General features: G+C 68.7%; 51 protein-coding genes and 1 pseudogene (1 of these 52 cut by a window edge). 30 read left to right on the top strand and 22 right to left on the bottom strand.

Annotation, left to right across the window (positions count from 1 at the left end):
* Both EPL04_RS15725 and EPL04_RS15720 read right to left on the bottom strand, forming a co-directional pair.
* Window positions 1–186: the start of an Lrp/AsnC family transcriptional regulator gene (locus tag EPL04_RS15725; protein ID WP_134672141.1), read on the bottom strand. It extends 342 nt beyond the left edge of the window; the window shows 186 of its 528 coding nt (coding positions 1–186); it begins with the start codon at window positions 184–186; the stop codon falls past the left edge of the window.
* A 148-nt stretch (window positions 187–334) separates the two neighbouring features.
* On the bottom strand, window positions 335–1954 hold the full coding sequence (locus tag EPL04_RS15720) for a long-chain-fatty-acid--CoA ligase (protein ID WP_134672140.1): 1620 nt from the start codon (window positions 1952–1954) through the stop codon (window positions 335–337).
* Between the two features lie 280 nt (window positions 1955–2234).
* Here EPL04_RS15720 and EPL04_RS15715 point away from each other — a divergent pair, with 280 nt between their 5' ends.
* The 3 genes from EPL04_RS15715 to EPL04_RS15705 are packed head-to-tail and all read left to right on the top strand — an operon-like array spanning window position 2235 to window position 5569.
* Window positions 2235–3296 carry a TAXI family TRAP transporter solute-binding subunit gene (locus EPL04_RS15715; protein ID WP_134672139.1) on the top strand — a complete coding sequence of 354 codons (1062 nt, stop codon included), beginning with the start codon at window positions 2235–2237 and terminating at the stop codon, window positions 3294–3296.
* A gap of 57 nt (window positions 3297–3353) precedes the next feature.
* Window positions 3354–5345, top strand: a complete 1992-nt coding sequence (locus tag EPL04_RS15710) for a TRAP transporter permease (RefSeq protein ID WP_134672138.1) — start codon at window positions 3354–3356, stop codon at window positions 5343–5345.
* A complete protein-coding gene (locus EPL04_RS15705) occupies window positions 5342–5569 on the top strand; it encodes a hypothetical protein (RefSeq protein ID WP_134672137.1) in 228 nt (75 codons plus the stop codon). The genes EPL04_RS15710 and EPL04_RS15705 overlap by 4 nt, the downstream gene beginning before the upstream one ends.
* A 59-nt stretch (window positions 5570–5628) precedes the next feature.
* Here EPL04_RS15705 and EPL04_RS15700 read toward each other — a convergent pair whose 3' ends face one another.
* Entirely contained in the window at window positions 5629–7107 is a 1479-nt protein-coding gene (locus tag EPL04_RS15700; protein WP_134672136.1) for an acetyl-CoA hydrolase/transferase C-terminal domain-containing protein, read from the bottom strand.
* Between the two features lie 110 nt (window positions 7108–7217).
* Here EPL04_RS15700 and EPL04_RS15695 point away from each other — a divergent pair, with 110 nt between their 5' ends.
* The 3 genes from EPL04_RS15695 to EPL04_RS15685 all read left to right on the top strand — a co-directional run bounded on the left by EPL04_RS15695 (window position 7218) and on the right by EPL04_RS15685 (window position 10333).
* Window positions 7218–7904, top strand: coding sequence for a YqjF family protein (locus tag EPL04_RS15695; protein ID WP_134672135.1), 687 nt, complete (start codon window positions 7218–7220; stop codon window positions 7902–7904).
* Between the two features lie 89 nt (window positions 7905–7993).
* On the top strand, window positions 7994–9265 hold the full coding sequence (locus tag EPL04_RS15690) for a DUF6498-containing protein (RefSeq protein ID WP_134672134.1): 1272 nt from the start codon (window positions 7994–7996) through the stop codon (window positions 9263–9265).
* Between the two features lie 702 nt (window positions 9266–9967).
* On the top strand, window positions 9968–10333 hold the full coding sequence (locus EPL04_RS15685) for a DUF7344 domain-containing protein (protein WP_134672133.1): 366 nt from the start codon (window positions 9968–9970) through the stop codon (window positions 10331–10333).
* Between the two features lie 54 nt (window positions 10334–10387).
* On the opposite strand, the gene EPL04_RS15680 is transcribed toward EPL04_RS15685, so the two are convergent.
* Complete coding sequence (locus EPL04_RS15680; protein WP_134672132.1) at window positions 10388–10996, bottom strand: DNA-3-methyladenine glycosylase family protein; 609 nt, start codon at window positions 10994–10996, stop codon at window positions 10388–10390.
* A gap of 57 nt (window positions 10997–11053) precedes the next feature.
* On the bottom strand, window positions 11054–12385 hold the full coding sequence (locus EPL04_RS15675) for an ATP-grasp domain-containing protein (protein ID WP_134672131.1): 1332 nt from the start codon (window positions 12383–12385) through the stop codon (window positions 11054–11056).
* 187 nt (window positions 12386–12572) lie between these two features.
* Between EPL04_RS15675 and EPL04_RS15670 the strand changes: the two genes are divergently transcribed.
* The 6 genes from EPL04_RS15670 (at window position 12573) to EPL04_RS15645 (ending at window position 18700) form a co-directional block, all read left to right on the top strand.
* Window positions 12573–13637 carry a succinylglutamate desuccinylase/aspartoacylase family protein gene (locus EPL04_RS15670; RefSeq protein WP_134672130.1) on the top strand — a complete coding sequence of 355 codons (1065 nt, stop codon included), beginning with the start codon at window positions 12573–12575 and terminating at the stop codon, window positions 13635–13637.
* A gap of 69 nt (window positions 13638–13706) precedes the next feature.
* Window positions 13707–15023, top strand: coding sequence for a dicarboxylate/amino acid:cation symporter (locus EPL04_RS15665; RefSeq protein WP_134672129.1), 1317 nt, complete (start codon window positions 13707–13709; stop codon window positions 15021–15023).
* A 110-nt stretch (window positions 15024–15133) separates the two neighbouring features.
* Window positions 15134–15559: a succinate dehydrogenase, cytochrome b556 subunit gene (gene sdhC, locus EPL04_RS15660; protein ID WP_134672128.1), complete on the top strand. Its 426-nt coding sequence runs from the start codon at window positions 15134–15136 to the stop codon at window positions 15557–15559.
* A gap of 1 nt (window position 15560) precedes the next feature.
* A complete protein-coding gene (locus EPL04_RS15655; protein WP_134672127.1) occupies window positions 15561–15926 on the top strand; it encodes a succinate dehydrogenase hydrophobic membrane anchor subunit in 366 nt (121 codons plus the stop codon).
* 1 nt (window position 15927) lies between these two features.
* Complete coding sequence (locus EPL04_RS15650) at window positions 15928–16809, top strand: succinate dehydrogenase/fumarate reductase iron-sulfur subunit (RefSeq protein ID WP_134672126.1); 882 nt, start codon at window positions 15928–15930, stop codon at window positions 16807–16809.
* A gap of 4 nt (window positions 16810–16813) precedes the next feature.
* The gene (locus EPL04_RS15645) at window positions 16814–18700 is read left to right on the top strand and encodes an FAD-binding protein (RefSeq protein WP_134672125.1); all 1887 of its coding nucleotides are present in this window, start codon (window positions 16814–16816) and stop codon (window positions 18698–18700) included.
* Between the two features lie 154 nt (window positions 18701–18854).
* Here EPL04_RS15645 and EPL04_RS15640 read toward each other — a convergent pair whose 3' ends face one another.
* Window positions 18855–19208 carry a hypothetical protein gene (locus EPL04_RS15640; RefSeq protein ID WP_134672124.1) on the bottom strand — a complete coding sequence of 118 codons (354 nt, stop codon included), beginning with the start codon at window positions 19206–19208 and terminating at the stop codon, window positions 18855–18857.
* 97 nt (window positions 19209–19305) lie between these two features.
* Between EPL04_RS15640 and EPL04_RS15635 the strand changes: the two genes are divergently transcribed.
* On the top strand, window positions 19306–20604 hold the full coding sequence (locus tag EPL04_RS15635) for a 5'-deoxyadenosine deaminase (protein ID WP_134672123.1): 1299 nt from the start codon (window positions 19306–19308) through the stop codon (window positions 20602–20604).
* Here the strand turns inward: EPL04_RS15635 and EPL04_RS15630 are convergent.
* The 3 genes from EPL04_RS15630 to EPL04_RS15620 form a co-directional block, all read right to left on the bottom strand.
* A complete protein-coding gene (locus tag EPL04_RS15630) occupies window positions 20601–20798 on the bottom strand; it encodes a XapX domain-containing protein (RefSeq protein ID WP_134672122.1) in 198 nt (65 codons plus the stop codon). The two genes, EPL04_RS15635 and EPL04_RS15630, sit on opposite strands and share 4 nt — an antisense overlap.
* A 73-nt stretch (window positions 20799–20871) precedes the next feature.
* Window positions 20872–21060, bottom strand: coding sequence for a DUF7556 family protein (locus EPL04_RS15625; RefSeq protein WP_134672121.1), 189 nt, complete (start codon window positions 21058–21060; stop codon window positions 20872–20874).
* Window positions 21061–21183: 123 nt separating this feature from the next.
* A complete protein-coding gene (locus tag EPL04_RS15620; protein ID WP_134672120.1) occupies window positions 21184–23400 on the bottom strand; it encodes a PKD domain-containing protein in 2217 nt (738 codons plus the stop codon).
* 400 nt (window positions 23401–23800) lie between these two features.
* Between EPL04_RS15620 and EPL04_RS15615 the strand changes: the two genes are divergently transcribed.
* Genes EPL04_RS15615 through EPL04_RS15605 form a run of 3 tightly spaced genes read left to right on the top strand, consistent with a single transcriptional unit; the run spans window position 23801 to window position 26884 of the window.
* On the top strand, window positions 23801–24817 hold the full coding sequence (locus tag EPL04_RS15615) for a DUF1616 domain-containing protein (protein WP_134672119.1): 1017 nt from the start codon (window positions 23801–23803) through the stop codon (window positions 24815–24817).
* Between the two features lie 29 nt (window positions 24818–24846).
* Window positions 24847–25425, top strand: a complete 579-nt coding sequence (locus EPL04_RS15610; RefSeq protein ID WP_134672118.1) for a metal-dependent hydrolase — start codon at window positions 24847–24849, stop codon at window positions 25423–25425.
* A 49-nt stretch (window positions 25426–25474) separates the two neighbouring features.
* Window positions 25475–26884: a hypothetical protein gene (locus tag EPL04_RS15605; protein WP_134672117.1), complete on the top strand. Its 1410-nt coding sequence runs from the start codon at window positions 25475–25477 to the stop codon at window positions 26882–26884.
* Here the strand turns inward: EPL04_RS15605 and EPL04_RS15600 are convergent.
* The 3 genes from EPL04_RS15600 to EPL04_RS15590 all read right to left on the bottom strand — a co-directional run bounded on the left by EPL04_RS15600 (window position 26881) and on the right by EPL04_RS15590 (window position 31440).
* A complete protein-coding gene (locus tag EPL04_RS15600; RefSeq protein ID WP_134672116.1) occupies window positions 26881–28512 on the bottom strand; it encodes an alkaline phosphatase family protein in 1632 nt (543 codons plus the stop codon). The genes EPL04_RS15605 and EPL04_RS15600 overlap by 4 nt on opposite strands.
* A gap of 275 nt (window positions 28513–28787) precedes the next feature.
* Entirely contained in the window at window positions 28788–29807 is a 1020-nt protein-coding gene (locus EPL04_RS15595; protein ID WP_134672115.1) for a lipid II:glycine glycyltransferase FemX, read from the bottom strand.
* Window position 29808: 1 nt separating this feature from the next.
* The gene (locus EPL04_RS15590; RefSeq protein WP_167599496.1) at window positions 29809–31440 is read right to left on the bottom strand and encodes an alkaline phosphatase family protein; all 1632 of its coding nucleotides are present in this window, start codon (window positions 31438–31440) and stop codon (window positions 29809–29811) included.
* A gap of 238 nt (window positions 31441–31678) precedes the next feature.
* Here EPL04_RS15590 and EPL04_RS15585 point away from each other — a divergent pair, with 238 nt between their 5' ends.
* Both EPL04_RS15585 and EPL04_RS15580 read left to right on the top strand, forming a co-directional pair.
* Window positions 31679–33193, top strand: coding sequence for a hypothetical protein (locus EPL04_RS15585; RefSeq protein WP_134672114.1), 1515 nt, complete (start codon window positions 31679–31681; stop codon window positions 33191–33193).
* Window positions 33194–33613: 420 nt separating this feature from the next.
* Complete coding sequence (locus EPL04_RS15580) at window positions 33614–33838, top strand: hypothetical protein (protein WP_134672113.1); 225 nt, start codon at window positions 33614–33616, stop codon at window positions 33836–33838.
* Here EPL04_RS15580 and glmM read toward each other — a convergent pair.
* The gene (gene glmM, locus EPL04_RS15575) at window positions 33835–35151 is read right to left on the bottom strand and encodes a phosphoglucosamine mutase (protein WP_134672112.1); all 1317 of its coding nucleotides are present in this window, start codon (window positions 35149–35151) and stop codon (window positions 33835–33837) included. The two genes, EPL04_RS15580 and glmM, sit on opposite strands and share 4 nt — an antisense overlap.
* A gap of 1 nt (window position 35152) precedes the next feature.
* The gene (locus tag EPL04_RS15570) at window positions 35153–35713 is read right to left on the bottom strand and encodes a DUF7344 domain-containing protein (protein WP_134672111.1); all 561 of its coding nucleotides are present in this window, start codon (window positions 35711–35713) and stop codon (window positions 35153–35155) included.
* A gap of 456 nt (window positions 35714–36169) precedes the next feature.
* On the opposite strand from EPL04_RS15570, the gene EPL04_RS15565 reads away from it, so the two are divergent.
* Genes EPL04_RS15565 through EPL04_RS15535 form a run of 7 tightly spaced genes read left to right on the top strand, consistent with a single transcriptional unit; the run spans window position 36170 to window position 43413 of the window.
* Window positions 36170–36787, top strand: a complete 618-nt coding sequence (locus tag EPL04_RS15565) for an acyltransferase (RefSeq protein WP_394345879.1) — start codon at window positions 36170–36172, stop codon at window positions 36785–36787.
* Window positions 36784–37878 carry a DegT/DnrJ/EryC1/StrS family aminotransferase gene (locus tag EPL04_RS15560; protein ID WP_134672110.1) on the top strand — a complete coding sequence of 365 codons (1095 nt, stop codon included), beginning with the start codon at window positions 36784–36786 and terminating at the stop codon, window positions 37876–37878. Before EPL04_RS15565 ends, EPL04_RS15560 begins: the two co-directional genes overlap by 4 nt.
* Window positions 37875–38864 carry a Gfo/Idh/MocA family protein gene (locus tag EPL04_RS15555; protein ID WP_134672109.1) on the top strand — a complete coding sequence of 330 codons (990 nt, stop codon included), beginning with the start codon at window positions 37875–37877 and terminating at the stop codon, window positions 38862–38864. Before EPL04_RS15560 ends, EPL04_RS15555 begins: the two co-directional genes overlap by 4 nt.
* On the top strand, window positions 38861–40252 hold the full coding sequence (locus EPL04_RS15550) for a nucleotide sugar dehydrogenase (protein WP_134672108.1): 1392 nt from the start codon (window positions 38861–38863) through the stop codon (window positions 40250–40252). Before EPL04_RS15555 ends, EPL04_RS15550 begins: the two co-directional genes overlap by 4 nt.
* The gene (wecB, locus tag EPL04_RS15545; RefSeq protein WP_134672107.1) at window positions 40249–41310 is read left to right on the top strand and encodes a non-hydrolyzing UDP-N-acetylglucosamine 2-epimerase; all 1062 of its coding nucleotides are present in this window, start codon (window positions 40249–40251) and stop codon (window positions 41308–41310) included. The genes EPL04_RS15550 and wecB overlap by 4 nt, the downstream gene beginning before the upstream one ends.
* Before the next feature lie 16 nt (window positions 41311–41326).
* Window positions 41327–42334, top strand: coding sequence for a polysaccharide deacetylase family protein (locus tag EPL04_RS15540; protein WP_245154595.1), 1008 nt, complete (start codon window positions 41327–41329; stop codon window positions 42332–42334).
* A complete protein-coding gene (locus tag EPL04_RS15535; protein WP_134672106.1) occupies window positions 42331–43413 on the top strand; it encodes a GNAT family N-acetyltransferase in 1083 nt (360 codons plus the stop codon). The genes EPL04_RS15540 and EPL04_RS15535 overlap by 4 nt, the downstream gene beginning before the upstream one ends.
* Before the next feature lie 67 nt (window positions 43414–43480).
* Here EPL04_RS15535 and EPL04_RS18865 read toward each other — a convergent pair whose 3' ends face one another.
* Window positions 43481–43648 carry a DUF7331 family protein gene (locus EPL04_RS18865; RefSeq protein ID WP_167599495.1) on the bottom strand — a complete coding sequence of 56 codons (168 nt, stop codon included), beginning with the start codon at window positions 43646–43648 and terminating at the stop codon, window positions 43481–43483.
* A 188-nt stretch (window positions 43649–43836) separates the two neighbouring features.
* Between EPL04_RS18865 and EPL04_RS15530 the strand changes: the two genes are divergently transcribed.
* The 4 genes from EPL04_RS15530 (at window position 43837) to EPL04_RS15515 (ending at window position 49814) form a co-directional block, all read left to right on the top strand.
* Window positions 43837–45630, top strand: a complete 1794-nt coding sequence (locus EPL04_RS15530; RefSeq protein WP_134672105.1) for a hypothetical protein — start codon at window positions 43837–43839, stop codon at window positions 45628–45630.
* Window position 45631: 1 nt separating this feature from the next.
* Window positions 45632–47098 carry an oligosaccharide flippase family protein gene (locus EPL04_RS15525; protein ID WP_134672104.1) on the top strand — a complete coding sequence of 489 codons (1467 nt, stop codon included), beginning with the start codon at window positions 45632–45634 and terminating at the stop codon, window positions 47096–47098.
* A 163-nt stretch (window positions 47099–47261) separates the two neighbouring features.
* Window positions 47262–48851: an alkaline phosphatase family protein gene (locus tag EPL04_RS15520; protein WP_134672103.1), complete on the top strand. Its 1590-nt coding sequence runs from the start codon at window positions 47262–47264 to the stop codon at window positions 48849–48851.
* An 18-nt stretch (window positions 48852–48869) separates the two neighbouring features.
* A complete protein-coding gene (locus EPL04_RS15515) occupies window positions 48870–49814 on the top strand; it encodes an NAD-dependent epimerase/dehydratase family protein (RefSeq protein WP_134672102.1) in 945 nt (314 codons plus the stop codon).
* Between the two features lie 104 nt (window positions 49815–49918).
* Here EPL04_RS15515 and EPL04_RS15510 read toward each other — a convergent pair whose 3' ends face one another.
* The 6 genes from EPL04_RS15510 to EPL04_RS15485 all read right to left on the bottom strand — a co-directional run bounded on the left by EPL04_RS15510 (window position 49919) and on the right by EPL04_RS15485 (window position 55829).
* Window positions 49919–50785, bottom strand: coding sequence for a CheF family chemotaxis protein (locus EPL04_RS15510; protein ID WP_134672101.1), 867 nt, complete (start codon window positions 50783–50785; stop codon window positions 49919–49921).
* Between the two features lie 108 nt (window positions 50786–50893).
* Window positions 50894–52753, bottom strand: a complete 1860-nt coding sequence (locus tag EPL04_RS15505; RefSeq protein WP_245154594.1) for a methyl-accepting chemotaxis protein — start codon at window positions 52751–52753, stop codon at window positions 50894–50896.
* Window positions 52754–53023: 270 nt separating this feature from the next.
* Window positions 53024–54244 (bottom strand): HEAT repeat domain-containing protein, encoded by a 1221-nt coding sequence (locus EPL04_RS15500; RefSeq protein ID WP_134672099.1) that lies wholly within the window; start codon window positions 54242–54244, stop codon window positions 53024–53026.
* A gap of 68 nt (window positions 54245–54312) precedes the next feature.
* Window positions 54313–54966, bottom strand: a complete 654-nt coding sequence (locus tag EPL04_RS15495) for an archaellin/type IV pilin N-terminal domain-containing protein (protein WP_134672098.1) — start codon at window positions 54964–54966, stop codon at window positions 54313–54315.
* 190 nt (window positions 54967–55156) lie between these two features.
* Entirely contained in the window at window positions 55157–55438 is a 282-nt protein-coding gene (locus tag EPL04_RS15490) for a DUF7521 family protein (RefSeq protein WP_134672097.1), read from the bottom strand.
* A gap of 52 nt (window positions 55439–55490) precedes the next feature.
* A complete protein-coding gene (locus EPL04_RS15485) occupies window positions 55491–55829 on the bottom strand; it encodes a helix-turn-helix domain-containing protein (protein WP_167599494.1) in 339 nt (112 codons plus the stop codon).
* A 110-nt stretch (window positions 55830–55939) separates the two neighbouring features.
* Here EPL04_RS15485 and EPL04_RS15480 point away from each other — a divergent pair, with 110 nt between their 5' ends.
* The gene (locus EPL04_RS15480) at window positions 55940–56353 is read left to right on the top strand and encodes a chemotaxis protein CheW (RefSeq protein WP_134672096.1); all 414 of its coding nucleotides are present in this window, start codon (window positions 55940–55942) and stop codon (window positions 56351–56353) included.
* Window positions 56354–56375: 22 nt separating this feature from the next.
* Here the strand turns inward: EPL04_RS15480 and EPL04_RS19245 are convergent.
* Window positions 56376–56533, bottom strand: a pseudogene (locus EPL04_RS19245) (bifunctional sugar-1-phosphate nucleotidylyltransferase/acetyltransferase); the annotation flags it as partial.

Raw genomic sequence — 56533 nt, 5'->3', positions numbered from 1 at the left:
GCCCTCGTTTCGCATCTGACGGATCGACTCGCTCACGGTGACGTGCGAGACGTCGATGTCGTACTCCTCGGCGAGGATGTCGGTGAGATCCCGCGAGGACAGCTGGGGGTCCCGCGTGAGCTCGCGCAGGATGGCGATGTCGCGGTCCTTGAACTCCCAGTCGGGAGGCTCCGATTCGGCGGTCATGATGGGTAGGTTTCCGGGAGTGCGTTAAGAGGGTTGTCCTTCCAAAGGGCGCCGCGGTCGCCCTGCGAGCCACCGCGGTTCTGTCGGGGCGAACTGTCTCGGCCCCGGGGTCACCGAGACGGTCGAGGGCACGAACCGGGTGTCGGCGCTACTCATCCTCGTCGCGATCCCGGAGTTCGTACTTCTGGACTTTCCCGGTCGTGGTCCGCGGGAGCTCCTCGACGAACTCGACTTCGCGGGGGTGTTTGTACTCCGCGAGGTTGTCGAGGCAGTACTGCTTGAGTTCGTCGGGAGTCACGTCGACGTCGGGCACCGGCACACCGTCAGATTCACCGTCCGACGAGCCCCCACTCGCGGTGCTCGCGGGGACGACGAACGCCTTCACGGTCTCGCCCCGCCGATCGTCCGGAATCCCGACGACCGCGGCGTCGGCGACCGCCTCGTGTTCGAACAGGAGCTCTTCGACCTCGCGGGGGTAGACGTTGTAGCCGGCGGTGTTGATCATGTGTTTCTTCCGGTCGACGACGTAGAAGAAGCCGTCCTCGTCCCAGTAGCCGATGTCGCCGGTGTGGAACCACCGCTTGCCGTCGGCGTCGGTGAACGCCTCCGCGTTGGCCTCCGGGAGGTCGTAGTAACCTTTCATCACGTTCGGTCCGGCGACGACCAACTCTCCGGTGATCTCGTCGAGATCGGTCTCCTCCTCGTCGACCGGGCCCGCCTCGACCGGCGGACGCTCCTCGAAGCTCCCGTCGACGATCCTCGCGTCGACGCCGTCCAGCGACTTGCCGATACTGCCGACCCGGCGTCCGGCCTCGGGGCTGTTGAAGTGGGTCACGGGACTGGTCTCGGTCAGGCCGTACCCCTCGTAGATCTTCACGTCGTAGAGCTCCTCGAACCGCCGGAGGACTTCGATCGGGATGCCCGAGCCACCGACGCCCGCGAGCCGGAGCGACGAGAGGTCGAACTCCGCGGCGTTGGGCTGATTGATCACGTCGTTGTACATCGCGGGGACGCCGTGCATCAGCGTGAGTCGTTCGTCCTCGACGAGCGAGAGCGCCTGCTGGGCGTCCCACTCGGGGAGCGGGTAGTAGGCGCCGCCGTTGAACAGGGTCGCGTTCATCACCACCGTCATCCCGTAGATGTGAAACAGCGGGAGCACGCCCAGTTGCTTGTCGTCGGTCCGGATGCCGTCGGGGACCAGATCGGCCGCGGTCTGGGCGTTCGACGCGAGATTTCGGTGGGTGAGCTGGACGCCCTTCGGTCGACCGGTCGTCCCGCTGGTGTAGGGCTGGACCGCCAGGTCCTCGTCGTCGCGCTCGACCGCCTCGAGTTCGTCGTCGGCGAGAAACGCCTCGAAGTCGGTGCCCGAATCGACCGCCTCGCCCACGGTGACGACGTGTTCGACCGCCGTGTCGGCCCGGACCTCCTCGACGAACGGGACGAGGTCCGAGAGGGTCACGACCGTCCGCGCCTCGCTGTCCTCGAGCAGGTGGCTGATCTCCCGTGACTTGTACTGGGGGTTCATCGGGACCACGACGCCGCCCGCCCGGAGTGTCCCGTGGAACGCGGTCACGAACTGCGGGAGGTTCGGGAGATAGATTCCCACCCGGTCGCCCTCGCCGACCCCGCGGTCGTCCAGCGCGGCGGCGAACTGTCCAGTTCGCGACCAGAAGTCCTCGTAGGTCGTCTCCCGGCCCTGATACGAGAGCGCGACTTCGTCGGGGTGTTCCTCCGCGACCGATCGTACGTGCGTGGCAATATCTGCCATATAGGGTACGTATCGGAGGTCACCCTCTAAAGCGTTGCCCCGACCCGAACCGATATTGGACCTAATCGGCCTATTCGCTAACGATTGTAGCCGTTAGCAGTTTGATCCTTACGATGGAACTGAAGGCTCGGGCGCCGGGCGTCGCCGTGGCCGTCCGAGTTCGGTCGACTGAGCCAGAGCGCAGATCGAATCCGACTCGACGTGTCATACATCATCGACGAACGTCTATCGTAACTGATAGTGACGTTGTTAAGCGTGCCAGATGTTATCACTGGTGGCTATGGCGGGGGACGGGATACAACGACGACACTTCTTGCACGGGGCGGCAACTGCCGGCGTCATCGGACTCACCAGTACGACGACCGGTGCTCAAGAGACCACGACGGACGGCGACGGCGGCGACGGCCAACAGTTGTCGCTCCGGGTCGGGACGTCGGCGGGCGGCACTCGCGACGTCGGACTCGCGGTCGAACGCGCGGTCAGCCAGCACAGCGACGCGCTCGACTACTCGACGATCGAGAGTCCGGGCTACATCGGGACCATCTTCCGGATGGCCCAGGGGCAGTTCAACGCCGGCATCACGGACAACAACTCGCTGACGAAGGCGATGGACGACCGCGGGCGGTTCTCCGAACAGTCGGTCGATCAGGTGCCCTACTACGGATTCTACGCGTTCCCGTACAGCATCTACGTCGTCGCGCGCGACGGCACCGACATCGAGACGTTCGACGATCTGGCGGGCGCGAACGTCTACCCGGCCGAACCGGGCTACTCGACCCGGGCGACCACCCTCGACGTGTGGTCCCAGGAGCCGACCGCCGACGTGTTCGAGCAGATGAACCTCCAGAACATGGGCGTCGACTCCGCGCCGGGCGCGATGGAAGAAGGCCGGATCGACGCCGCCATCGCGTACGGCACGCCGGGAGTCAGATACACCGGCTGGGTCCGGGAGTTCGCCTCCCGGGTCGACGTCCACTACGTCGAGCCGACCGACGCGCTCATCGAGTCCGCCGAGTCCTACGACGGAGCGGGGACCAGCCGGACGGCCTACGACGACTGGAGCATGGATCAGGACATCGGCACCGACGAGGTGTTCACCTGGGACCTCCAGGTCAACTACACGTTCAACCCGGCCGCGAGCGAGGACGCGGTCTACGAACTGTGTCGGGTCGTCGACGAGCACAACGAGACGGTCAACGAGGCCGAAGAGCAGTTCAACGACTTCGAGTCGGTGAGCGAGATGCACGCCTCGGCGATCGAGCGGCTCCCGGTCCACCCCGGCGCCGCTCAGTACTACAAGGACAACGACGCCTGGAACGACGACCTCCAGGTCGGCGAGTAAACCACGGCGGCGCGACGAGAGCCCCTCTCCGGAGGGGCGAACCTGTTCACAGACACTATGAGTTCAGAGACAGACCGAGCCACCCTAACGACCAGATTCCTCGGGGGCCTCGACGTGACGGTCACGATCGCCGCGGTCGTGTTCTGGGCGATCGTCCTCAACTGGTCGTACAACCAGCAGATGTCGAACGTCAAGTACGCCGTCATCTTCGTCGGCGGGATCATGACGGTGTACGCCATCGACCAGAGCCGGCAGGCGCTCGAGGAGGGCGACTGGGTCGACACCGCGGTGCTGTTGCCGACCTCGATCGTCCTCATCACGGCGTCGGTGTACTTCGCGTCGAACTTTCAGGACGTCTATCTCCTCCGGCAGGGGTACGCGCTCGACCACGAGTACATGCTCGCGCGGCTCATCATCCTCTCGTTGCTGTATCTCACCTGGCGGGAGTTCGGAAACCTCTTTCTCGGGCTGGTCGCGGGGGTGATGCTCTACGGGGTCTACGGCAACTACGTGCCGGGCGTGCTCGGTCACGCCGGCATGAGCGAGCTGACGCTTCTGCAGGCGACCGTCACCGATCTCTACGGCTTTTACGGGAGTCTGACCCAGCTCACCGCCTCGTGGATCGCCCCGTTCTTGCTGTACGCCGGCCTGCTGTTCGCGTACGGCGCGTTCGACCTCATCCTCCGGGTCGCCATCGTGGCGGCCCGCCACATCAAGTCCGGCGTGGCCCAGACGGCGGTGCTGGCGTCGGCGGTCATCGGCTCGATCAACGGCTCGTACACCGCCAACGCCGCGATGACCGGTTCGTTCACCATCCCGACGATGCAAGACAGCGGGATGGCGGGCCACCGCGCGGCCGCCATCGAGTCGGTCGCCTCGACGTCGGGGCAGGTCCTCCCGCCGGTCATGGGCGCCTCGGCGTTCGTGATGGCGTCGTATCTGGGCGTCCCGTACATCGACATCGTGGTCGCGGGGCTGATCCCGGCGGCGATCCTGGTCGCCTGCATCGCGGTCGCGGTCCACTACGTCGCGATCAGCGACGCGAGCAGTCAGGACATGGAGTTCTCCGAGTTCTTCGACGACGAGCTCTCCTCGAAGCAGAAGCTCTTCGAGGGGGTCCGGTTCGGCGTCCCGTTTTTCGTCCTGATCTACCTGCTCGGGGTCGTGCAGTTCACCGTGATGACCGCCGCGCTGTACACGATCGTCGCGATGGTGCTTACCGGCGTCCTGATGCCGACGGTCCAGCGCGCCGTCGACGGCTCCGAGGTTTCGCCGGTCGGGGAGTTCCTCACGCAGGTTCGAAACACCGTCGGCGGGTTCCGACGGGGCGCGATCATCCTCGCGCCGATCGCGATCATTCTGGTCGTCATCAGCGGCGTGGTCAACATCTTCGGGACGACCGGCGTCCCCGCGAAGATCGCGCTGCTTTTGATCAACCTCTCGGGCGGGGTGTTGTTGTTCGCGGTGTTGCTCGCGATGGCGGTCTCGATCCTGATGGGCGTCGGGATGCCCACCGTCGCCGCCTACGTCATCGTCGCCATCCTGATCGCGCCCACGCTCATCGCCGACTTCGGGATCACCGAGATCTCGGCCCACTACACCGTGTTCTACGCCGCGATCCTCGCGGGGATCACCCCACCGGTCGCGACCGCGGCGGTGGTCGCGGCCGGCATCGCGGGCGCGAACTTCTGGCGGACCTGCGGGGTCGCGATCAAGATCGCGGCGCCGCTTTTCGTCCTCCCGGTCGCGTTCGTCTACAACCCCGAGCTCGTCTCGCTGTCGGTCGGCCTTGACAACGCGGTGGTCGGGTCGATGGTGCTGGTCGGCGGCCTGTCGCTGATCTACGGGCTGAACTACCCCTTCGAGATGCGGCCCGGCCGGCGGATCGGTCTTCGGGCCGGACTGACCGGGCTCGGGCTGTTCGTGATGGTCTATCCCGGCCGACTGTTCAAGCTGGCGGGTATCGCGGTGTTTGTCGCGGTGTTCGTCGCCGAGAAGGTCGTGACGAGGGGGCTCCAGTTGCCCTTCCTCAAGGGGGTGGGTCAATGAGTACCTCCCAGGATGATCCCGAAGAGCAGGTCGACACCGAGGACGTCGGCGGACTGGGCGAGGTGCTGCCCGACCAGTTGGACCCGGTGTGGGGCCGGGTCGAGTCGTTCCAGGCGTTCCGGCGACGCCACGGGGACACCTACACCAAGGCGATGGAGGCGATCCTCGGGGCGGCGCTCGCCGCGGGCTACCTCTACTGGCTGTTCCTCTACCTCACGGGGTGAGATCGAGCGGGCGAGCCCCGAGCCCGGTCCGACTGGGCGTCGCGCCGCCGTCCGATTCGCTACTCGTGCCACTCCGCGGCCCGCGCCACGTCGTGGGGGATGTGGCCGTCCTGTTCCCGGACGTCGTCGAGGTACGCCCGGAGTTCGGGCGCGAACGACGGGTGGGCACACTCCTCGACGATCAGTTCGGCGCGCTCGACCGGCGCGAGCCCCCGCACGTCGGCGACGCCCTGTTCGGTCACGAACACGTCGACGTCGTGTTCGGTGTGGTCGACGTGGAACGCCATCGGGACCACCCGAGAGATCTCTCCGCCCTTCAGCGTCGAGGGGAGCGTACAGACCGACACCAGCGCGTTCCGGTTGTAGTCGGCCGACCCGCCGATCCCGTTTATCATCCGGGTCCCGCGGGCGTGGGTCGAGTTGACGTTGCCGTAGATGTCGATTTCGACGGCGCTGTTGACGCCGACGACTCCGAACCGGTCGATGAGCCCCGGGTGGTTCGAGACGTCGGCCGGTCGGAGGACGACGTCCTCGGCGTAGCGCTCGACGTCGTCGAACAGCCGACGCTGGCCCTCGTCGGTGAGCGCCAGCGAGGTCGCGCTCGCGGACGCCAGCCGGCCCGCATCGAGCATGTCGAACAGTCCGTCCTGGACGACCTCGCCGAAGTACACCACGTCCCGGTCACCGAAGTCCAGTTCCTTCAGCTCGCCCATCAGCGCGTTGCCGAGCGAGCCGACGCCGAACTGGAGGTGGACCGCGTCGTCGAACGCGGCCGAGCGCGCCAGCTCGTCGGCGAGAAACGCCCCGAGATTGGCCGCGACCGCCAGATCGTCGTCGGTCGGGTCCCGGAAGGTGTAGGTGTCGTCGGCGCGGTCGGTCTCGACGACCCCGACCAGCGTCTCCGGCTCGAACTCGACGAACGGGTCGCCGATCCGGCCGCCGGGATCGGCCAACGGGATCGGCTCGCGGTCGGGCGGCGCCCCCGGCCGATAGACGTCGTGGAGCGCCTGTAGTTCGAGGGGCTGGGCGCGGTTGAGTTCGATCACCAGCCGATCGGCCGCCTCGACGAACGCCGGCACCTGCCCGAGCGACGTCGAGGGGACGAACCACCCCTCGCCGACCGCGATCGCCTCCACGACCGCGACGTCGGGGTCGACCAGCCCGCCGTACTGGACCTCGTCGCCGATCGAAGAGGCGTTCCGGTCGCCGAACGCGATCTCGCGGGCGTTGGTCTTCGCGCGGGCGACCGACGACGACTGGTAGGAGAACCGCCGGTCGACGGCCCCCGACTCGACGAGGTCGACGTCGATCTCCGCGCCGACGTTCCCGCTACTCACGAGCGTCAGCGACAGATCGCGGTCCGATTCCGCGAGCGCGAGCGGTATCAGCTTGGGGTAGCCGACGCTCCCGAAGCCGCCGGTGAGCACCGTCGCGTCGGCGTCGATCCCGGCGGCCGCGGTTTCGGCGTCGAGCCTCGTCGGATCGCCGTAGAGGCGTCGGTCGACGGCACCCGGCTCGGGTCGCGTATTGTGCGTCATGTGTGGACACGCCCCTAAACGGTCGGCGGTGGGTTGGAACTTCCGATACCGACGAGCTCACCGTTACGACTCGTCAAAAGGTATTTTCCTCCGAGTTCCCGAGAGACAGTATGGTCCCGCTGGAGATGGGATGGCGCCACCTGTTGTTCGAGAACTGGCCGGTCGACCCCGACCTCGTCGACGCTCACCTCCCCGACGGGCTAACACCCGACGTCCACGACGGATCGGCGTGGCTCTCGGTGGTCCCGTTCACCAACGTCGCCGTTCGACCGAGCGGCGTCCCCGAGCGACTCGGAATCAGGCTCCCTGAGCTCAATCTCCGGACGTACGTCACCCGCGACGGCGTTCCGAGCGTCTACTTCTACAGCCTCGACGCGCAGGGACTCGTGAGCGTCCTCGGCGCACGATTGTTCCAGCATCTGCCCTACTACTACGCACGAATCTCGCTCGAGCGGGCCGACGGCCGGATCAGATTCAGTAGCCGGCGGCGCCATCCCGGCGCTCGCCCCGTCCACTACGAGGCGAGCTACTGGCCGACCGGCGAGCCCTTCTCGGCGTCCGAAGACTCGTTGGCCGCGTTTCTCACCGAGCGCTATCGGTTCTACACGCAGGCCCCGGACGGGACCATCCGATACACCGACGTCGACCACGACCCGTGGACGCTCTATCCCGCGGCCGCCGACGTCGAGACGAACACGCTGTTTTCGGCCAACGGCTTCGGGACTCCTGACGCCGACCCGGTGTGTTACTACAGCCCGGGCCTCGACGTGGTCGCCTCTCGAAGCGAGCGGGCGTAGCTCTCGGAGCGGTCGCCGACCGACGAGACGCAGGCCGCGTCGACGAGCGAACGCGGGATTTATGAGCGCACGGTCGGACGTTCGACCGAATGGTGCCCGGCGTCGCCCGACTTCGAGCGATCGCTCCGCGGCCGGCACTGGTCGCCGTCGGCGTCGCGAACGCCGTCCCGATGGCCGGAATCGGCGTGCTCGGATGGGACGCGGCGGCGCTCGTTTTGCTCTACTGGCTCGAACTCGGGATCATGTGTCTGTTCGCGGTCGTTCGAGCGATCTTCGCGGGGCGACCGTCGGAGTTCGACGGCGACCCGCTGATCGTCGGCGCGCTCGAACGCAGGCGGGCGTCGCTCTCGATTCCGGGGACCGGCCTCGGTGTTCAGCTCTCGACGCTCCCCGTCCTCGTCGCCGCGGTCCCGATGCTCGCGATGGTCTGGCTGTTCGCCGGGGCGGTGACGGTGGGCGTCCTCGGCGAGCCGCCGGATCCGGGGGCGCTGGAGACGGTGATTCTCGGCGCGTTGGGCATCCTCGTCGGCGAGGGCGCCCAGACGCTCCGGGAGTACTTCTACGGGGGCGAGTACCGCGAGCACAGCGCACAGACCGCGATTCAGGGCGTGTTCGTTCGCGGTGCCGCGATAGCTCTGGGCGGGCTGTTCACCGTTACGATGATCGGTCTCGCCAGCGACTCGGTCGCGACCGACGAACCGATCGCCGCGCTCGAACCCGGAGTCGTCGGCGCCCCGCTGTTGCTCGGACTCGTCGTCGTCAAGTTCGGCTTCGATCTGGCGGGGGTCTACCGCGATCGGCTGGTCGCGTTCGACGAGTCGACGAACGTGCTGTTCGGGTGGGCGTACGAGCCGCCGACGGACGAGCCGGTCGACGGGTCGCTGGCCTCGAACGCGTCCCGGATTCGGCCAGCGCTCTGGGGGCGACTGCTCGGCGGTCTCGCGCGCGTCCGGCGACGGCCCGGCGCGGCGCTCGTCGGCGTGCCGGTCCTCCTCGTCGCGCTCCTGTTCGCGACCGGACGGGCGTGGACGATCGCGGGAGCGCTCGCTCTCGGTGCGGTTCTCGTCCCGGGAGCGCTCTTGCAGGCCGACTACTGGCTGCGGTACGGCGCCGTGGAGTATCGGACCGACGGCGACGCGGTCGTCGCGTCCGACCGGCTGTTCGGAACGACCCTGTGGCGGGTCGAGCCGTGGGACGAGACCGGACTCCGGATCGAGCGCGACTGGCTCGACGAGCGACTCGGGACGCGGACGCTCGTCATCGAACTCGGGGACGACGAGGAACTGCGACTCGCCCGGCTCCCGGACGTCGCGCCGGTACTCGAAGCGTTCGATCGACGCCCGGATCGACCGAAGGAGTGATCGCCCGCTCTCGACACCGGGCGATTCCGACCGACCAACCCCGTCACGGCTCCGTCCCCGACCGAACCTGCGTCTCGGGAGCCGTGGCGAGGGCTCGTCGGGAGCAAGATGTGCGCTCGGAGCACTACCGGGCGAAGGTCTGTTAGTAGGCTCTGCGGAGATAGAATCGACAATCGTTCGGTCCGAAGGATCCGGAAGGTCGCCGATTCGCTGGCGGAACGGATGTGAGCGCGAGGCCGACGAGCGACTACGCGCCGAAGGCGCGCTGGAGCGGAGCGATTTTGGTCGAGCTTTTGCAAGCGAGCGGAGCGAGCGCTACAAGAGGTCGGAATGTACGCCCGGAACACTAACCTCCAGCGTCATCCCTGGCGGCGCGCCGAGTCGGCTGGCAAACCCTCGTGCCGGGCGGGTGCTGTGCTGCACCGAGCGGCGGGCCGGCGGTGCCGACCCGCCCGTCGCGGCGTGACGTGTCGCGAATCGGGCCGGTGTGACCGGCCAGCAGGCGCCGTGAGGTGGCGCCGGCCCGTACTGTCGCGCACCCGGGTTCTCCGCGCTGTCATCGCTCCCGTGTGGGTTCGCTCGGGCGGGGACTTGAGGTACGCGCTCGGAGTTGGCGCCCGCCGCGGTTAAACGTTGCCCGACCCGACGCCTAACTGTTTAGGGTGCGTACTTTTTGACCCGGAATGAGAACGGTATTATTACATGATGAACGTGGACACCTCGGACGCGCCCGACGAGTACGCGAGCGAGGGTGGCATCTCGCCGACGCTCGACGCGACGCTCGATCTCCTCTCGGATCGTCGTCGCCGGTACGTCCTCTACACCCTCCGACGCCACAGCTCCGCGATGGCGCTCGACGAGTTGGCCGAGGCGGTCGCGTCGCGGGACGACGACGCCGAGACCGACCACGTCCGAACGGCCCTCTACCACAGCCATCTTCCCCGGATGGAGAACGCGGGGGTCGTCTCGTTCGACCCCGACTCGGAACTGGTCCGGCTCACCGACGGCGACAGTTCGCCGGTCGAGGAGTACCTTGATCTGGCGGCCGAAGCCGAGAACGTCGCGTAATCGGTCGCCCGCTGGCGCTCGGTCGCTCTCTTCCTCTGAGGTGGGTCGTCCGACTCACTCGCGCCGAACTTCGCTGACGCTCTCGGTCACGTCTTCCTCGACGCGCCAGAGATAGAGGCTGGCGTAACTGCGGTAGGGCGCCCACCGCTCGGCGCGCTCTACCATCTCGGCCCGCGTGAGGTCGCCGTAGAGCGACGCCATCCCCTTCCGGATCCCCAGATCTCCGACCGGGAACACGTCCGGACGCCCGAGCGAGAACATGAGTTGCATGTTGGCGGTCCACTCCCCGACGCCCGTGATCGCGGTGAGTTCGGCGACGACCTCCTGGTCGGTCATCTCGGCGAAAAACTCCTTGGTGTAGCCCCGGTCGCGGAACGCCGCCGCGATGTTCCGCACGTAGTCGGTCTTCTGTCGGGAGAGCCCCGCGTCCCGGAGGACTTGTTCGTCGGCCGCGAGCACGCCCTCGGGGGTCGTCTCGACCGCGGCTTCGAGGCGCTCGCGGGTCGCGGCCGCCGACGCCATCGACACCTGCTGGCGGAGCACCGACACCACGAACCGCCAGAAGAAGTCGTCGGCGGGCTCGATGGTCAGCGGGCCGTGCGCCTCTACGAACGGACCCAGATCGGAATCGGCGCGCAGTGCCTCGTTGGGGTCGGCCGTCATCGCCCGACCGTACGGACCGGAGCCAAATGAGGGTGTGGCTTCCGGTCGCGGGCGCCGTCACTCCTCGGACTCTTCGTAGTCGACCCGCTTTTGGACGTTTACCTGGTAGTGTTTCAGGATGTCCCGACCCAGCAACACCGGGTACTCCATGTGGCCGCGGTCCTCGACGCTCGCGGTCACGGTGTGGCGGTTCCCGCCGACGCCGATCACCACGTCGACGACCGGTCGCGACCGGCTCGACTTGCTGGAGCCGGACTTGACCCGGGCGATGGACTTGATCGGGCCCGCGCCGATCTTGGCGGCGAGTTGGGTGTCGATGCTGGTCCGGGTGGCTCCGGTGTCGGACTTGGCGACGATGTTCTCCGACCCGCTGGTGCCGCTCACGATGACCTCCTCGGTGTAGCCGATCACGATCGGATCGCCCGACGCGATGTCCTTGGGCATCGGCTTGCACGCCGGGACCGAGTCGTCGAGCGTCGCCGTCAGGTTCTCGACCGTCGCCTCGTCGACCGCGCCGCCGGCCCGCTCGATGGCGAGTTGGGCGATGTACGGCGCGGCGCTCCGACCCGTGGCCTTGAACAGCCCCTTGAACCCCGCGGTGGGGTTGACTTCGAGGACGTACCAGCCGTCGTGGCCCTCGATCAGGTCGACGCCGGCGCAATCGAGGCCGATGGTGTCGGCCGCGTCCCGGGCGAGGTCCGCGACCTCACGCGGAAGGCGATCGGTCGCGTCCTCGACGTTGCCCCCGAGCGCGACGTTTGTCCGCCAGTCGTTGTCGGGCGCGTAGCGGTTCATCGCCCCGACGATCCGGTCGCCGACGACGTACACCCGGAGGTCGCGGTGTTCGCCCTCGTCGCGCTCGATGAGCTCCTGGAGGAACGCCTGCCGGTCGCCGACTCGGGGGTTCACCAGCTCGTCGGGGCCGACCTTCCACGTCCCGCCGCCGTGGGTGCCGATCGCGGTCTTGTACACCGCTTCGTCGCCGAACTCCCCGCGGCCGTCGTTGAGCCGGTCGTTCGACAGCGCGAGCAACGCGTCCGGGACCGGGATGTCGGCCTCCGCGAGCGCGGTCGCGGTCGAGAACTTGTGGATCGCGGTCATCACCGCGCCGGGTCCGTTGAGAACCGGCCGAGCCGCATCGTAGATTTTCGCCAGTCCGAGCGCCTCGGACGGCTGTTCGGTGTTCGACAACAGGAGTCGGTTCATCACGACGTCGACGTCGGGTTCGAGCTCGACCGACCCGTCCTCGATCGAGACCGCGGAGTTCTCCTCTCTGAGCCAGAACGGCTCGTGGCCGAGGTCTTCGATCGCGTTCAGAATCGCTTTCGTCTCCTTGCTGTTGTGGAGGCTGAGGACGCCTACGCGCACGCCGGACCGGTCGTTGCTCATCTGTACGGGAGTATTGGACGCCATCTCTTAAAAAGGCCCCCACCTCGACGGAACCGGCGACCGACCGTTCGAACGCCGGGACGCGAGCGGTCCGGCCGGCCGAAAGCCGTCGTTACTCGGCGGCGTCGGCCTCGACCGCTCGGCGCTTCCACCCACCCTTAAATAGGGCGGGGTCAGAGGGGTAGGTATGGCCGGGTCGGACGCCGACGACGCGTTCACGTACAACGGCGGAATCGTCGAACCGGGCGAGACCCAGAACATCCGGTACGGCATCAGCGAGACGTATCTGGGCGACCCGGTGCGGATTCCCGTCACCATCGTCAACGGCGCGGAGCCGGGGCCGACCGTGTTCCTCTCGGCGGCCGCTCACGGCGACGAACTCAACGGTATCGAGGTCGTCCGGGAGGTCGCCCAGGAGTGGAACCACGACGAGCTCTGTGGCACGCTGGTCTGTCTCCCGGTGTTGAACGTCCCGGGCTTTCTCGCACAGGAGCGGTACCTCCCCATCTACGACCGGGACCTGAACCGGTCGTTCCCCGGACGGGTCGACTCGACCAGCGCCAAACGCATGGCCCACCAGATCTTCCGGAACTTCCTCGCACCCTGTGACATCGGGCTCGACTTTCACACCTCCACGCGCGGGCGCACGAACATGCTCCACGTCCGGGCGGACATGGACGACCCGGACGTGGCCCGGCTCGCTCGGGCGTTCGGCTCGAACGTCATCATCTCCTCGCAGGGGCCCTCGGGGACGCTCCGCCGCGAGACCAGCGAGTACGGCGTCCCGACCATCACCATCGAGATGGGAGAGGCCCACCGGTTCCAGCGCCAGTTCATCGACCGCGGACTGGAGGGGGTCGCGAGCGTCCTCGCGGAGTACGGCGTCCACCGTACCGACGCCGTCCGGTGGCCCGGCTGGCGGACCGTGATCGACGACGAGAAAGAAAAGACGTGGCTGCGGGCCGACGCCGGCGGCCTCGTCGAGATGCACCACGATCGGGGCTCGCTGGTCTACGAGGGCGACACCGTCTGCACCATCACGAACCCGTTCAAGACCGACAGCGAGCGAGTCGAGGCGCCCTTTACCGGACTACTGGTGGGCGTGCTCGAGAATCCGGTCGTCTACCCGGGCAACCCGCTGTGTCACATGGTCGAACTCGCGGCCGACACCCGGCGGGCGCTCAAGCGCGAGCGGGCCCGGACCGGCCCGGAGGACGACGGCGACGTCCCGCCCCCGCCCGAGAGCCGATAGTCACAGACGGCGGCCAGTTTCGTCGGGACCGTCACGGACTGGGTCGACCGGTGACAACGCCGAGCCGGGATGAGTACGAAAACGCTCAGACGCGGATGGCATCGGTACCGGTCGGTGCCGATCGTGTATCGGATCGCGGCCGGCTTCCTGCTCGGCGCGCTCGTCGGGCTCTCGGTCGGCGAGCGCGCCACGGTGGTCCGGCCGCTCGGCGAACTGTTTTTGAACCTGCTTCGGATGCTGGTCGTCCCGCTGGTGGTGTTCACGCTCCTTTCGGGGATGCAGAAGCTCTCGCCGTCGAAGCTCGGACGCGTCGGAGGCACCGTCGTCGGCCTCTACGCGGTCACGACCGCCATCGCGGCCGCGATCGGACTGGCGGTCGCAAACCTCGTCCAGCCCGGCCGAGGCGTCGAGTTCACGGGCGGGGAGGCCCAGTCGGCGAGCGCCCCCTCGGTCGCGGAGGTCGTGCTCGGCATCGTGCCCGAGAACCCCCTCGGCGCGATGGCGTCGGGCGACCTCCTGGCGACGATCTTCTTCGCGGTCGTGTTCGGCCTCGCGCTCGCGATCGTGCGCGACACCGCCGACGACGAGGCGATACGGGAGGGCGCCGAGACGTTCTTCGCGCTCGCGAACGCCGCCACCGAGGCGCTGTTCAAAGTCGTCTGGGGCGTGATGGAGTACGGCGTGATCGGCGTGTTCGCACTGACGGCGGCGTCGCTCGGCTCCTCGGGCGTCGAGGCCGCGCTCTCGCTGGCGACGCTCGTGGGAGCGATCGCGCTCGGGATCGCGGTCCACATCGCGGTCACCTACCTCGGGCTCGTCGTCGTCGGACTGCTCGGTCAGTCGCCGCTCGCGTTCCTCGACGGGGCCAAAGACGCGATGGTGACCGCCTTCTCGATCCGGTCGTCGAGCGGGACGCTCCCGGTCACCATCGCGGACGCCGAGGACAACCTCGGCATCGACGAGAGCGTCTACGGCTTCTCGCTACCGCTCGGGGCGACCATCAACATGGACGGGGCGGCGATCCGGCAGGCGGTAACGGCAGTTTTCGCCGCTAACTTGGTCGGGGTTTCGCTCGGGATCGGCGATCAGATCGTGGTGCTGGCGACCGTGGTCCTCATCAGCGTCGGCACCGCGGGCGTACCCGGCGCGGGGTTGATCATGCTCACGATCATCCTCGAGGCGCTCGGGCTCCCGCTGGAAATCGTCGGTTTCGTGGCGGGCGTCGACCCGATCCTCGGTCGGATCGCCACGATGAACAACGTGACCGGCGACCTCGCAGTGTCGTCGCTGGCGGCCAAGTGGAACGACGCGATCGACTTCGGATCGGGCGCGTGGGCCCGCGGGTCCGAGGCCGGTGGCGCCGCGGCGTCTGTTTCAGACGACTGATTGGTTTAGGCTCTGATTCCCCCGTCGCATCGCGGATTTCCGATCCGTTTCCCCGGCGCGGGTCTCGTAACTTCTATTTGCCCACAGTCCAACCACCCGAACGGACAAGTATGAGTCAATCGTACAATCGAGGCCTCGTCGAAGACTTCGGCCGGTGGCGGGAGTTCACGGCCGGGATGTGGGCCTGGATACTTCACAAGTTTACCGGGTGGGTACTCGTCGGCTACCTGTTCACGCACATCGCCGTCCTGAGTACCGCGCTCCCGGCGTCGAACGCCGCGTCGGGCGTCATCGCCGCCGAGACCGACGTCTACACGACGACGCTCCAGGGGCTCGAAAGCCTCGCGCTCGTCCGCGTTCTGGAGGTCGGACTGCTCGCGGTCGCCGTCTTCCACATACTCAACGGCGTCCGCCTGCTGTTCGTGGACCTCGGCGTCGGCCTCGAAGCACAGGACAAGAGCTTCTACGCGTCGCTGGTAGTCACCGCCGCCATCGTGTTGGCGTCGGTGCCGACGTTCCTGGAAGGGGTGTTCTGAGATGGCCGAGCGCTACTCCTCGTTCCGGAGCGGCAGTCGATCGTGGCTGTTCCAGCGGGTCACCGCCGCGTTCTTAGTCGTCGTTCTGGCGTTTCACTTCTTCCTGCTCCACTTCGTCAACCACGCCTCCGAAGTGACGTTCGCGGGGACCAGCGCCCGGATGGAGCAGTGGGGCTATCTCCTCACGATGGTACTGTTTTTGCTGACCGCGACGTTCCACGGCGTCAACGGCGTCTACGCCGCGCTGTTGAATCAGGGACTCACGGGCACGAAAAAGCGCGCGGTGAAGGGCGTGCTCGCGATCGCCGGCCTCGCGCTGGCCGCACAGGGAACCTACGTCGCGCTCGTGATGTCCGGAGTGATGTAACATGAGTACGCAAATCCAAGAAGAATCCGAAGAGGCGACCGAGACCGAGACCGAGACAGCGCCGGTCGAGCGCGAGTCGCCGGGCGACCGGCGCCGCGAGGCCAAACGAACGGCCAGCGACCAGCGGGTCGCGTCCGAGCCGGTCGGCGAGATCGAGGGCGACACCTTCCGGCTGAAGGTGTTCCGCTACGACCCCGAGGTCGAGGGGAAGATGGAGCCGCGGTTCGACGACTTCACCGTCCCCCGCGAGAAGGGGATGACGGTCCTCGATGCGCTCATCTACGCCCGCGACCACTACGACACGACCCTGACCTTCCGTCACTCGTGTCGGCAGGCGGTCTGTGGCTCGGACGCCTTTTTCATCAACGGCCGCCAGCGGCTCGGCTGTCAGACCCAGATCTCGGACCTCGACGGACCGGTCCGGGTCGAACCGCTCCCCCACCAGGACGTGGTGAAAGATCTGGTCGTCGATATGGAGCACTTCTACGATCAGATGCACGCGGTCGAGCCGTTCTTCCAGGGCGACACGCCGGACGGCGACCTCGAAGAGCAGCGCCAGTCCCGGGAGAACCGCGAGAAGATCAAGATGTCGACGCGCTGTATCTGGTGTGGCGCGTGTATGTCTTCGTGTAACATCGCGGCCGGGGACAACGAGTATCTCGGCCCGGCGGCGATCAACAAGGCCTACCGGTTCGCGATGGACGACCGCGAGGAAGACGAGCTCAAGGAACACCGCATGAAGATCCTGGATCAGGAACACGGCGTCTGGCGCTGTCAGACCCAGTTTTCCTGTACGAACGTCTGCCCGAAGGACATCCCGCTGACCGAGCACATCCAGGAGCTCAAGCGCGAAGCGGTCAAGCAGAACCTGAAATTCTGGTGAAACCATGCACGAACACGACGTACTCGTAATCGGCGGCGGCGGCGCCGGACTCCGAGCGGCCATCGCGGCCCAAGAGGAGGGCGCCGACGTGGCCATCGTAACGAAGCTCCACCCGGTTCGGAGCCACACCGGGGCGGCCGAGGGCGGTATCAACGCGGCGATCCGGGAGGGCGACTCGTGGGACCTCCACGCCTACGACACCATGAAGGGGTCGGACTACCTCGGCGACGCCCCCGCGATCGAGACCCTCGCACAGGACAGCCCCGAGGAGACGATCCAACTCGAACACTGGGGGATGCCGTTCTCCCGCGAGGACGACGGCACCGTCTCCCAGCGGCCGTTCGGCGGACTCTCGTTCCCCCGGACGACCTACGCCGGCGCCGAGACCGGCCACCACCTGCTCCACACGATGTACGAGCAGGTCGTCAAACGCGGCATTCAGGTGTACGACGAGTGGTACGTGAGCGAGCTCGCGGTCACCGACGAGGACGACCCGAGCGAGCGGACGTGCCACGGCGTCGTCGGCTACGACATCAAGACGGGGCAGGTCGAGGGGTTCAAGGCCCGGAACGGCGTCATCCTCGCGACCGGCGGCCTCGGACAGGTGTACGACCACACCACCAACGCGGTCGCCAACACCGGCGACGGCGCGGCGATGGCGTATCGGGCGGGCGTCCCGCTCGAAGACATGGAGTTCATCCAGTTCCACCCGACCACCCTCCCCTCGACGGGCGTGCTGATCTCCGAGGGGGTCCGCGGCGAGGGCGGCATCCTCTACAACGCCGAGGGCGAGCGGTTCATGTTTGAGTACGGCTACGCGAACAACGACGGCGAACTGGCCTCCCGTGACGTGGTCTCGCGGGCCGAACTCACCGAGATCAACGAGGGCCGGGGCGTCGAAGACGAGTACGTGTACCTCGACATGCGCCACCTCGGCGAGGAGCGCATCACCGACCGGCTGGAGAACATCCTCCACCTCGCGCGGGACTTCGAGGGCGTCGACGGCCTCGAAGAGCCGATGCCGGTCAAGCCCGGCCAACACTACGCCATGGGCGGCATCGAGACCAACGAGCACGGCCAGACCTGCATCGACGGCCTCTACGCCGCCGGCGAGTGCGCCTGCGTGTCGGTCCACGGCTCGAACCGGCTGGGCGGCAACGCCCTGCCCGAACTCATCGTGTTCGGCGCTCGGGCGGGCCGTCACGCCGCGGGCACCGACCTCGGCGAGCCCGAGATCGCGACCGGCCGCGACGAGGAGTTCGAACGCGAGGACGGTCTCGACACGCCCGTCGAGCCCGGTGCGGTCGGCGGCGCGAGCGACGCGGTCGCCGACGGCGGTGAGCGAACCGACGGTTCGCGATCCTCGTCGGACGCGCGGTCCGACGGCGGAACCGCGGTCGCGAGCGCCGACGACGTGGTCCAGCGCGCGGTCGAGAACCAGCGCACCCGGATCGACCGCCTCCTCAACGAGGACTCGGGCGTCCAGCAGGCCGAACTCCGCGAGAAGCTCCAGAAGTCGATGACCCAGAACGTCAACGTCTTCCGGAACGAGGAGGGGCTGAAGACGGCGCTCGAAGACATCCGAGAGGTGCGCGAGCGCTACGAGGACGTGTACGTCGACGACCCCTCCCGGACGTTCAACACCGACCTCATCCACACCATCGAGATGCAGAACCTGCTCGACCTCGCCGAGGCGATCACGCTGGGCGCGCTCGCGCGCGACGAGTTCCGGGGCGCCCACTGGCGCCAGGAACACCAAGAGCGCAAGGACGACGAGTGGCTCAAGCACACGATGCTTGCGTGGAACGACGGGAGCCCCGAGCTCTACTACAAGCCGGTCATCCTCGAAGGCGAGGAAGACACCTACGAGCCGAAGGTCCGGTCGTACTGAGACGGCGATTTTTCCGGGCGGTCGACACCCGACGCGTCTCCTCCGCGTTCGCTCGATCGACCCACCGGAGAGCGTCCCGCTCGCGGTTCGATCGGATCCCCGTCGGCGTCGGCGGCGCGCCGAGCGCAGACCGAACGGGCCGACGAGTGGGTTCTCAGCCGTCTTCTTCGATCACCGTCGTCTCGTCGCCGCTCGCGTGGCGGAGTTCGAGGCGATGGCGGGTGTGGCGGGCGTGGGTCTCGGCCCACCGCCGGGCGGCGTCCTCCGAGAGGCGCTCGACGGTCTCCGGGCAGTTGCGACACGCGACCCGCCACGTCGCGATCCCGTCCGGGAAGTGGCCGGTGTGGCGCTGGTGGTCGAGCGCGAACTGCTCGAGCGCCTGATTGCCGACCCCGAGGTCGTCGAGTTCGTACGCCAGATCCCACTCTTGGCCACACCGCTCGCAGGAGACCGTCGGAGTGTCGTCGATGTCGGTCGCCGATGGCGGGCGGTCGTCGCTGTCGGTCACGCGCCTGTGTAGCGCCCGCGAGTGCTTGAACCTGTCCTCCGAGCAGTCTCGGGGAATCGCCAACTATATCTCCGTCTCGGTGTTTTCCCACGGTGGTATGTTGTTGGAGGGAACCGTCGTCGCCGACGCGGACACCGTGATCGACGACGGCGCAGTCGTCGTGGAGGGCGACCGCATCGCCGCGGTCGGCGACCGCTCCGAACTGGCAGAGCGCTACCCCGACCGCGAGCGCCGGCGCTACGACGTGCTCGCGCCGGGGATCGTCGGCGGCCACGTCCACTCGGTCCAGTCGCTCGGACGTGGCATCGCCGACGACACCGCGCTGTTAGACTGGCTGTTCGAGTACGTCCTCCCGATGGAGGCCGACCTCGACGCCGACGGGATGCGTATCGCGGCCGAGCTGGGGTACGCGGAGCTGATCGAGTCGGGCGTGACGACCGTCATCGACCACCTCTCGGTCCGCCACGCCGACGAGGCGTTCGAGGCCGCCAGCCGGATCGGGATCCGGGGCCGGATCGGGAAGGTGCTGATGGACAAAGACGCCCCCGACGGGCTGGCCGAAGACACCGACGCCGCGCTGGCCGAGAGCGAGCGCCTCATCGAGGAGTATCACGGCGCCAACGACGGTCGGATCGGCTACGCGCTCACCCCGCGGTTCGCGGTGAGCTGTACCGAGGCGTGTCTCCGGGGCGTCCGGGAGCTCGCCGACGCCCACGACGGCGTCCGGATCCACACCCACGCCAGCGAGAACCGCGACGAGATCGCGCAGGTCGAGGCCGACACCGGGATGCGGAACATCCACTGGCTCGACGAGGTCGGGCTGACCGGCGAGGACGTCGTGCTGGCCCACTGCGTCTGGACCGACGAGAGCGAGCGCGAGGTGCTGGCCGAGACGGGCACGCACGTCACCTACTGCCCGTCCTCGAACATGAAACTCGCGTCGGGCGTCGCACCGATCCCCGACTACCTCGACCGGGGGATCAACGTCGCCCTCGGCAACGACGGCCCGCCGTGTAACAACACGCTCGATCCGTTCACCGAGATGCGTCAGGCCAGCCTGCTCCAGAAGGTCGAGGACCTCGATCCGACTACGTTGCCGGCCCGGACGGTGTTCGAGATGGCGACCGTCAACGGCGCGACGGCCGCGGGCTTCGAGGGGGTCGGCCGGCTGGAGCCGGGGTGGAAGGCCGACGTGGTCGGGCTGAGGACCGACCTCACGCGGGCGACCCCGATCCACGACGTGCTCTCGCATCTGGTGTTCGCGGCCCACGGCGACGACGTGGCGTTCACCATGGTCGACGGCGAGGTGCTCTACGAGGACGGCGACCACGTCGCGGTCGACGCCGATCGGATCCGACGGGAGGCCGACGAGTACGAGGTGTCGGTCGCCGATTAGGAGAGTCCGAGCGCCGCCAGCAGGTCGAAACTGAAACCGAGTTCTTCTACGATGCGGTATCCCAGATAGATCCCGACGACTCCCATCACGCCCGGCAGTTCGGGCGGCGCCGGGACGGGTATCTGGAGTGCGTGAAACAGTGCGCCGAGGACCGTGCCGGTCGCCAGCGCGAGAGCGGTGAGCGTCGCATCCATGCTGGGACGTGGATGTCGATCGCCTAAAAACCGTTCTGCTCGGCGGCGGCCTCCGAACCGGAGTCGCCGACCGTCACCGCCACTGCGAGAGGGTGTGTGACTCCTCGTAGGGCATCACGAGCCACGCGTCGTCGTTCGACACGTCCGCGATCACGGTCGTGGGCTCGTCGCCGCTATCGTCGAGGGCGAACATGACTTCGCCGTCTTCGAACGATTCGTCGATGTCGTCTGCGGATGGGATAGTCCAACTCAGGGTAATCACCGTGTGGTTCGGACGGGTGTGATCGTTCCTTGTGACGGACGGCTCTTTAGTATTCACCACTGTTCCGGTCGTAACGACCCGTTATAGCGCGGTACGCCCGCCAAAACGCGGTGAAACGGTTGACTAACGAATGCGTCTCGCCGACAGGACGGCGGCCGCGAGCGCGACCAGCGCGGCGGCGACGCCGAAGCCGGGGACGCCGCCGTCGGCGCCGCCGGCTTCGGTCGTTCGGGTCGTCTCCGAGTCGCCGGCCTGCGAGTCGACGGTCACGGTCACCGACTCGGTCGCCGTCGCGCCGTACTCGTCTTCGACCACGACCTCGACCGTCGCGGTCCCGCTCGTCCCGAAGCTGTGTTCGACCGACTCGCCGGTCACCTCGGCGTCGCCGAGCCGCCACGTCACCGTGGTCTCGCCAACCGAGTCGGTCACGTCGGCCGAGAAGGTCGCGGCCGAGCCGACGGTCACCGAGTCGGGCGCGTCGACGGTGACCCCGGGTCGGTCGTTGACCACCAGCGTCGCGGTCGCGGTGTCGTTCAGCGCGGCCGAGTCGGTGACGGTGAGCGCGACCTCGCGCTCGCCGGGCTCGCCGAAGCTGACGGTCGCGGTCTCGCCGTCGTAACGCTCGCCGTCGATCTCCCATCGGTAGCCGGTCAGTCGACCGTCCTCGGCGGCCGAATCGGCCGCGCTCAGTTCGACCGACTCGCCGACCAGCACCGACTCGGCGGCGTCGATGCTCGCGGTCGGCGCGTCGACCGCCGTCACCGCCAGCGTCCCGGTGCCCTCGGCCGCGGCCGAGAGCCGCGCCGTCGCGTTCGACTCGGCGACGACCTCGGTGTCGAGGATCGCCCAGCCGTCGGCGGCTCGCTGGGCTACCCGGAGGTCCTCGACCGCCGCCGCGTCGGTCGGCACCGAGAGCTCGACGGTCGCCGAGGCGTTGGCGGCCGCCGCCGGACCGGTCAGCGTGACCGCGTAGACGGGGTCGCCCGGCGGCGCCAGCGCCGAGAGGTTCGCCCGCTCGGACACCGTCAGCACGCCCGAGGCGTTCGCGTCGGCCAGCGTCACCGACCTGACGGGCGAGTCCTCGAGCGCGACGGTGGTGCCCGGCCGGTCGGCGTCGGCGTCCCGGATCGCGGCCGAGGCGGGGCCGCCGATCCGGACCAGCCAGCCGTCTTGGTTCTCCGAATAGCTCGTCGTGTCGCCGACCCCGACGTAGCCGCCGCCGTGGCCGTCGATCGCCGGCCAGAACTTATCCCAGTACTGGTTGCCGTAGGTCCGCTCCCACTGCGTTTGACCCTCGCTGTCGGCCTTTACGAGCCAGCCGTCGGCGCCGGTCTGGCCCAGTTTGTGCTTCGCGCCCGAGAGGACGACCCCGTCGTCGTCGGCCAGCACGCCGTAGAAGGCGTCGTCTTTCTCGGTGCCGTAGGTTCGCTCCCACTGCTCGTCGCCGCCGCCGTCGATCTTCACGAGCCAGCCGTCTTCGGCGCCGTCGCCCTGACTGGCGGTCCGACCCGCGAGGAGGAACCCGCCGTCCTCGGTCGCGGCCGCGTCGTGGATCCGGTCGGCGTCGGCGCCGCCGTACTCGGCGTCCCAGTTCACCTCGCCCTCGGCGTCGACGTTCAGCACCCACGCGTCTGAGGGGTCGTAGGTGCTCGACTCGACGGTGCCGGTCAACAGCAGGTCGCCGTCGTCGGCGACGAAGATCGAGTTGACGTACTCGTCGGCGTTGGACTTGAGCGTGTCGTAGGTCTGGCTCCACGCTTGGGTGCCGTCGCTTTCGAGTTCGACCAGCCACGCCTCGGCGGTCGAGCCCTTCTGCCAGCCGCCCGCGTAGACGGTGTCGCCCGACTTGGCGAGCGACCAGAAGCCGCTGGGGCCGTCGCCGCCGTGGGTCTCCTCCCAGACGACTTCGCCGTCGTCGTCGACTTTCAGCACCCAGCCGTCCCACGCCGAGTCTGCGTCGGGACTGGAGTAGCCCGCGAGCAGGTAGCCGTCCTCGACCGCCTTCGCGTCGAAGAGCCGGTCGGTGCCGGGGCCGCCGTAGCTCCGCTCCCACGTCGTCCGGCCCGCCTCGTCGACCATCGCGACGTAGCCGTCGTCGGTCCCGTCATCGCCGGCGGTCCACCCGACGACGAGGTAGCCGCCGTCGGTCCGGATGCCGGTCGTCAGCTTGTCGTCGCCGTCCCCGCCCACCGACGTGTTCCACCGCTCGGGGAGCGGCTCGTCGGCGTCGGCGGCCGGCGGCGACGCGCTGGCGGTCGGCGTCGGTCCGGCCCCGACGGTGCCGACGGCCGGAGCCGCCAGCACCGCCAGCGCGATCACGCACAGCATCGCTCGGTTCATGCTCGGTACCCCCGGTCTGCCCTCGTCGCGGCGTCGAGTTTCATTGGTAATCCACCGTTGTGTTGTCGTATCGAGGCATTTCCCCGCCTGCGCCGGCCTGCGGTCGCCGGAGCGAAGGTTCGATACGACCGTGGGACCGATCGAGCCTTTGTTATGTGGCGTCTGAACGCGCGGTAGGCGTCGGTTGAACGACGTCCTCGCCCGCGACTCTCGGGGAGTCTCGTCGAACCGAATCGGCGGCGGTCGCCGAGATCGGTCGCGTCGGTCCGGCCGTACCCGGCGCCTACCGGCCGACAGACGGGAGATAACAAAGTACCGGTCGCCCGATACTCCGGGCGATGAGTCGTCGACACGTCGCTCGCGAGCACCGGACGACAGCCGTCCCGCGGTGGCCCGCGCCATGAGCCTCGAAACCAGCGACGGCACGCTGGTCGACCGACTCGCGCGGCCGGGCGCGCCGGTCGATCTGATCGCCGTCGTCGGCTACCTCGCTGTCGCGGTCCTCGTGGTCTTTCGGCCCGGAGTGTACGGGACGCCGATAGCGACCGCGCTCGGGCTCCCGGCGCTTCTGTTCGCGCCCGGCTACGCGCTCGTCTCGCTGCTGTTCCCCGGAGCGACGCCCGACGACGCGGCCGGCGGCCGAGCGCTCGACGCCGTCCGGTCGGACGGGCTCGGTGGCGGCGAGCGCGCGGCGCTCGGGTTCGGGATCAGTCTGGCGTTTCTCCCGGCGTTCGGGCTCGCGCTCGCGGCGTCGCCGTGGGCAATCGCGCCGGTCCCGGTCCTGGTCGGGGCGAGCGGGTTCGCGGTCGCCTGCTCGATCGGGGCGGCGATCCGGCGGCTTCGCCGGCCGGCCGACCGCCGGTTCTCGGTGCCGGTCCGAGGGTTGCTCGCGGACGCCCGGCGCGCGGTCCGGGACGGGTCGGTCGGGGAGGTCGCGCTCGACGTGGCGCTGGCCGGCGCGGTCGTTGTCGCGGTCGCCGCGGTCGGGTACGCGGTCGCCGCGCCCGGCCCCGGTCAGTCGTACACCGACGCCTACCTGCTCTCGCAGAACGAGACCGGCCAGCTCGTCGCCGACGACTACCCGCGGAACTTCACCAGCGGCGAGAGCCGACCAATCGTCGTAGGCCTCGACAACCACGAGGGCGCCGAGACCGACTACACGGTGGTGGTCGAACTCCAGCGAGTCCAGCAGGCCGACGACGGGGGCGCCCGAGTCGTCCAGGACCGCCGGCTCGCGGCGTTCACGCCGACCGTCGCGGACGGGGAGACGTGGCGTGTCCGCCACGACGTCACGCCGACGATGACCGGCGATGATCTCCGGCTCGCGTATCTCGTCTACCGCGGGGCGCCCCCGGAGAACCCGTCCACCGAGAGCGCGTACGAACACGTCCACGTCTGGGTGAACGTCTCGGCGTGATCGACCGCATGCGGAGCCACGACTGACCCATGTGGCCGTGGGAACACCTCGCTGTCGGCTACCTCGCGTACTCGTTGAGCTGTCACCTGCGCGGCGACGGCGCCCCCGGCGGCTGGCCCGCGGTCGTGCTCGCGGTCGGGACCCAGTTTCCGGATCTGCTCGACAAGCCGCTGTCGTGGTCGCTCGGGGTGGTCGCGAGCGGCCAGTCGGTGGCCCACTCGGTGCTACTCGCGGTCCCGGTCTCGGCGCTCGCGATCGGCGCGGCCACCGGGGTCGGGCGGCGCCGCGTCGGGGAGGGGTTCGCGGTCGGATACCTCAGCCATCTCCCGAGCGACGTCTTCTACCCGCTGGTCCGCGGCGCTCGACCGAACGTCGACGCCGTGCTCTGGCCGCTGGCGAGCGCGCCCGCCGGGGAGGCCAACGCGGGCCTGCTCGCCACCGCCCGGCGGCTGTTCGACCGGTACGCGGGCGAACTGCTCGCCGGCGAGCCGACGCCCTACCTCGCAGTCGAACTCGGCTTGCTGGTCGGGGTAGTCGCGCTGTGGGTGTACGACGGGATGCCGCCGGTCGGCGCGCTGGTGGCGAACGCGACCGAAGACGCCGCCTAGGATCGTCAGGACGGTCATAACAATGTGTTCGTCCGGCAAACGTCCGGGCGTGACAGAGGACGACCGTCGGCTGAACAGACGCGCGTATCTGCGGGCGCTCGGCGCGACCGGAGCGGCCGGGCCGTTGGCCGGCTGTGGCGGTCTCGACGCCGATCCGGACGGCACCGCGACCGAGACGACCGGTCGGACCCCGACCGGCGGCGAGCCGGCCGAGGCCCCGGCCCGGGAGAACGCGACGACCGAGGCGACCGACCGCTTCGAGACGGTGGTGAACGTCGCGGACGAGGGGGCCGACACCGCCGGCGAGGAGCGCGTCGACGACCTGCTCGCGGAGCTGGCGGCCGACGATACGATGCTTTACTTCCCGGCCGGACGCTACCGGCTCGGAAAGTGGAACCTCAGCGGTCACCGAAACATCGGCGTCGTCGGCGACGACGCGACCTTCGTCCCGCCAGCGGGCAAACAGGACTACTGGCTGGCGTGGGGCCAACTCGAGGACCTCCTTTTCGAGGGGTTCGCGCTCGATTGCACCGCCGACGGGGTCGCCCCGGTCAACCACATCTCGGTGACCGGCGGCCAGAGCGCGGTCCGGGACGTGGCGCTCCGGGGCCACCGACGAGTCCCCCGGAGCGGCTTCGAGATCGCGGCCGCCGACCCGGACGCCGAACTCCTGTTCGAGGACGTCCGGCTCCCCGACGGCTCGACCGCGGGCAACGCCATCTACACCTTTCCGAAGAGCGTCGGCCGCCTGAGGATCCGGAACTGCCGGGTCGAAGACTGGGCAGAGGGGCTGTACGCCTCGCCCCACTCGGGACCCCTCGAAATCGTCGGGGGCCACTACGCCAACAACGGTATCGACCAGGTCCGGGTCGGCGGCGGCCCGTCGGGCGCGACGGTCCGGGACGTGACCGTCCGAGTCGACGACCCCGAGCACGCCGACAGCAAGCCGAACATGCGGGGCATCTGGATGGAGGAGGGCGGCCGGGTCCGGATCGAGAACTGCGACATCGCCATTACCGATCTGACGGGCACGTACAGCTCCGGGGCGATCGTCGTCGGCCAGCAGTTCGGGGCGGCGACCATCGCCGACACGACGATCCGGACCGACGCCGACGCGCCGGCGATCAGCGTCCGGAACCCGATCGACTCGATCGAGGGCCAGACGATGCCGAGCATGGACCGGCTCCCCGAGGACTGGCGGGTGGAGTGTCGGAACGTCACCGTCACGGGGTCGGTCGGCTCGGGCACCGCGATCCGGGCGGTCGATCGAGACGACTGCGTCTTCGAGAACATCTGTGTCAGCCACCCCGAGGGGAGCCGGGACGGCGTGCTCGTCGAGAGCGCCGAGGGGTGTGCGGTCCGGAACGCGACGATCGCGGTCGGCGGCGACGCCGTCGTCGGCGAGGACGCGACCGTCGAGACCACCGCCGTCCGGACGGACGGCTCCTGTGGCGACTAGATGTAGCCGAGGTCCGCGAGCCGATCCTCGACCGCGCCGTCGTCGCCGTCCCCGACGGCGGCGGTCCCGAACGCCACGTCGCCGTAGTCGGCCCGCGTGACCGCCCGGTCGAGCAGGCCGTCTGGCACCCCGCCCGACATCCGGTCGGGCACGTCCCGTCCGGCCGACGCGAGCGCGATCGGCGCGACGTCGGTCAGCGAGAGGACGTCGAGGTCCGTCCCGGCGTCGAACGCGGGTCCGTCGGCGACGAACACGCCCCGGGGCTTGTGGTCGTGGGCGTCGATCGGCGCGAACCGCTCGCCGATGAGGTTGGGGTTCACGACGTGGTTCATCTCGGTCGGCATGAACAGCACGTCGCAGGCCCGGTCGGCGTACGGTCCGTCGTACACCGCCTCCCGGCGCCGGACCCACTCGAACACCGGGTCGCCGTCGGGCGTCCGGAGCGACGCCAGCAGTTCCACGAGATCCTCGCGGACCTGTTCGTACTCGTCGGGCGACACGACGCCGCCGGGGTCCCGGCCTGCGACGTTCACCCGGACGCCCAGTTCCGTGCTCCGGCAGTAGGCCGCCGACGCCCGCCTGTCGACCCCCTCGCTCGCGGCCGAGACCGCGTCGTCGGGGAGCAGATCGAGCAGGAGGTCGTCGATCCCGGCCCGCCGCGCGAGTGCGTAGGCGTCCCCGGGCGTGAGTCCGACGGCCCCGAGCGCGCTCGTCAGCGCCGAGACCGCGTTCGCGGCGAGGGGCGACCCGTCGTCGTCGGTCGCGTCGTCCTCGCCGGTGAGCGTCGACTTCTCGCTCGCGAGGCTCGGGCCGGTCTCGTCGTCGGTCGTCTCCACGTAGCCGGCCTCGCGGAGGATCTCGTTGAGATAGACGTCGTAGCCGTCGACCCGACCGATGCCGTGGTCCGAACAGACCACGACGTTGGCGCCCGGGGCGGCGTCCCTGACCCGTCCGAGCACCTCGTCGGCGGCCTCGTAGATCTCCCGGAAGGTCTCGCGGTCGTCGAAGTTGTGGAAGACGGCGTCGGTCTTCTGGACCTGAATCACCGCGACCCGCCAGTCGTACGATTCGAGGAGGTACTCGGCGGCCCGGCCGCGGACCTCGATCGCGTCGAGGTAGCCCCGGCGCTTCTGGGCCTTGTCGTCGCTGGTCTCGCCCGACGAGTAGATCCGGTAGGGCTCGCCGATCGCCGCCGAGAGCTCGTCGCGAACGCTCGCCGGATGGCCCGGATCGTCTTCGTGGGCCAGATACCCCGGGATCAGCGCTCCCTCGATCGGTTCGGCGGGGTGGGTGACCGGGACGTTCAACACGACCGCCGGCTCGCCGGTCGCCGAGAGGTAGTTCCAGATCGCCGGGCGCCGGACGTGGTTGCGGGTGACCAGCTCGTCGTCGCCCGGATCGTTGCCGGGGCTGAAAAAGCCGTAGACGCCGTGGCGGCTCGGATCGGTGCCGGTGTACATCGACGGCCACGCGCTCGCGGTCCACGGCGGGAACGTCGAGGCCAGCGGCGCTTGTACGCCCGACTCGCGCAGCGACGCGAAGTTGGGGAGCGATTCGTCGAACGCATCGAGGTACTCGAAGTCGAGGGCGTCGAAGCCCACGACCACGGTTTTGTTCTCGGCTGTCATTGTCGTCTCCGCGCGGTCTCCGGGACCGCCCGCTCGTCAGATCGAGACGACGCCGGCCACCATTGTTCTCTGGAGCTTAGGTAACCGACAGCACCGGACTAAATCGCCTGCGGTCAGGCGCCGCCTGTGGGAGCGCGCCGGCGCCGAACGCGGTACCTGAACCAGCCGACGGTCGGCGATGGGAGCGCCTGACCGGTCGCAGACGCCGCGAGAACGGAGTTACGAGGACGCTGAGCCCGAGAACAGCGGTCGGTTAAACCGGCGATGGCGCAGGCTTACCGGAGCCGCTTGTAGACGCTCGACAGCGCGTTCGTGACCCGCGTGCCGCGTTCGAGGCTGTAGTACGACCGGAGCTCCGGGCCGAACTTCGCCTTGTACTCACACAGCCGGCGCTCGTTGGCGCCGACCAGATCGTAGCGCTCGACCCCGCGGTCGATCGCGTCCGAGACGATGGCCCAGTCGACCAGATCGTTGACCGGCAGGTCCCGATCGTGTTTCGCGCCGCCCTGCCACCGGTAGACGGTGTCGTCGAACTCCAGCGCGACCATCCCGCCCGCGATCTCGCCGTCGACCTCGCAGGCGTAGGGCCGGACCGTCCCGTCCGGGAGTCGGTCGTAGAGGTCGGTGACGAACTCGGGCGTGACGCCGTAGGCCTCGTCCTGGTCGGCGTGGCGCTGGGCGACCTGCGAGATGACGGCCTCGATCTCGTCGTGGCCGCCCTCGTAGACGCGGTAGTCGCCGTCGGTCCGGATGTTGTTCCGGGCGTCTCGCGAGAACGACATCAACACGTCGTCCTCGCCGGGCGTGAGGTCCACCTCGTAGGTGTGGCGGACGTCGACGTCGAACTCGGACCACTCGAACGGCCGCACGTCCCGGTAGGCCGGATCCGACCGGAGCTGGACGTACTTGGGGCCGAGTTCGCGCTCGATCCAGTTGAGACAGCCGTCGACGAACAGCCGGTTTCGCCGCTCGGCCTTCCGGCGCTTGAGCTTGGCCTGGTTCAGGAGAGTCGGGCCCAGATACGACACCCACAGCCCCGGCGGCGGCGAGAACGCCATCGTCATCCCGCCCTTGCGGAGCTCGAACACCGGGAAGAGCCCGACCGGCTCTTGGCCCTTGTACCCGACCAGCGGGTGGAGTTCGGCGCCGGCCCGATCGGCCTGGACTTCCAGTGACTCACGGTAGTGAAAGACGTTCGCTTCGGGCGACCGTTCGACGAGATCGTTCCACCGCCGCCAGTCGCCGTCGTCGGCCCGACTGACCGAGATGCCGCGTTTCTGTATCGTCGTGCTCATGTTATTCGATGTACCCCAGATCCGCGAGTCGCGCTTCGACGTCGCCGTCGTCCGTTGCCACCTGCGCGTCCGGGTCGAACGCCGGATACGCCCGGGTGCCGACCGGCTCGACCGCCGGGAGCGCGGACCCGTCCATCCTGTCGCCGGCGGGGATTCCCAGCGTCGCCAGCACCGTCGGCGCCACGTCGAAGAGGTGTGCGCCCGAGAGGTCGGCGTCCGCGTCGACGCCCGCCCCCGCCATCGCGATCACCCCTTCGCGCTTGTGGTTGTACGGTTCGGAGGGCGGTCCGAACTGGCCGTCACCCACCCGCGTCGAGAGGAACTCGTCGAACTCCCGCGGGACCGTCACCACGTCGGGCGCCGCCTCGACGTACGGCCCGGAGAACACCTCCTCGCGGCGCGCGACCCGCTCGAACGCCGGCCGGCCGTCGGGGGTCTCGACCGCCGACAGCATCGCGATCAGGTCCTCGCGCACTCGCTCGTAATCGCCGGGCGCGACGACGCCGTCGGGTTCGCGGCCCCGCAGGTTCACCCGGACGCCGAGTTCGATCCGGTCGCGCATGTACGCGACCGACTCGGCGAAGTCGACCCGTTCGGCGGCCGCCCGCGCCACGTCGTTCGGGACGCGCTCGGCGACGAAGTCGGCGAGCCCCACCGCGTCGAGTCCGGCGCGGATGCGCTGGCTGGTGATGCCGACCGCCGCACCCGCGGCGAGCGCCCGCCCGAGCGGGGAGAGACTGTCGGCGGCATCCCTGCTCTCTTTGCCTTCCCGGAGCTGGTTCGACGCGATGGTCGACCACGTCGGCATCCCCTCGCCGTCGGCGGTGGTCTCGACGAGCCCCTGCTCGCGGAGGAACTCGTTGACTCGGAACTCGCTCCCGCGGTACTCGCCCATGCCGTGGTCGCTCGCTACCACGACGGTGTCCGGATCGCACTGGTCGAGGATCGCGCCGACCTGCTCGTCGACCGCCTCGTAGACCGCCCGGACGGCCTCGTCGTCGCCCGGCCGCTCGTGGAAGACGGTGTCGGTCTGCTGGAACTGGACGAACCCGAACGACGGGTCGAACCGATCGGCGAGGTACCGAAACGCCTCCCCGCGCATCTCGGTGAGTCGGCGGTACCACTCGATCTGCTCGTCGCCCGACACGTCCCGGGGCGCGTACACTCGGTAATCGCCCATTTCCGCCCGGAGGTCGGCGAGGAGTCCGGCGGGGTGACAGTCCGGCTCCTCGGGCGCGGTGTATCCGGGGACGATCGCGCCGTCGATCTCGCGGGGCGGGTGTGTCACGGGCGCGTTCACGACCACGCTGGTGCGGTCGTTGCGGTCTAAGACCTCCCAGAGGGTCCGCTCGCGGACGTGGGTCGCGTTCACCACGTCCCAGTCGTAGCCGTCGAACGTCAGAAACCCGAACACGCCGTGCTTGCCGGGGTTGACGCCGGTGTACAGCGACGGCCACGCGCTCGGGGTCCACGGCGGGATCTGCGAGCGCAGTCCCCCCGCGGTCCCCTCGTCGAATATCGACTCCAGCCGCGGCACCGCGTCGGTCTCGAACAGCGGGTCGAGGACCCGACGACACCCCGCGTCGACCCCGACGAGCAGGGTCTCCAAGTTCGTCTGCGGGCGATCAGCCATGTATCGGATCCACCGCCCGTCCGTCCTTTGTTATGGGCCGTCTGTCCCCCGACAAACCTGACCTGTCGGATCGTTCGGCGGTTATGCTTCCATTACGGCCCCTCACTCGTTATTCAACGGAGTGTTTCGATTTCTCTCCCGGACCGTTCCGTAAACGGCCACTACATTTAAATTGGTAAGCTGGTCTTGAATTGAAATCGGTACACTTTTGAATAGGTAACTTCCCATTGAGATACACATGGCACGCGATGATGCGGCACGCGAGACGGAGTCCGAAACGTCCCTGCTCGACCGGCGGTCGTACCTCAAGATGGCGGGTGCGGCGGCGGCGTCGGTCGCGGCAGTCGGTGCGTCAAGCAGTACCGCCGACGCGGCCGACTACGAGACGATCGAGATCCCCGCGGGCGAGCGGCGAGTGTTCGACGTCGGGTCGGGCGAGACCTTCGAGAACAAGCTGATCGACATCAGCGCCGACGGCGCTCACTTCAAGATCATGACCAACGGCGACGGTTGGACCGTCCGGAACATCGGCGTCCGGGGCCGGAACAACGACCGGTCGGACACGTTCGGCTGTATCTACTGCCGGGCCGACGAGGGCGGCGAGGGTCTCGTCGAGAACGTCTACATGGGCGACGGCGCGGCCGACCGGTGTGGCCACGCCGCCTTTTCGGGCTACGGCAACGCCGGCCACGTCACCATCCGGAACGTCCACGTCCAGGGCTGGTCGGCCGACGGGATGTATCTGAGCCACCCCGGCGTCCCCGGCAACTCCGGCGGGACGTTCACGGTCGAGCGCGCGTTCGCGAAGAACAACAACATCGAGAACATCCGGATCGGCACCACGGGTAGCGAGATCCGCGACTCGGTCGTCCACGTCGAGGGCGAGAGCGCGGTCACGAGCAACGAGTCGGGCCAGAAGAACCCCCGCGGGATCTGGTTCAAAGAGGAGACCGGCCTGCTGGCCGTGAACTGCGACGTGAAGGTCGACGGCGCGACCGCCGTCTACGGCGGCGGGCGCGGCGGCGCGGGCACCCTCCGGAACTGCCGGGTCGACGGCTCGATCCGGGGCGACGTGACCGAGGAGAACGTCTCGGGCGACCCCGACGTCACCCCGCCCGAGACCGTCCCGATGTCCGCCGAGGCCGCGGCCGCGGGCGAGTCCGGCGGCGACGACGGTAGCACCACCCAACCGACCACCGACGCCGACCAGTCCGGCGACGAGGACCGAACGCTGTTCGAACTGATCAGCGCCGACGACGCGTCGAGCGTCACCTACGAGTTCACCGTCGAGGGGAGCGTCTCGAAGAACCTCTCGGGGGACAACTCCGCGGAGGTCGCCGACTCGATCACCGACAACGGCGACGGGACCGTGACGGTCTCGGGCGTCGGGGGCAACGGGTACGGCGACTCCTTCTACGTTCAGGGGTCGATCACGGCGATCGACGTCGACGAGAGCGTCTGGACGCTCCGGTACGGCGGCGAGGAGGTGTCGGTCGAGGAGTTGGTCCTCCCGAACAAACTGATCGTCGACGGCTCGAACCGACCGCGTGCGGTCACCACCTACACCTTCGAGGTCTCGGGGCGGGCCCGCAAGAGCGCCGACCTCGGGTCGGTCAACGCGTACGACGAGGTCTCGGACGGCGAGATCTCCGGTCGCATCGTCGGCGGGAAGGACGGCTACCGGTTCTCGGGCGAGGTCACCGGCTTCAGCATCGACGGCCCCGCCGACGTGCAGGTAGAGAACAACTCCTGATCGACGAATCGCTTCGACGCCGACCCTCGCGGCTAATCGGTCCCAAGCCCGGGAGAAACCGCTCGTTACTCCACGCTCGCCGTGAGACGGCTCGCGCGAGCGCTGTCCGTTGCAGACTGTTTCGGCCCTTCCGGATGACTGTTCCACCGACGGCCAGTACTTTTAAATTAGTAACTTCACATTGAGCGAAAGTCGGAAGCTTTTTGAAGTGGTAAGCAACCATTGAGAACTGCATGGCACGCGACGATACGGCACGCGACCCCGGCACCGAACGCACTCGCCCCGACGAACGGTCACACCCCCGGCTGGCAGGTGTGGCCGCCACCCGTTCGGGCCGCACCGAGTCTCCCGTCCCCGCTGACACGACCCGGACGCTCGCGCCCGGCGACGCTCGGTCCGTCTGCTCCCCGGAGGGTCGAGATGGCGAGTAACGTTCAGGCCGGCCGCGAACGCTGGGAAGACGTGGCCCGCGATCCGGACCCCGAGGATCTGGGGTACGAACTCGACGACTGGGAGGTCATCCAGGCCCAGAAGGGCGATCGGGGCCACCTAATGTTCCTCCCCGACGACGAGGATCAGCTCCGCGAGGAGGCGTTCGTGGTGGCCGACGCCTGCTCGGTCTGCGACGTCGTCGACCGGATCTAGCTCGACTCGACGATCCGTCGGGCCGCCGCGAACAGCTCCTCGGCCCGCTCGGCCCGCCTCGCCTCCGCGGTCACGCGAACGAGGGGCTCGGTCCCGCTGGCGCGCACCAGAAACCACCCGCCCTCCGCGCTCGCGCGCACGCCGTCTCTGGTGTCGACTTCCGCGTACCGGGCGCAGACTCGCTCCCGGACGCCCTCCATCACCGCCTCCTTGCGATCGGTTTCGACGCTCCCGCGAGAGAGCGGGTACGTCTCGATCTCCCCGACCAGCGACGCGAGCGATCCGCGGCGTGCAACCAGACCCGCGAGCCGACACGCCGCCAGCGGGCCGTCGGGACACAGCGTCTCGTCGGGCCAGATCCACGCGCCGCTTGGCTCGCCGCCGAACGCGACGTCGGGCTCGCTCGCCCGCTCGGCGACGTACACGTCTCCGACGCGCGTACGCGAGACCGAGACCCCGAGCGGGTCGAGCGAGTCGGCGACCGCGAGGCTCGTATCGACCGGGACGGCCACCCGGTCGGCCGCCGACCGATCGCCGGTCGCCTCGCGGGCGAACAGCGCGAGCAGGACGTCGCCCCCGACGAACTCCCCGTCGGCGGCGACCGCGCGCATCCGGTCGGCGTCGCCGTCGTGAGCGATCCCGAGGTCGGCGCCGGTCGCGGCGACGGTGTCCGCGAGCGTCCGGCAGTTCTCGGCGGTCGGCTCGCTCGGGCGCGCCGGGAACGATCCGTCGGGGTCGGCGTCGAGCGTCTGGACGTCGTGTCCAAGCGCCCGGAGCGCCTCGGCGGTCACCCCGCCGACCCCGTTGCCGACGTCGAGAACCACCGAGAGGTCGCCCGGCTCGGCGGCGTCGGCAAGCGCCGCGGCGTGGCGGTCGGTCGCGCCGTCCCACCGCGTGACCTCGCCGAGCCCGTCCCACGGCGCGAGGTCGACGTCGCCCTCCCGGACCCGGCGGGCGACGGCCTCGCGCTGGGCCTCGTCGAACGCCTGCCCGGAGGGATTCCACAGCTTCAGTCCGTTGTCGGGCGCGGGGTTGTGACTCGCGGTGACCACGAGCCCGGCGTCGGCGTCGCGCCACCCGACGCTCCGGGCGACGGTGGGCGTGGCCGCCCGTCCGACCCGGACGACATCGGCGCCACACTCCCGGAGTCCGGCGGCCGCCGCGTCCGCGAGCATCCGGCCGCTCTCGCGGGCGTCGCGCCCGACCACGACCGTCTCGTACCCCTCGCTGGCGACCGCCCGGCCCACGTCGAGCGCGAGCCGGCAGGTCACGGTGTCGCCGACCGTGCCGCGGACGCCGCTTGTCCCGAACATCTCAGTGCTCCTGGCCGTCGGCGCGGCTCAGTTCGGGCGGGGTGCCGACCTCGTCGGTCCGCCGGTAGTTGAGAAAGTGGACGACCGACGAGACGCCGAACGCCACGAGGATCACCGTCGCCACCACGAGCCCCGAGAGCAACTCGAACGGGTAGACGTCGAGCCAGACCGCCGCGACCAGCGCGGAGCTCACCGCGACCAGCCCGAGGTAGTACCGGTCCCACGGGAACTGCTCGCGAGAGACCTCGCCGAGATAGAGGTTGAGATCCGACGCCCGGTCGCCGAGTCGGACCACGCCCGCGTCCCGGTCGTACTCGACGATGTCGGCCTCGTCGAGCTTCGGGAGGTGGGTCTGGTACAGCGAGATGTACACCCGCTTTCGCTGTTCGGTCGTGAGCGCCGCGAGCGTGGTCTCGTTTTCCCACGCCGCGACCTGCTCGGTGAGATCCGACAGCTCGGTTTCGCCGCCCTCCTGACGGAGGTAGTAGAGCGCGTACCGGCGTCTGGGGCTTTTCAGCACTTCGAACACCTCGTCTTGGGAGAGCTGGTCGGTTCTAGACATAGTCCAGTGGCCGCCGGCCGGTCGTCGGGGGCGATACGTCTACTGGGCCACCGGACGGGGGAGATGTGCGCAGGTGAGACCGCCGCATACACCCGATATTGCGGCGTTGGCACTTTGTTACCCGCGTGCTGTTCGGGGGTAATCCGACGGTACGGTCGGTCAGCGCCGGCGATACGGGGTGGATAGTCCGCGTCGATCCGCGCGCTCGACTCGGCGACGACCGGGGGTCGACCGCTGGGTCTCGTTCGGGCCCATTCGCCCGCGAGAGGCCCGATAGGCGTCGCCTTCGGGGGGACCAGCCGGCGTATAACAAAGAGGCGTGCAGGGCATGGGGAGAATAACGCCCGGCCTTCCCCCGCTCGGGACGCACGGGCACACCCACTCGATCCCCTATGATCACGTTACCGACCGAAACGACTCGATTCTCGACGCGCACAGCGCCGGAGGTGACCGTCCGTGGCTAAGTCGGACGCCCCCGCCACCGACGACCGACTGGTCCCGCGGCTCGGAGACGACTGTGAGATCGCTCCCGACGCGATCCTCGGCCACCGCCACGCCGCCGACGCCGATCCCCCGGTCGTCGGCGACCGCGCCACCGTCCGGTCGGGGAGCATCGTCTACGCGGACGTGGAGATCGGCGACGACTTCACCACCGGCCACAACGCCGTGATCCGGGAGGACACCCGGATCGGCGACGACGTGGTCGTCGGCACCGACACGGTGATCGACGGGACGACGGCGATCGGCTCGCACGTCAGCCTCCAGACCGGAGTCTACGTCCCGACCGACACCGTCCTCGGCGACGAGGTGTTCGTCGGTCCGCGCGCGGTGCTCACAAACGACCCCTACCCGATCCGCCGGGACGTCGACCTCGACGGACCGACCCTCGAAGACCACGTCTCGATCGGCGCGAACGCCACCCTCCTGCCCGGCGTAACCGTCGGCGAGGGCGCGTTCGTGGCCGCGGGCGCGGTCGTGACCGAAGACGTCCCGCCCGGGACGCTCGCGGTGGGCGCACCCGCCGACCACCGACCGCTCCCGGCGGAACTGACCGGGGGGAACCGGATCGCATGAGCGAGATTCCGATCGCCGACCCCGCGCTCGGCGACCGCGAGATCGCAGAGGTGGTCGACGTGCTCGAATCCGGTCAGCTCGCCGACGGCCCGCAGGTCCGGAAGTTCGAGGCCGAGTTCGCAGAGTTCAGCGGAGCCGACCGGGGCGTCGCGACCGCCAACGGCACGACCGCGCTCCACGCCGCCCTCGAAGCGCTCGGCGTCGGCGACGGCGACGTGGTCGTCACCTCGCCGTTCTCGTTCGTCGCGAGCGCGAACGCGATCCGGCTCGCGGGCGCCGAACCCCGGTTCGCCGACGTCGACCCCGAGACCTTCACCCTCGATCCGACCGCGGTCGAGGAGACGCTCCGGCGCGAGGACGACGTGGCCGCGATCCTGGCGGTCCACCTCTACGGGCTGGCGGCCGAGATGGACCGACTCGGCGAGCTCGCCGACCGTCACGACGTGGCGCTGGTCGAGGACGCCGCACAGGCCCACGGCGCGCAGTTCCGAGGCCGGAAGGTGGGATCGTTCGGCGACGCCGCCTGCTTCTCGTTTTACCCGACCAAGAACATGACCACCGGGGAGGGCGGGATGATCACGACCGACCGCGACGACGTCGCCGACCGCGCCGAGAGCTACGTCAACCACGGCCGACCCCCCGAGGGCGGCTACGACCACGTCCGGGTCGGCCACAACTTCCGGCTGACCTCGATGGCGGCCGCGATCGGCCGGGTCCAACTGGAGCGGCTCCCCGAGTACAACGACGCCCGGCGGGCGAACGCCGCCGCCCTGAACGAGGCGCTGGCCGACGCCGACGTGATCACGCCGACCGAGCCCGACGATCGCCGCCACGTCTATCACCAGTACACGATCCGGGCGAACGATCGGGACGCGCTGGCCGCACACCTCGACGACGCCGGGATCGCCACCGGGGTCTACTACCCGACGCCGATCCACGAACAGCCGGCGTACGACGACGTCGACGACGCCGCCCCCGTCGCCGAGCGCACCGCCGAACAGGCCCTCTCGCTCCCGGTTCATCCGAACGTCTCCGAGCGAGACGTCAGAACGATCGCCAAAGCGGTCCGCGAGTACGACTCCGATTCATGAACGACAACGCATCTCCGATCGACACAGCGGTACTGGGCGTCGGCAGCATGGGTCGCCACCACGCCCGCGTCTACAGCGAACTCCCCGACGTGAACCTCGTCGGCGTCTACGACGTCGACCGGGACGCCGCCCGCGAGGTGGCCGCCGACAACGGCACGCGTGCCCTGCCGCTCGACGAACTGCTAGACGCCACCGACGCCGCCTCGATCGCCGTCCCGACGCCGTACCACGCCGAACTCGCCGAGGCGTGTATCGACAACGGCGTCGACGTGCTGGTCGAAAAGCCGTTCGTCGACGACCTCGACGCCGGCCGAGCGCTCCTCGACCGGGCCGAGGCGGCGGGCGTGACCGTGCAGGTCGGCCACGTCGAGCGGTTCAACCCGGCGGTCCGGGCGCTGGCCGACATCGTCGCCGACCTCGACGTGATCGCGGTCGACGCCCACCGGCTCGGGCCGCCCCCGGAGGGTCGAGCCGTCGACGAGAGCGCGGTGCTCGATCTGATGATCCACGACATCGACGTGGTGCTGGCGATGCTCGACGCCGAGGTCGCGGACGTGAGCGCCAACGGCGCGAAGTCCAACCAGTACGCCAGCGCGAACGTCCGGTTCGACGACGGCACCCTCGCGTCGTTCACCGCGAGCCGGGTGACCCAACAGCGGGTCCGGACGCTCGCGATCACGGCCGAGGACTGCCGGGTCAACGTCGACTACATCGACCGATCGGTCGAGATCCACCGCCACTCGCTTCCCGAGTACATCGAGGACAACGGCGACGTGCGCTACCGCCACGAGAGCATCGTCGAGCGCCCGACCGTCGAGACCGGCGAGCCGCTCAAAAACGAACTGGAGTCGTTCGTCGCGGCGGCCCGCGGCGAGCGCGAACCGGTGGTCTCCGGCGAGGACGGCCTCCGGGTCCTCGAAGTCGCCCGCCGGATCGACCGGGTCGCCGGTCGCGAGGCCCCCGAAGCCGAGGTGAGCGCGCGGTGAGCCTACAGGTCCACGGCCTCTACGGGAGCGAGGCGCCCGAGAGCGTCCAGCGGGCGGCGTTCCGGACCGGGCAAGTCCCGGTCGCGGTGTACGGCCTCGGGAAGATGGGGCTCCCGCTGGCGGCGGTGTACGCCGAGACGACCGGCAACGTCGTCGGCGCGGACGTCGATCCCGAGGTAGTCGAGGCGATCGACGCCGGGGAGTGTCACGTCGACCGCGAGCCCGGCCTGCCCGAGTTGGTCCGCGAGACCGTCGCGGCGGGGGCGCTCGAAGCGACCGACGATCCCCGAGAGGCGGCGGCTCGCGCCGCCGTCCACGTCGTCATCGTCCCGACCCCGATCACCGACGAGAAGGAGGCCGACCTCTCGATCCTGCGGTCGGTCGCCGGCGACATCGGCGCGAACCTCGACCCCGGCGACCTCGTGGTCGTCGAGTGCACGGTGCCGCCTCGGACCTGCGAGGACCTCCTCCGGCCGCTGCTCGCCGACGCGGCGGGCCACGAGGCGTTCGGGCTCGCGTTCTGTCCCGAGCGCACCGCGAGCGGGCGCGCGCTCAGGGACATCCGGGACGCCTACCCCAAGGTGGTCGGCGGGATCGACGACGAGAGCACCCGAGTCGCCGAACTCGTCTACGACCACATCACGGACAACGAGGTGCTCGCGGTCTCGGACGCCACCACCGCGGAGGCGGTGAAGGTGTTCGAGGGCCTCTACCGCGACGTGAACATCGCACTGGCGAACGAGTTGGCGACGCTCACCGACGAGTTCGGGATCGACGTCAACGAGGCGATCGCGACCGCCAACACCCAGCCGTTCTGCGACATCCACGACCCCGGACCGGGCGTCGGGGGCCACTGCATCCCCTACTACCCGTACTTCGTGATCAACGAGGTCGACGCCGACGCCCGACTGCTGTCGACCGCCCGCGAGGTCAACGACGCGATGCCGGCGTTCACCGTCGAGACGCTGGCTCGCGAACTCGACGCCGAGGGGACGAGTCCCGACGACGCGACCGTCGCGGTGCTGGGCCTGACCTACCGACCCGGCGTCGAGGAGATCCGGGCGACCCCGGCCGGCCCCATCGCCGAGCGGCTCTCGGCGCTCGGCGCCGAAGTCCTCGCGGTCGATCCGATGCTCGACGACGCCGAACCCTTCGAGGCCGAGATGGTATCGCGCGCGGAGCTTTACGGCGCCGATCTCGACGCCGCCGTGATGGTGACTCCCCACGAGGAGTTCGACGCCATCGAGTGGGAGCGGTTCGATCCGCTGGTCGTCGTCGACGGTCGCGGGAGTCTCGACCTCGCGGCCACCGACCACCGCGTCTACACCATCGGGAGCGGCCCGACGGGCGGACGCGACGCGGCGCTCTCCGAGGAGGTGGCCGAATGAAGGTCCTGACCGTGATCGGGGCCCGACCGCAGTTCATCAAGGCCGCCGCGGTCTCGCGCGAACTTCGCGAGCGCCACGAGGAGGTGCTGGTCCATACCGGCCAGCACTACGACGAGGAGATGTCGGACGTGTTCTTCGAGGAACTGGGGATCCCGGAGCCCGACGCCAACCTCGGGGTCGGGTCCGACGACCACGGCGCCCAGACCGCCGAGATGCTGGTCGGGCTCGAAGACCTGATCGCCAGCGAGCGACCGGACGCGGTGCTCGTCTACGGCGACACCAACTCCACGCTCGCGGCGGCGATCGCCGCCGCGAAGATGGACCCCGCGCTGGCGCACGTCGAGGCCGGGCTCCGGAGCTACAACCGCGAGATGCCCGAGGAGATAAACCGGGTCCTGACCGACCACGCCGCAGACCGGCTGTTCGCGCCCTCCGCGCGTGCGGTCGAGAACCTCGCCGCCGAGGGCGTGACCGACGGGGTCCGGGACACCGGCGACGTGATGTACGACGCGGTGCTGTGGGCGCGCGACCGGGCGACCGACCGCTCTACGGTCCTCGACGATCTCGGAGTCGACCCCGGCGAGTACGTGCTTGCGACGGTCCACCGCGCGGCCAACACCGACGACCCCGACCGGCTCGCGGCCGTGCTCGACGCGCTGGCCGCCGACCCTCGCGAGGTGGTGTTCCCGGCCCACCCCCGGACGGTAAACCGTATGCGCGAACACGGACTCTACGACGAGGCGCGCGACCGACTCACGCTCACCGATCCGGTGGGGTACCTCGACTTCGTGCGCCTGCAGGACGCGGCGGCCGTCGTCGCGACCGACTCCGGGGGCGTCCAGAAGGAGGCGTTCTTCCTCGATACGCCCTGCGTGACGATGCGCGAGGAGACCGAGTGGCGCGAGACCGTCGCCGCGGGCTGGAACACCCTCGTGGGCGCCGACGGCGAGGCCATCAGCCGGGCGCTCGCGAGCGCCGACCCGCCGGCGGACAAGCCCCAGCCGTACGGCGACGCCACCGCCGCGGCGGCCATCGTCGACGGGTTAGACGATGTCTGAGCCGACGTCGGCGCCGATGCCCAGTGGCGCCGAGTTCGTCCTCCTGCTGACCCACGACGTCGACCGGCCGTACAAGTCGGTGCAGGCGCTCTATCACGCGGTCGAGCGCCGAGATCCGGGCCAGCTCCGGTCGCTTGTCCCCGGAACCAACCCGTGGTGGCAGTTCGAGGAGATCAGGGAGTTAGAGACGTCGCTCGGGGTGCGGTCGGCGTTTTACTTCCTCCGGGAGAGACGCCTGCTCGAACGCGAGCCGAGCGACTGGCTCGATCCCTTCTACTGGATCGAGCACGTCGGACGCTACGATTTCACGGTCCCCGAGATGCGAGATCTCCTCGCCGAACTCGACGAGGGCGGCTGGGAGGTCGGCCTCCACGGCTCGTACGACTCCTACGACGACCCCGACCGGCTCCAGCGCGAGAAGGCGCTGCTGGAGGCGGCGCTGGGGGGGTCGGTCGCGGGCGGGCGCCAGCACCACCTGAACCGGGGGCCCGAGACGTGGCGCCACCACCGCGAGATCGGACTGCGATACGACGCCACGCCGGGGTCGAGCACCGAGTACGGGTTCGAGCGGGGCTACGAACCGCTCCGGCCGTTCGACGACGAGTTCGTCGTGTTCCCGCTCACCCTGATGGAGGCCGCGCTCCCGGACCCCGGCGAACAGTTCGACCGGGCGTGGGCGGCGTGTGCGGATCTGCTCGCGGAAGCCGACGACAACGACGCCGTGATGACGGTGCTGTGGCACCCGCGGCTGTTCACCGAGCGGGACTTCCCCGGCTACCGGTCGCTCTATCGGCGCCTCGTCGAGACCGCCCTCGAAATGGGCGCGTGGGTCGGCCCGCCGGGCGAGTACTACGAACTGCTCGACCACCCCGACGGATCGGCGTCCGGCGCCGAGTCCGACCGCCCGAACGGCGCGAACGCCGACGACCGCGCGGGCCGCGGAGAGGGGCAGGGCGGCCCTACCCCGGGACAGGCAGGGGATAACAAAGTGAAAACCGCCGCTAATCGGGAGCCAACAGGATGAGAGTCGAGCAACTCGAACTGTCCGAGTGGGAGTCGGCGCTGCCGAACGACGGCTTCGAGGTCTTCCACCTGCCCGAGGCCCTGACCGTGATCGAGCGCCACACCGACGCGGAGATGAAGCTGTTCGGCGGCTTCAAGGGCCAACAGCCCATCGCGCTGTTGCCCGCGTTCGTCCGCGAGCGGTCGGTCGGGACCGCCGTGACGTCGCCGCCGCCGGGACTCGGCATCCCGCGGCTCGGCCCGATCATGATGCCCACCAGCCCGAAGCGGCGCAAGCAGGAGAAAGTCAACCAGGAGTTCACCGAGAAGGTGCTCGCGCAGGTCGGCACCGACCTCGGGCTCGACGAGCGCCTCGCCGACGCGGGCGTCGAATCGCCGGTGGCCGAGTCGGTGCTCGATCGGCTCGACGTCGACTCGCGGCTGACGCTCTTCCGGATGATCTGTAACGCCGACTACGCGGACCCCCGGCCGTACGCGTGGGGGAGCCTCCGGGTCGAGCCCAACTTCACGTACTTCCTCGATCTGAGCGGTCGAGACGCCGAGGCCGTCCGCAACTCCTTCTCGAAGAGCCTCCGGCGGGAGATCCGCGACGCCGAGGCGCTCGACGTGAGCGTCGACACCGAGGGGCTGGCGGGCGCTCGGGACGTGTTCCGAGCGACCCGGCGGCGGTACGCCGAGCAAGACGAGCCGTTCACCCAGTCGTGGGCGTACGTCCGGAGCCTCTTCGAGGCGCTTGACGACCGCGCGCGGGCGTACGTCGCCCGCGGTCCCGACGGCGAGTACCTCTCGGGGATCACCGCCCTCTACTCGAACGACGCGGCGTACTTCTGGCAGGGCGGCGCGAAGGCGATCTACGAGGGAACCGCGGTCAACAGCCTGATCCACTGGCGGCTCATCGAGGATATCATCGAGGACCCGCCGGTCGAGTCGGTCGACACCTACGACCTGATGGGCGCGAACACCGAGCGGCTCTGTCGGTACAAGGCGAAGTTCGGCGCCGACCTCGTCCCCTACTACGTGGTCGAGTCGTCGGGCGCGGCGATGGACGTCGCCAAACGGGCCTATCAGCTGGTCCAGTAACGAACTCGACAGTCGCTCGCGAGCGTCCGTTTTCTCGCCGGCGCAGTTTCCGGCCGGAAGCGGCCGGCTACGCCATCTCGGCGATCTCGACGCCGGCGTCGGATTCGAGCCACGCGGCGTGGTTCCGGGTGTCGTAGACGACGACCCGGCCCTCGCCGTCGGTGAACGCGGCGTAGCGGTCGGTCTCGGGGCGGTTCTCCCGTCGGTCGTTCTCGCCGTCGTACTTGGTGGTCATTGGATTCGCTCGCTGTGTCCCCGTTAGTGGGTTTCTATGAGTAACTCAGGGTCGAGGACTGATAAGTATTAGCACGGTGTGGAAACTCGCCCCACTGCCGTGTCCGCTTTTCGGAGCCTATCGGTTTACAGGCGCCCCATAACAAAGCCCCGAGACGGGCACGGTTCGACGTACCTACCGCTCTCACCATGGATTCGGACACCCACGCCTCCCGAACGCGGGAGAAAGTGACACTCCTCGTCGGTTTCGCGTCGCTCGCCGCGGCGGTGGCCATCGCCCACCGGTCGCCGCCGTCGGCGTACGAGCTGTCGATCTACGCCGGGACCCCGGCGGCGTTCTGGGTCGGTGCGGGCGCCGGTCTCGTCGCGTCGGTGTTCGTCTCGCTGACCGGACGGGGCCGGCGTCGACGGCTCGGGCTGGTCCTCGGCGGGGTCACCGCGCTCGCGATCGCCTCGCTGCCCGTGATCCGGTCGTACCACTTCTACGGCGCCGGCGACTCGCTCACTCACCTCGGATGGGCGAAAGACATCGCGGCCGGCCGGCTCTCGGTACTGGAGTTTCTCTACCCCGGGGTCCACACGATCGCGGTGATGATCGGCGACGTGACCGGGATGGCGCTGTCGCGCGCGCTGCTCGTGACGGTGGTGGCGTTCACCGCGGTGTTCGTGGTCTTCGTCCCGCTCGCGACGTGGGCGATGACCCGGGACCGCCGCGCCACCGCGGTCGCGGCCCTGTCGTCGTTTCTCTTCTTGCCCGTAAACAACCTCAGCGTCTTCGAGATGGCCCATCCGACCTCTCAGGCCATCATGTTCCTGCCGCTGGTGCTGTATCTGCTTGCCCGGTACGTGACCCGCGCCGACCGCGGGGGCCTGCCGATCGGGACCCCGACGGGCGTGCTCGCGGCGCTCGCGTCGGTCGCGATCCTGCTGGTCCACCCCCAGCAGGCCGCCAACGTGGTGGTCGTGTTCGGTGCGGTGCTCGGAATCCAGTTGCTCTCGCGGTGGCTCGGGACGCCGGCCGCCGACCACAAGCTTCTGGGCTTCCAGACCGCCTTCGTGGCGGCGGCGTTCCTGCTGTGGGCGCCCCGCCACGACCGAGCGTCGGGTGCCACCTCCTCGCTGGTCGAGATGCTACTGAGCGGATCCGAGATAGCCGGCGACGTCGGCGCGCAGGCGCTGTCGGTGTCTGCCATCGGCGGGAGCGTCGCGGTGCTCTTTCTGAAGCTCTTTCTGGTGAGTCTCGTGTTCGCCGCCCTCACCGCACTGCTGGTCTTCGACGGGCTCCGGGGCGGGCTCGAAGACCCCGACGCCAACGCTTTCGTCCGGTACTTCGGGGTCGGACTGATCCCGCTTCTGGGGCTTTTCGCGGCGTTCCTGCTCGTGAGCTACGCCGGGCTCCACTTCCGCCAGCTCGGGTTCGTGATGGTGCTCGGGACGATACTGGGCGCGCTCGCGATCGCCCGGGCCATCGAAACGCTTTCGACCCGGTTTTCGGCGGGAACCGCGAGGGCCGCGGTCGGCGTGGTCTTCGTCGTGATGCTGGCGCTCTCGGTCCCGACGCTCTATCAGTCTCCGTACATGTATCAGGGGTCGGGCCACGTCACGCAGGCCCAGATGACCGGCTACGAACACTCGTTCGAGTACGCCGGCGACCCGTCGTTCTTCGGAATCAGAGGCACCGGCGAGCGGTACGCGGACGGCACGCTCGGCTTCGAGGCGAGCCGAGAGCGTGCGCCCACCGCCGGGAGCCTCTACGCGAACACGAACGCCACCGGCGAGAACTTCACCGGATCGTACATCGCCGCCAACCTCGGGGACCGGTACCTCGCGTTCACCGACGCGACGCGCCAACAGGACGTGGCGGTGTATCGCGAACTCCGGTTCTCGGCGGCGGGCTTCCGGTCGCTCGACGCCACGCCGGGGATCGACCGCGTGCGGGCCAACCCCGACGCACAGACGTACCTGATCAACGGGACGCGATAGGATGGACCTCAAACGCATCTCCCGCGGGCTCAAGGCGACGTTCGGCGCGCGAGTCATCTACATGGCCGCGAGCGGACTGTTGACGCTCGTTCTGACTCGGTTTCTCCTCTCTAACGAGCAGTACGGCCTGCTCGGCTCGGCGGTCGCGGTGCTCGGCGTCGCCCAGCTGTTCGGCGACCTCGGCATCGCCAAATCGGCCGCCAAGTACGTGACCGAGTACCGCGAGAAAGACCCCGGACAAGCGCCCCACGTCCTCCGGGCCGCGGTGGTCTTCCGACTCGCCGCGGCGGGGGTCGTCGCCGGCGCGTTCCTCGCGTTCGGCGGCCCCATCGCGTCGCTGGTCGGCCAGCCCGAGATCGAATCCCTGCTCGCGCTCGGGGCCGGCTACATCGTGGTCCACTCGCTTTTCACCTTCTCGCAGGTCGTCTTCCAGGGATACAACCGGGTGAGCTACAGCGCGCTCGTTCAGGCGACCGGCGCGGCCGCCCGGCTCGTGCTCGCGGTCGCGGGGGTCGTCCTCGTCGGCGGCGCGGTCGGCGCCATGGCCGGCTACGTCGCGGGGTACGGGCTCGCGGCCGCGCTCGGGCTCGGGCTCCTGTACGCCAAGTGTTACCGGGGCGTCGAGGCCACCGCCGACCCCGAGCCCGGACTCGTCGGTCGGATGCTCCGGTACAGCGTGCCCCTGACCGCGACCCGAGGCGCGAACGTCCTCGACAAGCGGGTCGACACCATCCTGGTCGGATACTTCATGACGCCGGTGGCGGTCGGCTACTACTACCTCGCCAAACAGATCGTCGGGTTCGTCCAGACCCCGGCGGCGTCGCTCGGATTTACGCTCTCGCCGACCTACGGCGAGGAGAAGGCCAACGGCGACACCGACCGGGCGGCCCGACTCTACGAGACCGCCCTCGAACACACGCTTTTGTTCTACGTGCCGGCCGCGGCCGGCATCGTGCTGGTCGCCGAGCCCGCGATCAGGCTGGTGTTCGGCGAGAGCTACGTCGGAGCGGCGCCCGTGCTCCAGGTGTTCTCTGGGTACGTCGTCCTCCAGGCGGTCGCGTTCATCACCAGCGACGCGCTCGATTTCCTCGGGCGGGCCCGGTCGCGGGCCTACGCGAAGGGGCTGACCTCGGTCGGGAACTTCCTGCTCAACCTCGTGCTCATCCCGGCGTACGGCGTCGCGGGCGCGGCCGCCGCGACGGTCGTGACGTTCGCGGGCTACACCGCGGTCAACGTCTGGGTCATCCACAGCGAGCTGTCGCTGTCGGTCGGCCGGCTCGTCCGCCACCTCGCGGCGACCGTCGGGGTCGCGGCCGCGATGTCGGTCGCGGTGGCGCTCGTGTTGACCGCCACGACGGGCGCGTTCGCGGTGGTCGCCGCGATCGCCCTCGGAGTCGCGGTCTGGGCGGGGCTGTCGGTCGCCGGCGGGCTGGTCGATCCCGGACGGGTCACCGCCATCCTCTCGTGACTCGACCGAGCGCCACACCGCCCGAGCCGACGGTCGGGTCGGCGGTACGCCCCGCGTAAATCCCCGCAGAACGCGCGTACGGCCCCGAAGACGGGCCATAACAAAGGCCGACCCGCCCCTCGGTTGCGGCGAGCGGCGGGTTCGACGCCCGCAGTACACAACTATGTCCATGGAAACCTCTGATCCGAACCGAGCGTTCGTGCTCGGCCTCGACGGCGTCCCGTGGTCGCTCGTCGAGGGATGGGTCGACGACGGCGAGCTACCGAACTTCGGCCGCCTCCTCGCGGAGGGCGCGGCCGGACCGCTCGAGAGCACGATGCCCCCGACCACGGCGCTCGCGTGGCCCACCATCGCCACCGGGACGTGGGCCGACAAGCACGGCGTCTACTCCTTCCGGGAGGTCCAGTCTGACTACACCAACCGGATGAACACGAGCAACGATGTCTCGCGGCCCGAGCTCTGGGATCTCCTCGCGCCCGCGGTGGTCGCGAACGTCCCGATGACCTACCCCGCCGACGACGTCGACGGGCGAGTCGTCACCGGGATGATGACCCCCGAGATCGGCGAGGGGTTCACACAGCCGCCCGCGCTGGCCGAGGAGATCGCCGACCGGATCCCCGACTACGACGTCGGACTGTCGTGGGAGGAGTACCGCGACGACACCGAGGGGTTTCGGGCCGACCTCGACGAGCTGGTCGAAGCCCGCCGGGCGCTGTTGGACCTGCTGATGGAGACCGACGACTGGCGGCTGTTTTTCTTCGTGTTCACCGCGCCCGACCGGCTCCAGCACCTCGTCTGGGACGAGGAGGTGCTCCTCGATCACTACCGCGACCTCGACGACGCGCTCGGGGACGTCCTCGACTACGTCGCCGACCGCGACGCGAACCTCTACGTGGTCTCGGACCACGGCTTCGGGCCGGTCGACACCTACGTCCACACCAACACGTTCCTCGAACGCGAGGGGTATCTCACCCGGAAGGGCGGGTCTGGCCGGGGCACGCTCGAACGCCTCGGGCTCACCAAAGACCGGATCAGGGGCGCTATCTCCTCGGTCGGCATCGACGAGCGGGCGCTGTACGACCACCTCCCCGACGCGCTGGTCGACTCGCTCGCCTCTCAAGTCCCGGGAACCCACGAGCTCTACGACGTCGAGTTCTCCGAGACGGTCGCGTTCACCCACGGCGCGGGCAACTTATTCGTCAACGACACCGAGCGCTTCGAGGAGGGCGTGGTCGCGCCCGACGATATCCCGGCGGTCAAAGCCGAGATCCGATCCCGGCTCGAAGGCCTCACCGATCCCAAGACCGACGAGCCGGTGTTGAACGTCTACGACGGCGACGACGTGTTCGAGACCGACCCCGAGAGCCCCGACCTCGTGGTTCGGGCCGACGAAGATGCGGGGTATCTGGTCGGCAACTCGCTGACCGACGAGGTGTTCCGCGAGAGTCGGATGGCCGCCAGCCACCGGGCCGAGGGCGTCTTCTTCGCGTGGGGCCCCTCTATCGAGGCCGGCGCGCGCCCCGACGGCGCCACGGTCGCCGACGTTGCCCCGACCGTGCTCCACGGCGTCGGCGAACCGGTGCCGGCGGACGCCGACGGCCGGGTGCTCGCGGAGATCTTCGACGCCGACGCGGCCGCCGGGCGAACTCGCCCGAGCGAGCGCGACTACGCCGACCGAGAGAGCGCCCAAGCGGTCGAGGCCGACTTCGAGGACGTGGAGTCCCGGCTCAAAGGCCTCGGCTATATGGAGTAAGAGCGCGGAGTCAGACCCATGCCCGAGGCCACAGCCCCGGACGTCGACGTGTCGAACCGAACGGTGTTGATAACCGGCGGCGCGGGGTTCGTCGGAAGCCACCTCGCGGAAGCGCTGGTCGCCGACAACGAGGTGCGGGTGCTCGACGACCTCTCGGGGGGCTCGCCCGACAACGTCCCCGCGGGCGCCGAACTGATCGAGGGCGATATCCGGGACCCCGAGACCGTCGCCGACGCGATGGCGGGGGTCGATCTCGTCTTCCATCAGGCCGCGCTGGTCAGCGTCGAGCAGTCGATCGAGCGCCCGCAGGCCAGCCACCGGATCAACGTCGACGCCACGGTCGAACTCCTCGAACGCGCACGCCAGACGGACGCTCGGGTGGTGCTCGCCTCCTCGGCCGCGATCTACGGTCACCCCGAGTCGGTGCCGGTCGCCGAGAGCGATCCGAAAGAGCCGACCTCGCCGTACGGGATCGACAAGCTCTCGATCGACCACTACGCCCGGCGCTACCGGGACCTCTACGGGCTCGAAGCCGTCCCGCTCCGGTACTTTAACGTCTACGGGCCGCGCCAGAACCCCGAGTACAGCGCGGTCGTGAGCGTGTTCTTCCGGCAGGCCCGCGACGGCGGTCCGGTCACGGTCGAAGGCGACGGCGAGCAGACCCGCGACTTCGTCCACGTCTCGGACGTGGTCCGGGCGAACCTGCTGGCGGCGACCACCGACCGCGTCGGCGAGCCGTTCAACGTCGGGACCGGCACCAGCGTCACCGTCAACGAGCTCGCCGAGACGGTGATCGAGGTGACCGGCTCGGACGCCGACATCGAACACGTCGACCCCAGACCCGGCGACATCCGCCACAGCGAGGCCGACGTCTCGGCGGCCCGCGAGGCGCTCGGCTACGAGCCGACCGTCTCGTTAGAGGATGGGCTCCGGGAGTTAGCCGAGGCCCAGGGCCTCAGATAGCCCGGTCGAGAGACCGATCGGACTCGGAGTCCTGAGTCGGCGTTCTCCGAGCCGAAAACCAGACCGCACCGCGAGAGACGCGTTCGCACGTTCCCCGACGTCGGTCACTTCTCGTTGATGGACTCGCTGGCGATGTTGCGCCCGCGAGTCTTCAAACTCACTTCGCGCCGCTTGCGGACCTCCTCCAGCACGTCGACTTCGATGAGTCGCTCGAAGATGCTCTCGACCTCGTCGACGTCCATCCCGAGGAAGTCCGGGATCTCGAACGGCGATACCCCCGAGTACAGCGCCATCAGCACTTCTTTTTCGACTTCGTTCAGCTCGACGCCGCCCTCGTTCTTTCGCTCGCCCTTCCGGAGGAGCGACTCCAGGAGGGTTGCCCGCCGGGTGTCGCCCGAGATGTACGTCTGGACGCTGGTGTCGCCCTGCGTGTGTTCGACTTCGAGGACGGTCCGCTGTTGGCCCTTGACCGTTCGGGCCGCCCGGTCGACGCCGCCGATGTCGTCGAGTTCGATGCCGACGAACGTCCCGCTCGCGATGGCGACGTTGACCATCTCTTCGGTGATCTTGATGCGGGCTTTCTCCCACTCGGTGTCCTGGACGACGCCCCCTTCGACCGCGGGGTGTTTCGTCAGGATCATCTCCTGGTTGAGGAGCGCGCCGTAGAAGTCGGTCTCGAACTCGTCGATGTCGGTGTTGGGCCCGAGCAACACGACGTTATCGCCGAACTCCACGCTCAGGTAGTCCGAGACGCTCGCGACCGCCTGATTCACGTCGTAGCGCCCCTTCAGGCCGTCGACCTCCGAGAGGGGAATCGTTCGCTTGCCACCGTTGCCGGCCAGCACCAGTCGCTTGTTCGACAGCAGGATGCGGCCGCTGGTCCAGTCGGGGTCGTTCAGCTTGCGGCCCTTCTTGACCACTTGCAGGAACTTCCCCTGCGTGTCGGATATCTTGTACTCGCCTTCGCTCATGCGTTATCTCCGGGCTCGCGGCGTCTCGCCTGCCGGCGGGGCGCCGCGATTCGTCGCGGATCGTCGGTTCCGGTGGCGCGATTCGATCATGCGGGTGGCCGAACGGGCTCAGTCGCCATCGCGCATCGCGTCCACGCGGGTCGAGAGCTCCTCGATGGCGTCTGTCTGTGCCTCGGTCGCCGCGACGATGTCGTCGGTCGCCGACTCGACGTCGTTGGTCTGATCGCGCACCGAATCGACCGTCGCCATCACCTGCTCGACGTTGGCCGCCTGCTCGTCGTTGGCCTCCGCGACCTCGGTCACGCCGGAGGCGGCCTCCTCGACCGCGTCGGCGATCTCTTCGAGCGCGACCAGCGCGTCTTCGATCTCGTTGCCGGCGTGCTTGACCTGCTCGTTCGACTCCTCGACGGCGACCACAGTCTCGTTGGCCTGCGACTGGATCTCCTCGATCCGGCCGGCGATCTCCTCGGTGTGCTCGCGGGTCTCGTTGGCCAACTGCTTGACCTCGTCGGCGACGACTTCGAATCCCGAACCGGCCTCGCCCGCGCGGGCGGCCTCGATGTTGGCGTTGAGCGCGAGGAGGTTGGTCTGGTCGGCGACCTCCGCGATCACCTCGACGACGTCCTCGATCTCGTTCATCTGGGATTCGAGTTCGGTCACCGTCTCGACGAGGCTCTCGCTCATCTCGATGACCTCGTCGGTCGCCTCCCGGGCACCCTGACTCGATTCGAGCCCGCTGTCCGCCGAGGCCTTCGCCTGCTCGGCCGCCGACGCCACCTGATCGGAGCTCGCGGCGACCTCCTGCATGCTCGCCGAGAAGTTCTCCATCTCGGTCGCGACCTCCGACAGCTGGTCGGTCTGCTCGTCGACCCGATCGTCGATGACCCGGGCGGCCTCGGCCGCGTTCTCGACCTCGGTCGCGAGGTCGTCGGCTTTCTGCCCGACGTGCTCGGCCGACGTCTCGAACCGCTCGGCCATCGCGTTGACCTGATCGACGACTTCGATCAGCGAGTCGTCGACCACGCCGTACTCGTCCTCGAACGAGGCTCTCGCCGAGAGCTCCCCGGCCTCCATCGCCGAGAGAGTCCCGCCGAGCTCCTCGACCAGCGAGGCGATCCCTCGCTGGCGGCGTGCGTCCTCGGTGCGGTCGCGCACGGTTTCGACCACCGCGACGAGTTCGTCGCCCTCGTACAGCGGCATCGCGGAGAACTCGATCTCGCGGTGCTCGCCGTCACGGTCGGTCATCGTCCCCTCGTCGCGATAGAGCGTCCGCTCGCCGCCGGCCCGTTCGACGTCGAACTCCGTGTGGGCCGACTCCGGCGCCGCCGCGACCTTGTCGGCCAGCGTCTTGACCCGACGGCCGTCGGGGTAGAACGCCTCGCTGACCTGCTCCATCCCGAGCGCCTCCTCGGCGGAACGGCCGGTCAGCTCCTCGAGCGCCGTGTTCCACGCCGCGACCTCGTCGCGTTCGACGTCGAGCATGAACACCGGAACGCCGATCCCGTCGAGGAGTTCGTCGTCGTCGACGTTGAGTTCGTCGGCTGGCTCGGCCCCACCAGTCGCCGCCCCCGCGTCGCTCGCCGTCCTCGCGCCGTACGCCTCGAGCCCGCGCTCCATATCCTCGAACGTCGCCGACAGCGCCGACCGGAGCTCCGATTCGGCGTGCTGGAGCTCGGCGGCGACCGCTTCGTTGTCGGCCCCGAGTCGGTGTTCGAGCCGCTCGAACGCCTCCTCGACGAGCGTCTCGACGCTCGCCTCGTACGTGGCCGCGAACGCGGCCGCCGGAGCCCCCGCCTCGACGTGGCGCCGCCCCAGTTCGGTCGCGTCTTCGATTACGCCGCCGGGGTCCTCGACCGTTCGGCCGAGGTGAGTCGCTTGGGACCGCTGGAGGGCCTCGTCGGTTTCCGTTCCACGATAGGCGTCCGCGAGATCGGCCGGGGCGATACGCTCGGTGTCGGAGACCGACACCGCGGACGTCTGCGTTCCCCCGTCGAAGGTGACGTCGTGCTGTCGCTCGGCGGGATTGCTATCCCGACTGAATCTTGTTAAAATTTTTACGAGCCTGTCCCTGACCATCTTTGGCGGAAAGAGACACCAAATGGATATAAAGCTTTACGCAAATTTCACACGCGATAACCCCGTTCGGCCGCGCGACTCGACGGAGTATCACGTCCCTGTCAAGCCGTTCGATGTCGGTCGATCGATCCCGGGCTGACTCGTCCGGCGACGGCGAGCGAATCAGGCCCTCCCGCCGAGTTTCGAGAGCGCCGAGAACGCCCGCTTTCGGACCTGCTCGTCGTCGGTGTCGTCGATCAAACTGTCGAGTCTGTCGCGCGAGCGCTCGCCGCCCACCTTCCCGAGCGTGAACGCCGCCTTCGCCCGGGCGTCCGCGCCGGCCTCGGGGTCGTCGAGCAGGTCGAGCAGGGCGTCTTCGGCGGCTTCGCCGCCGACGTTCGCGATGCTCGTGGCCGCGAACTGGGCGGTCATGCCGTCGTCGTCACCCAGAACCGACACCAGCGCCTCGACCGCGGCCTCCCTGTTCGCCTCGCCCGTGACGCGCCCGAGGAGCCACGCCGCGTTCCGGCGCTGGTGGGCCTGGGTCCCCTGTTCGAGGATGTCGATCAGCGACTCGACGACGCTCCGGTGGTCGTTGGCGCTCAGCTTCTCGACCATTCGCTGGCGGAGCTGGTGGCTCTGCTGGCCGGGGGCGTTCGAGAGGAGTTCGATGAGCGAGAACACCGCCGCCCGGCGGACCGCCTCGACGTCGTCGGACAGCAGCGAGACGAGCGCGTCGAGCGGTTTGGCGCTCCCGAAGTTCCCCAGCGAGTTGGCGGCGATCCGCCGGACGGTCTCGCTGTCGTCGTCGAGCAGGTCGAGCAGCGCGTCGAGGGCCTCCTCGGTCCCGATGCGCCCGAGCGAGTCGGCCGCCTCCCGTCGAACGTCGACGGTCTCGTCGCCGAGGGCCTTCCGAAGCGCCGAAACCGCCCGTGGGTCTCCGATCCGTCCGATCGCCCGTGCCGCCCGGGCTCGGACCCGCGTGTCGGGGTCGCCGAGTCGCCCGATGAGCGCTTTCGTCCCCGCGCGGTTACCCAGCCGCCCCAACGCGTTTGCGGCCGCCATCCGGAGTTCGGGCTGGTCGGCCGACAGTAGATCCACGAGCGCTTCGGCCCGCGCCCACTCGGCGCCCTCGGTGGGCACCTCCTCGTCGGAGAGTGCGCCGATGAGCCGCTCGACCGCGTGGCGCTGGTCGAGCGCGTCGATCGCCGCCGCTCGGACCCCATCGCTGTCGTCCCCTTCGACGGCCTTCACGAGCGCGTCCTCGACGACCTGCTCGTTGCCGTCCATGTCGCCGAGGATCTCGGCCGCGCGCCGACGGACCGCCTCGTTGTTGCTGTTTTTCAGCAGCGAGACGATCTCGTCGGTCTCCCCCGTTTTCTCCAGTTCGAACAGCGAAGTCACGACTAATCACTCCGAGCGGGGCGAGAAAAAACGTGGTGGTAATCGGTCGGAAACGGGAAGATCCCGAATCAGACGCTCACAGCGCTCTCCTGAGAGAGCGACTGCGGGACGGTTGCGCGGTAGACGGTGACTGCACCGTACTGCGTCGTGAGCTTCAGTTCGACGTTCTGGCCTTCGCCGAGACGACTAGCACTAATTGCGGTCGTGTTCATGATGATCTTGAACCGGTCGTCCTGACTGTTGAGGACGGGTTCAGAACTGTCAGAATCTTTGATTGAATCGACAGTGAAGTTAGCGGCTCCCGGCGTACCAGGGCTATGACTTTCAGCAGTCGTATCACCGGGTTTCACAATCGCGTTCTTCTTTTCAGCCGAAGTCAGGGTTTTGGCGTCGTTCGGGCCGATCCACTCGATTGTAGCGGTCGAGAGATTGATGTCGTCGGACCCAGAGCCGCGCATCACGGTGAGGTTGACGTAGTCGACGCGCTCGTTGTTACCCACGGTCGTCACGTTACCGAAACCGCTCACGACCTGCACGCGGTTCGAGACCTGCGCACTGGACTCCTGACCCGTCTGTTCGGACTTCGTCTGGAGGAAGCCGGCGGTGTTGATCAGGACGCCCGCCGCGATGGCGGCGACCAGCACCATCGCGATGAACACGATGAGCGTACCGATACCGACCTGACCTCTGTCGTTCAGCCGTTCTTTGAGTTTCTCTTTCATTGTGTCACGTCCTGTCCGAAGGCCAATGTGCATTGACTCGGACTCTACTCGCAACGAAAGGAAGCGGACTAATAAATGTAAGGTCTCGATTATCACCGCTGATACTGCGGGAAGCGACACGTTAGAACATGCATACCACAGTCGGTTCGTGGTCGAATAGTCTGCTCGAAACGATACTAGGGTTCGCTACCTATCGATCGCCGGTGATGCTGTAGATGACGAACAGGTAGCCGACGGTCGTGGTGAGATAGTTGACCGACAGGAGCGTCCGAGTGTTCTGGAAGTCGGTGAGGAAGGCGCTCACCGTGGTTCCGATCGCGGCCGCGACGATCAGGCTGAACCCGACCGAGAGGTGAAACATCGCCTGCCGGGAGGTCCGGTTGTACGCCCGGACCGAGAGCCCGACCATCGAGAGCCCGGCGAGCGTGAGGGTGACACTGAACGCGACGTACAGCAGTTCTATCGTTTCCATGGGTGATCGTGCTGAGAGGCCGGAGTCGGAGCCGATGCAGTCAGTTGGGCGGTCATTCCGCTTTGAGGTCCCGCCAGACGTCGGCGAGCGAGTTCTCCTCGTCGGGTCGATCCTCGGCCTCGACGTCGATCTGTCGCTCCTCGAACGAGACCTTGAGCGTGTCGATATTCCGGCGGTACACCTTCGTTCGGCGGCCCTCCTCCGAGAACTCCCGGCCGGACAGTTCGAGCAGTTCGGCCTCGGTGAGCTCCTCGATGCGACGGTAACTGGTCGCGATCGGGATCTCGAGCTCGTCGCTCAGCTCCTGGGCCGACTTGGGCTCGTTAGTGGCTCTGAGTATCTCGGCGTTGTACTTGTTGCCGAGCACCCGAAGGAGTTCCACGGCCTCCATCAGTTCCGGTTTCCTAAGCGGGGGTTAAAAAGATACCGTAGCAGACCAGTCAGCGGGGGCGCAGTGTCGGCGTCGGAACTGATAAGTTACCCCCGCGGATGACACCAACTATGTCCCAAACAGTGGGCGACGTGCAAGTCCTCGAATTCCGGCTCGAGGACCGAAAATACTGCATCGACATCGCGCACGTCGACGAGATCGTGGACAAAGACGAACTGACACCGCTTCCGAACTCCGATCCTCGTGTCGAAGGCGTGATGGATCTCCGCGGGACGACGACGACCATCATCAACCCGAAGAAGGTGCTCGACTTAGAGGAGTCCGAGACCGGCAATCGCATCATCGTCCTCGAAACCGACGACGAGGACTCGGAGGTCGGGTGGCTCATCGACGCCGTGAATCAGGTCGTCAGCCTCGACGACGAGACGGTCGACGAGAGCGTCGACAGCGACTCGGTCAAGGGGATCGTCCGCCAAGACGACGGGTTCGTCGTCTGGGTCAAACCCGAAGAAATCAACGGGTAGGGTCACCGACCGAAACCGTCGGTCACCGATCGCGAGTGAGGGTCTCGCCGGGCGCGGTGGTGGCGCCGGCCGACAGCTTCACCCCGGCGTTCAGGCTGGTGTTGATCGCGGTCTTGGCCCCGTCGCCAGCCACCACCCCGAACTTCCGGCGCCCCGTCGACACCCGCTCGCCTTTCACCG

The organism is Halorussus marinus (assembly GCF_004521895.1).
Classification (GTDB): Archaea; Halobacteriota; Halobacteria; order Halobacteriales; family Haladaptataceae; genus Halorussus; species Halorussus marinus.
Note: the sequence above shows the minus strand (reverse complement) of the source record. Positions and strands in the feature narration are given on the sequence as shown.

What these genes read in the sequence shown, in the direction of transcription:
- EPL04_RS15570 (WP_134672111.1), bottom strand. Translation starts at nt 35,713, where the DNA reads ATGTCTAGAACCGACCAGCTCTCCCAAGACGAGGTGTTCGAAGTGCTG.
- EPL04_RS15655 (WP_134672127.1), top strand. Translation starts at nt 15,561, where the DNA reads ATGGCCGAGCGCTACTCCTCGTTCCGGAGCGGCAGTCGATCGTGGCTG.
- EPL04_RS15630 (WP_134672122.1), bottom strand. Translation starts at nt 20,798, where the DNA reads ATGGATGCGACGCTCACCGCTCTCGCGCTGGCGACCGGCACGGTCCTC.
- EPL04_RS15705 (WP_134672137.1), top strand. Translation starts at nt 5,342, where the DNA reads ATGAGTACCTCCCAGGATGATCCCGAAGAGCAGGTCGACACCGAGGAC.
- EPL04_RS15525 (WP_134672104.1), top strand. Translation starts at nt 45,632, where the DNA reads ATGGACCTCAAACGCATCTCCCGCGGGCTCAAGGCGACGTTCGGCGCG.
- wecB (WP_134672107.1), top strand. Translation starts at nt 40,249, where the DNA reads ATGAAGGTCCTGACCGTGATCGGGGCCCGACCGCAGTTCATCAAGGCC.
- EPL04_RS15510 (WP_134672101.1), bottom strand. Translation starts at nt 50,785, where the DNA reads ATGAGCGAAGGCGAGTACAAGATATCCGACACGCAGGGGAAGTTCCTG.
- EPL04_RS15480 (WP_134672096.1), top strand. Translation starts at nt 55,940, where the DNA reads ATGTCCCAAACAGTGGGCGACGTGCAAGTCCTCGAATTCCGGCTCGAG.
- EPL04_RS15485 (WP_167599494.1), bottom strand. Translation starts at nt 55,829, where the DNA reads ATGGAGGCCGTGGAACTCCTTCGGGTGCTCGGCAACAAGTACAACGCC.
- EPL04_RS15515 (WP_134672102.1), top strand. Translation starts at nt 48,870, where the DNA reads ATGCCCGAGGCCACAGCCCCGGACGTCGACGTGTCGAACCGAACGGTG.
- EPL04_RS15685 (WP_134672133.1), top strand. Translation starts at nt 9,968, where the DNA reads ATGATGAACGTGGACACCTCGGACGCGCCCGACGAGTACGCGAGCGAG.
- EPL04_RS15720 (WP_134672140.1), bottom strand. Translation starts at nt 1,954, where the DNA reads ATGGCAGATATTGCCACGCACGTACGATCGGTCGCGGAGGAACACCCC.
- EPL04_RS15540 (WP_245154595.1), top strand. Translation starts at nt 41,327, where the DNA reads ATGCCCAGTGGCGCCGAGTTCGTCCTCCTGCTGACCCACGACGTCGAC.
- EPL04_RS15700 (WP_134672136.1), bottom strand. Translation starts at nt 7,107, where the DNA reads ATGACGCACAATACGCGACCCGAGCCGGGTGCCGTCGACCGACGCCTC.
- EPL04_RS15715 (WP_134672139.1), top strand. Translation starts at nt 2,235, where the DNA reads ATGGCGGGGGACGGGATACAACGACGACACTTCTTGCACGGGGCGGCA.
- EPL04_RS15680 (WP_134672132.1), bottom strand. Translation starts at nt 10,996, where the DNA reads ATGACGGCCGACCCCAACGAGGCACTGCGCGCCGATTCCGATCTGGGT.
- EPL04_RS18865 (WP_167599495.1), bottom strand. Translation starts at nt 43,648, where the DNA reads ATGACCACCAAGTACGACGGCGAGAACGACCGACGGGAGAACCGCCCC.
- EPL04_RS15530 (WP_134672105.1), top strand. Translation starts at nt 43,837, where the DNA reads ATGGATTCGGACACCCACGCCTCCCGAACGCGGGAGAAAGTGACACTC.
- EPL04_RS15645 (WP_134672125.1), top strand. Translation starts at nt 16,814, where the DNA reads ATGCACGAACACGACGTACTCGTAATCGGCGGCGGCGGCGCCGGACTC.
- EPL04_RS15560 (WP_134672110.1), top strand. Translation starts at nt 36,784, where the DNA reads ATGAGCGAGATTCCGATCGCCGACCCCGCGCTCGGCGACCGCGAGATC.
- EPL04_RS15600 (WP_134672116.1), bottom strand. Translation starts at nt 28,512, where the DNA reads ATGACAGCCGAGAACAAAACCGTGGTCGTGGGCTTCGACGCCCTCGAC.
- EPL04_RS15635 (WP_134672123.1), top strand. Translation starts at nt 19,306, where the DNA reads ATGTTGTTGGAGGGAACCGTCGTCGCCGACGCGGACACCGTGATCGAC.
- EPL04_RS15615 (WP_134672119.1), top strand. Translation starts at nt 23,801, where the DNA reads ATGAGCCTCGAAACCAGCGACGGCACGCTGGTCGACCGACTCGCGCGG.
- EPL04_RS15710 (WP_134672138.1), top strand. Translation starts at nt 3,354, where the DNA reads ATGAGTTCAGAGACAGACCGAGCCACCCTAACGACCAGATTCCTCGGG.
- EPL04_RS15590 (WP_167599496.1), bottom strand. Translation starts at nt 31,440, where the DNA reads ATGGCTGATCGCCCGCAGACGAACTTGGAGACCCTGCTCGTCGGGGTC.
- EPL04_RS15580 (WP_134672113.1), top strand. Translation starts at nt 33,614, where the DNA reads ATGGCGAGTAACGTTCAGGCCGGCCGCGAACGCTGGGAAGACGTGGCC.
- EPL04_RS15495 (WP_134672098.1), bottom strand. Translation starts at nt 54,966, where the DNA reads ATGAAAGAGAAACTCAAAGAACGGCTGAACGACAGAGGTCAGGTCGGT.
- EPL04_RS15535 (WP_134672106.1), top strand. Translation starts at nt 42,331, where the DNA reads ATGAGAGTCGAGCAACTCGAACTGTCCGAGTGGGAGTCGGCGCTGCCG.
- EPL04_RS15585 (WP_134672114.1), top strand. Translation starts at nt 31,679, where the DNA reads ATGGCACGCGATGATGCGGCACGCGAGACGGAGTCCGAAACGTCCCTG.
- EPL04_RS15690 (WP_134672134.1), top strand. Translation starts at nt 7,994, where the DNA reads ATGGTGCCCGGCGTCGCCCGACTTCGAGCGATCGCTCCGCGGCCGGCA.
- sdhC (WP_134672128.1), top strand. Translation starts at nt 15,134, where the DNA reads ATGAGTCAATCGTACAATCGAGGCCTCGTCGAAGACTTCGGCCGGTGG.
- EPL04_RS15675 (WP_134672131.1), bottom strand. Translation starts at nt 12,385, where the DNA reads ATGAGCAACGACCGGTCCGGCGTGCGCGTAGGCGTCCTCAGCCTCCAC.
- EPL04_RS15520 (WP_134672103.1), top strand. Translation starts at nt 47,262, where the DNA reads ATGTCCATGGAAACCTCTGATCCGAACCGAGCGTTCGTGCTCGGCCTC.
- EPL04_RS15665 (WP_134672129.1), top strand. Translation starts at nt 13,707, where the DNA reads ATGAGTACGAAAACGCTCAGACGCGGATGGCATCGGTACCGGTCGGTG.
- EPL04_RS15595 (WP_134672115.1), bottom strand. Translation starts at nt 29,807, where the DNA reads ATGAGCACGACGATACAGAAACGCGGCATCTCGGTCAGTCGGGCCGAC.
- glmM (WP_134672112.1), bottom strand. Translation starts at nt 35,151, where the DNA reads ATGTTCGGGACAAGCGGCGTCCGCGGCACGGTCGGCGACACCGTGACC.
- EPL04_RS15620 (WP_134672120.1), bottom strand. Translation starts at nt 23,400, where the DNA reads ATGAACCGAGCGATGCTGTGCGTGATCGCGCTGGCGGTGCTGGCGGCT.
- EPL04_RS15555 (WP_134672109.1), top strand. Translation starts at nt 37,875, where the DNA reads ATGAACGACAACGCATCTCCGATCGACACAGCGGTACTGGGCGTCGGC.
- EPL04_RS15670 (WP_134672130.1), top strand. Translation starts at nt 12,573, where the DNA reads ATGGCCGGGTCGGACGCCGACGACGCGTTCACGTACAACGGCGGAATC.
- EPL04_RS15610 (WP_134672118.1), top strand. Translation starts at nt 24,847, where the DNA reads ATGTGGCCGTGGGAACACCTCGCTGTCGGCTACCTCGCGTACTCGTTG.
- EPL04_RS15695 (WP_134672135.1), top strand. Translation starts at nt 7,218, where the DNA reads ATGGTCCCGCTGGAGATGGGATGGCGCCACCTGTTGTTCGAGAACTGG.
- EPL04_RS15490 (WP_134672097.1), bottom strand. Translation starts at nt 55,438, where the DNA reads ATGGAAACGATAGAACTGCTGTACGTCGCGTTCAGTGTCACCCTCACG.
- EPL04_RS15650 (WP_134672126.1), top strand. Translation starts at nt 15,928, where the DNA reads ATGAGTACGCAAATCCAAGAAGAATCCGAAGAGGCGACCGAGACCGAG.